The organism is Luteimonas sp. A478, assembly GCF_054052025.1.
The window spans coordinates 168430-224408 of the sequence record NZ_JBSVRF010000003.1 but is presented as its reverse complement, the minus strand read 5'-3'; the positions used below and the strand labels follow the sequence as shown (position 1 = coordinate 224408).

At 64.4% G+C, this 55979-nt stretch carries 52 protein-coding genes, 1 tRNA gene and 2 pseudogenes (2 of these 55 only partly in view); 20 read left to right on the top strand and 35 right to left on the bottom strand.

The window, feature by feature from the left end; all coding sequences use genetic code 11:
• A pseudogene (locus ACW7G3_RS07610) lies at positions 1-949 on the top strand (IS3 family transposase); it begins 141 nt to the left of the window's first position.
• A 1001-nt stretch (positions 950-1950) separates the two neighbouring features.
• On the opposite strand, the gene ACW7G3_RS07605 reads toward ACW7G3_RS07610, so the two are convergent.
• The 8 genes from ACW7G3_RS07605 to ACW7G3_RS07570 form a co-directional block, all read right to left on the bottom strand.
• Complete coding sequence (locus tag ACW7G3_RS07605; protein ID WP_456982079.1) at positions 1951-4152, bottom strand: glycosyltransferase family 2 protein; 2202 nt, start codon at positions 4150-4152, stop codon at positions 1951-1953.
• Between the two features lie 152 nt (positions 4153-4304).
• On the bottom strand, positions 4305-6584 hold the full coding sequence (locus ACW7G3_RS07600; protein ID WP_456982078.1) for a glycosyltransferase family 2 protein: 2280 nt from the start codon (positions 6582-6584) through the stop codon (positions 4305-4307).
• On the bottom strand, positions 6551-8749 hold the full coding sequence (locus ACW7G3_RS07595) for a class I SAM-dependent methyltransferase (protein ID WP_456982077.1): 2199 nt from the start codon (positions 8747-8749) through the stop codon (positions 6551-6553). The genes ACW7G3_RS07600 and ACW7G3_RS07595 overlap by 34 nt, the downstream gene beginning before the upstream one ends.
• Complete coding sequence (locus tag ACW7G3_RS07590; protein WP_456982076.1) at positions 8746-10095, bottom strand: ABC transporter ATP-binding protein; 1350 nt, start codon at positions 10093-10095, stop codon at positions 8746-8748. Before ACW7G3_RS07590 ends, ACW7G3_RS07595 begins: the two co-directional genes overlap by 4 nt.
• Entirely contained in the window at positions 10085-10915 is an 831-nt protein-coding gene (locus ACW7G3_RS07585) for an ABC transporter permease (RefSeq protein ID WP_456982075.1), read from the bottom strand. Before ACW7G3_RS07585 ends, ACW7G3_RS07590 begins: the two co-directional genes overlap by 11 nt.
• A 3-nt stretch (positions 10916-10918) precedes the next feature.
• Positions 10919-12091: a cystathionine gamma-synthase gene (locus tag ACW7G3_RS07580; RefSeq protein WP_456982074.1), complete on the bottom strand. Its 1173-nt coding sequence runs from the start codon at positions 12089-12091 to the stop codon at positions 10919-10921.
• A gap of 147 nt (positions 12092-12238) precedes the next feature.
• Positions 12239-13138 (bottom strand): UTP--glucose-1-phosphate uridylyltransferase GalU, encoded by a 900-nt coding sequence (gene galU, locus ACW7G3_RS07575; RefSeq protein WP_456982073.1) that lies wholly within the window; start codon positions 13136-13138, stop codon positions 12239-12241.
• A 10-nt stretch (positions 13139-13148) separates the two neighbouring features.
• Positions 13149-14513: a phosphomannomutase gene (locus ACW7G3_RS07570; protein ID WP_456982397.1), complete on the bottom strand. Its 1365-nt coding sequence runs from the start codon at positions 14511-14513 to the stop codon at positions 13149-13151.
• Positions 14514-14725: 212 nt separating this feature from the next.
• Here ACW7G3_RS07570 and ACW7G3_RS07565 point away from each other — a divergent pair, with 212 nt between their 5' ends.
• Positions 14726-15406, top strand: coding sequence for a DUF3108 domain-containing protein (locus ACW7G3_RS07565; RefSeq protein ID WP_456982072.1), 681 nt, complete (start codon positions 14726-14728; stop codon positions 15404-15406).
• Positions 15407-15483: 77 nt separating this feature from the next.
• On the opposite strand, the gene ACW7G3_RS07560 is transcribed toward ACW7G3_RS07565, so the two are convergent.
• The 5 genes from ACW7G3_RS07560 to ACW7G3_RS07540 form a co-directional block, all read right to left on the bottom strand.
• Complete coding sequence (locus ACW7G3_RS07560; RefSeq protein ID WP_456982071.1) at positions 15484-16869, bottom strand: pyridoxal-phosphate dependent enzyme; 1386 nt, start codon at positions 16867-16869, stop codon at positions 15484-15486.
• A gap of 156 nt (positions 16870-17025) precedes the next feature.
• A complete protein-coding gene (locus tag ACW7G3_RS07555; protein ID WP_456973891.1) occupies positions 17026-17238 on the bottom strand; it encodes a YdcH family protein in 213 nt (70 codons plus the stop codon).
• 241 nt (positions 17239-17479) lie between these two features.
• Complete coding sequence (locus tag ACW7G3_RS07550; RefSeq protein WP_456982070.1) at positions 17480-17728, bottom strand: hypothetical protein; 249 nt, start codon at positions 17726-17728, stop codon at positions 17480-17482.
• 54 nt (positions 17729-17782) lie between these two features.
• Positions 17783-18379, bottom strand: coding sequence for a hypothetical protein (locus ACW7G3_RS07545; RefSeq protein WP_456982068.1), 597 nt, complete (start codon positions 18377-18379; stop codon positions 17783-17785).
• Positions 18376-18756: a DUF4398 domain-containing protein gene (locus tag ACW7G3_RS07540; RefSeq protein WP_456982066.1), complete on the bottom strand. Its 381-nt coding sequence runs from the start codon at positions 18754-18756 to the stop codon at positions 18376-18378. Before ACW7G3_RS07540 ends, ACW7G3_RS07545 begins: the two co-directional genes overlap by 4 nt.
• Before the next feature lie 92 nt (positions 18757-18848).
• Between ACW7G3_RS07540 and ACW7G3_RS07535 the strand changes: the two genes are divergently transcribed.
• The gene (locus tag ACW7G3_RS07535) at positions 18849-19970 is read left to right on the top strand and encodes a PilT/PilU family type 4a pilus ATPase (protein ID WP_456982064.1); all 1122 of its coding nucleotides are present in this window, start codon (positions 18849-18851) and stop codon (positions 19968-19970) included.
• A 137-nt stretch (positions 19971-20107) separates the two neighbouring features.
• Here ACW7G3_RS07535 and maiA read toward each other — a convergent pair whose 3' ends face one another.
• The 6 genes from maiA to rplM all read right to left on the bottom strand — a co-directional run bounded on the left by maiA (position 20108) and on the right by rplM (position 23714).
• On the bottom strand, positions 20108-20764 hold the full coding sequence (maiA, locus tag ACW7G3_RS07530) for a maleylacetoacetate isomerase (RefSeq protein WP_456982062.1): 657 nt from the start codon (positions 20762-20764) through the stop codon (positions 20108-20110).
• A gap of 99 nt (positions 20765-20863) precedes the next feature.
• Positions 20864-21856: a fumarylacetoacetate hydrolase family protein gene (locus ACW7G3_RS07525; RefSeq protein WP_456982061.1), complete on the bottom strand. Its 993-nt coding sequence runs from the start codon at positions 21854-21856 to the stop codon at positions 20864-20866.
• A gap of 90 nt (positions 21857-21946) precedes the next feature.
• Positions 21947-22687: a 2OG-Fe dioxygenase family protein gene (locus ACW7G3_RS07520; RefSeq protein ID WP_456982059.1), complete on the bottom strand. Its 741-nt coding sequence runs from the start codon at positions 22685-22687 to the stop codon at positions 21947-21949.
• 59 nt (positions 22688-22746) lie between these two features.
• Positions 22747-22821: transfer RNA gene (locus ACW7G3_RS07515), tRNA-Gln, on the bottom strand.
• 69 nt (positions 22822-22890) lie between these two features.
• Positions 22891-23283: a 30S ribosomal protein S9 gene (rpsI, locus tag ACW7G3_RS07510; RefSeq protein ID WP_456973906.1), complete on the bottom strand. Its 393-nt coding sequence runs from the start codon at positions 23281-23283 to the stop codon at positions 22891-22893.
• 2 nt (positions 23284-23285) lie between these two features.
• Positions 23286-23714: a 50S ribosomal protein L13 gene (gene rplM / locus ACW7G3_RS07505; protein WP_456982057.1), complete on the bottom strand. Its 429-nt coding sequence runs from the start codon at positions 23712-23714 to the stop codon at positions 23286-23288.
• A gap of 205 nt (positions 23715-23919) precedes the next feature.
• On the opposite strand from rplM, the gene coq7 reads away from it, so the two are divergent.
• Positions 23920-24564 carry a 2-polyprenyl-3-methyl-6-methoxy-1,4-benzoquinone monooxygenase gene (gene coq7 / locus ACW7G3_RS07500; RefSeq protein WP_456982056.1) on the top strand — a complete coding sequence of 215 codons (645 nt, stop codon included), beginning with the start codon at positions 23920-23922 and terminating at the stop codon, positions 24562-24564.
• Between the two features lie 351 nt (positions 24565-24915).
• Here coq7 and speD read toward each other — a convergent pair whose 3' ends face one another.
• A complete protein-coding gene (gene speD / locus ACW7G3_RS07495; protein WP_456973912.1) occupies positions 24916-25707 on the bottom strand; it encodes an adenosylmethionine decarboxylase in 792 nt (263 codons plus the stop codon).
• A gap of 195 nt (positions 25708-25902) precedes the next feature.
• Between speD and crp the strand changes: the two genes are divergently transcribed.
• Positions 25903-26535, top strand: a complete 633-nt coding sequence (gene crp, locus ACW7G3_RS07490; protein WP_456973914.1) for a cAMP-activated global transcriptional regulator CRP — start codon at positions 25903-25905, stop codon at positions 26533-26535.
• A 170-nt stretch (positions 26536-26705) separates the two neighbouring features.
• Entirely contained in the window at positions 26706-27464 is a 759-nt protein-coding gene (locus tag ACW7G3_RS07485; RefSeq protein WP_456982054.1) for a sulfite exporter TauE/SafE family protein, read from the top strand.
• 3 nt (positions 27465-27467) lie between these two features.
• Here the strand turns inward: ACW7G3_RS07485 and ACW7G3_RS07480 are convergent, their stop codons facing one another.
• The 4 genes and pseudogenes from ACW7G3_RS07480 to ACW7G3_RS07465 form a co-directional block, all read right to left on the bottom strand.
• Positions 27468-28193, bottom strand: a complete 726-nt coding sequence (locus ACW7G3_RS07480; protein ID WP_456982395.1) for a haloacid dehalogenase-like hydrolase — start codon at positions 28191-28193, stop codon at positions 27468-27470.
• Positions 28194-28301: 108 nt separating this feature from the next.
• A pseudogene (trpC, locus tag ACW7G3_RS07475) lies at positions 28302-29087 on the bottom strand (indole-3-glycerol phosphate synthase TrpC); the annotation flags it as partial.
• Positions 29088-29233: 146 nt separating this feature from the next.
• Positions 29234-30274 (bottom strand): anthranilate phosphoribosyltransferase, encoded by a 1041-nt coding sequence (gene trpD / locus ACW7G3_RS07470; RefSeq protein WP_456982052.1) that lies wholly within the window; start codon positions 30272-30274, stop codon positions 29234-29236.
• Positions 30275-30558: 284 nt separating this feature from the next.
• Positions 30559-31137, bottom strand: a complete 579-nt coding sequence (locus ACW7G3_RS07465) for an anthranilate synthase component II (protein WP_456973920.1) — start codon at positions 31135-31137, stop codon at positions 30559-30561.
• 236 nt (positions 31138-31373) lie between these two features.
• Here ACW7G3_RS07465 and ACW7G3_RS07460 point away from each other — a divergent pair, with 236 nt between their 5' ends.
• Together ACW7G3_RS07460 and ACW7G3_RS07455 are read left to right on the top strand one after the other, a co-directional pair.
• Positions 31374-32717 carry an NTP/NDP exchange transporter gene (locus ACW7G3_RS07460; RefSeq protein WP_456982051.1) on the top strand — a complete coding sequence of 448 codons (1344 nt, stop codon included), beginning with the start codon at positions 31374-31376 and terminating at the stop codon, positions 32715-32717.
• Between the two features lie 79 nt (positions 32718-32796).
• A complete protein-coding gene (locus ACW7G3_RS07455) occupies positions 32797-33402 on the top strand; it encodes a hypothetical protein (RefSeq protein WP_456982050.1) in 606 nt (201 codons plus the stop codon).
• A gap of 161 nt (positions 33403-33563) precedes the next feature.
• Here ACW7G3_RS07455 and trpE read toward each other — a convergent pair whose 3' ends face one another.
• The 3 genes from trpE to ACW7G3_RS07440 all read right to left on the bottom strand — a co-directional run bounded on the left by trpE (position 33564) and on the right by ACW7G3_RS07440 (position 36674).
• On the bottom strand, positions 33564-35039 hold the full coding sequence (gene trpE, locus ACW7G3_RS07450) for an anthranilate synthase component I (RefSeq protein ID WP_456982048.1): 1476 nt from the start codon (positions 35037-35039) through the stop codon (positions 33564-33566).
• Between the two features lie 567 nt (positions 35040-35606).
• A complete protein-coding gene (gene rpe, locus ACW7G3_RS07445; RefSeq protein ID WP_456982046.1) occupies positions 35607-36299 on the bottom strand; it encodes a ribulose-phosphate 3-epimerase in 693 nt (230 codons plus the stop codon).
• Positions 36300-36344: 45 nt separating this feature from the next.
• Positions 36345-36674, bottom strand: a complete 330-nt coding sequence (locus tag ACW7G3_RS07440) for a J domain-containing protein (protein ID WP_456982044.1) — start codon at positions 36672-36674, stop codon at positions 36345-36347.
• Between the two features lie 101 nt (positions 36675-36775).
• Here ACW7G3_RS07440 and ACW7G3_RS07435 point away from each other — a divergent pair, with 101 nt between their 5' ends.
• From ACW7G3_RS07435 to ACW7G3_RS07425, 3 genes are read left to right on the top strand one after another with little or no spacing between them, the layout of a single operon-like run.
• Positions 36776-37708, top strand: coding sequence for a phosphoribosylaminoimidazolesuccinocarboxamide synthase (locus ACW7G3_RS07435; protein WP_456982043.1), 933 nt, complete (start codon positions 36776-36778; stop codon positions 37706-37708).
• Positions 37705-38199: an Mpo1 family 2-hydroxy fatty acid dioxygenase gene (locus tag ACW7G3_RS07430; protein WP_456982041.1), complete on the top strand. Its 495-nt coding sequence runs from the start codon at positions 37705-37707 to the stop codon at positions 38197-38199. Before ACW7G3_RS07435 ends, ACW7G3_RS07430 begins: the two co-directional genes overlap by 4 nt.
• 7 nt (positions 38200-38206) lie before the next feature.
• A complete protein-coding gene (locus ACW7G3_RS07425; RefSeq protein ID WP_456982040.1) occupies positions 38207-39160 on the top strand; it encodes a DMT family transporter in 954 nt (317 codons plus the stop codon).
• A 253-nt stretch (positions 39161-39413) separates the two neighbouring features.
• Here ACW7G3_RS07425 and ACW7G3_RS07420 read toward each other — a convergent pair whose 3' ends face one another.
• The gene (locus tag ACW7G3_RS07420) at positions 39414-40358 is read right to left on the bottom strand and encodes an NAD-dependent epimerase/dehydratase family protein (RefSeq protein ID WP_456982038.1); all 945 of its coding nucleotides are present in this window, start codon (positions 40356-40358) and stop codon (positions 39414-39416) included.
• A gap of 143 nt (positions 40359-40501) precedes the next feature.
• On the opposite strand from ACW7G3_RS07420, the gene ACW7G3_RS07415 reads away from it, so the two are divergent.
• Genes ACW7G3_RS07415 through mnhG form a run of 6 tightly spaced genes read left to right on the top strand, consistent with a single transcriptional unit; the run spans position 40502 to position 46310 of the window.
• The gene (locus ACW7G3_RS07415) at positions 40502-43282 is read left to right on the top strand and encodes a monovalent cation/H+ antiporter subunit A (protein ID WP_456982036.1); all 2781 of its coding nucleotides are present in this window, start codon (positions 40502-40504) and stop codon (positions 43280-43282) included.
• Positions 43282-43635, top strand: coding sequence for a Na+/H+ antiporter subunit C (locus tag ACW7G3_RS07410; RefSeq protein WP_456973940.1), 354 nt, complete (start codon positions 43282-43284; stop codon positions 43633-43635). The genes ACW7G3_RS07415 and ACW7G3_RS07410 overlap by 1 nt, the downstream gene beginning before the upstream one ends.
• Positions 43635-45161: a monovalent cation/H+ antiporter subunit D gene (locus ACW7G3_RS07405; RefSeq protein WP_456982393.1), complete on the top strand. Its 1527-nt coding sequence runs from the start codon at positions 43635-43637 to the stop codon at positions 45159-45161. The genes ACW7G3_RS07410 and ACW7G3_RS07405 overlap by 1 nt, the downstream gene beginning before the upstream one ends.
• A gap of 11 nt (positions 45162-45172) precedes the next feature.
• The gene (locus ACW7G3_RS07400) at positions 45173-45679 is read left to right on the top strand and encodes a Na+/H+ antiporter subunit E (protein ID WP_456974149.1); all 507 of its coding nucleotides are present in this window, start codon (positions 45173-45175) and stop codon (positions 45677-45679) included.
• On the top strand, positions 45676-45945 hold the full coding sequence (locus tag ACW7G3_RS07395) for a K+/H+ antiporter subunit F (protein WP_456973942.1): 270 nt from the start codon (positions 45676-45678) through the stop codon (positions 45943-45945). The genes ACW7G3_RS07400 and ACW7G3_RS07395 overlap by 4 nt, the downstream gene beginning before the upstream one ends.
• Positions 45942-46310 carry a monovalent cation/H(+) antiporter subunit G gene (mnhG, locus tag ACW7G3_RS07390; RefSeq protein WP_456973944.1) on the top strand — a complete coding sequence of 123 codons (369 nt, stop codon included), beginning with the start codon at positions 45942-45944 and terminating at the stop codon, positions 46308-46310. The genes ACW7G3_RS07395 and mnhG overlap by 4 nt, the downstream gene beginning before the upstream one ends.
• Before the next feature lie 10 nt (positions 46311-46320).
• Here mnhG and ACW7G3_RS07385 read toward each other — a convergent pair whose 3' ends face one another.
• Entirely contained in the window at positions 46321-46968 is a 648-nt protein-coding gene (locus ACW7G3_RS07385) for a hypothetical protein (RefSeq protein ID WP_456982034.1), read from the bottom strand.
• Positions 46969-47052: 84 nt separating this feature from the next.
• Entirely contained in the window at positions 47053-48366 is a 1314-nt protein-coding gene (gene hmgA, locus ACW7G3_RS07380; protein WP_456982033.1) for a homogentisate 1,2-dioxygenase, read from the bottom strand.
• An 83-nt stretch (positions 48367-48449) separates the two neighbouring features.
• Between hmgA and ACW7G3_RS07375 the strand changes: the two genes are divergently transcribed.
• Positions 48450-48815: a DUF5362 family protein gene (locus tag ACW7G3_RS07375; RefSeq protein WP_456982031.1), complete on the top strand. Its 366-nt coding sequence runs from the start codon at positions 48450-48452 to the stop codon at positions 48813-48815.
• A 66-nt stretch (positions 48816-48881) separates the two neighbouring features.
• Here ACW7G3_RS07375 and hppD read toward each other — a convergent pair whose 3' ends face one another.
• The gene (gene hppD, locus ACW7G3_RS07370; protein WP_456982391.1) at positions 48882-49943 is read right to left on the bottom strand and encodes a 4-hydroxyphenylpyruvate dioxygenase; all 1062 of its coding nucleotides are present in this window, start codon (positions 49941-49943) and stop codon (positions 48882-48884) included.
• 142 nt (positions 49944-50085) lie between these two features.
• Between hppD and ACW7G3_RS07365 the strand changes: the two genes are divergently transcribed.
• Positions 50086-50571: a MarR family winged helix-turn-helix transcriptional regulator gene (locus tag ACW7G3_RS07365; RefSeq protein ID WP_456982029.1), complete on the top strand. Its 486-nt coding sequence runs from the start codon at positions 50086-50088 to the stop codon at positions 50569-50571.
• A gap of 32 nt (positions 50572-50603) precedes the next feature.
• Here the strand turns inward: ACW7G3_RS07365 and ACW7G3_RS07360 are convergent, their stop codons facing one another.
• The 4 genes from ACW7G3_RS07360 to ACW7G3_RS07345 all read right to left on the bottom strand — a co-directional run bounded on the left by ACW7G3_RS07360 (position 50604) and on the right by ACW7G3_RS07345 (position 55470).
• Positions 50604-52154 carry a peptide MFS transporter gene (locus ACW7G3_RS07360; RefSeq protein ID WP_456982028.1) on the bottom strand — a complete coding sequence of 517 codons (1551 nt, stop codon included), beginning with the start codon at positions 52152-52154 and terminating at the stop codon, positions 50604-50606.
• A gap of 111 nt (positions 52155-52265) precedes the next feature.
• Positions 52266-53849 carry an AbgT family transporter gene (locus ACW7G3_RS07355; RefSeq protein WP_456982026.1) on the bottom strand — a complete coding sequence of 528 codons (1584 nt, stop codon included), beginning with the start codon at positions 53847-53849 and terminating at the stop codon, positions 52266-52268.
• An 82-nt stretch (positions 53850-53931) separates the two neighbouring features.
• Positions 53932-54594 (bottom strand): energy-coupling factor ABC transporter permease, encoded by a 663-nt coding sequence (locus ACW7G3_RS07350; RefSeq protein WP_456982024.1) that lies wholly within the window; start codon positions 54592-54594, stop codon positions 53932-53934.
• A 15-nt stretch (positions 54595-54609) separates the two neighbouring features.
• Positions 54610-55470 carry a tryptophan 2,3-dioxygenase gene (locus ACW7G3_RS07345; protein WP_456982022.1) on the bottom strand — a complete coding sequence of 287 codons (861 nt, stop codon included), beginning with the start codon at positions 55468-55470 and terminating at the stop codon, positions 54610-54612.
• 368 nt (positions 55471-55838) lie between these two features.
• Between ACW7G3_RS07345 and pdhA the strand changes: the two genes are divergently transcribed.
• A protein-coding gene (gene pdhA, locus ACW7G3_RS07340) for a pyruvate dehydrogenase (acetyl-transferring) E1 component subunit alpha (RefSeq protein WP_456982020.1) crosses the window boundary here: on the top strand, positions 55839-55979 show its 5' portion. The gene runs 933 nt beyond the window's last position; the window shows 141 of its 1074 coding nt (coding positions 1-141); its start codon is at positions 55839-55841; its stop codon lies beyond the right edge, outside the window.

Here is a 55979-nt window from a genome sequence, read left to right as displayed (position 1 = left end):
ATGGAGGTATCAATGGTGGGCCGGATGAAGGAGCTGGAGGAGGAGAACCGGCGGTTGAAGAAGATGTACGCCGACGCCCAGCTCAGCGCCGACCTGTCGAAGGAAGCGCTGCCAAGAAAATGGTGAGGCCATCTCCGCGCCGGGAGATGGCCCGAACAGCAGTCGACGGCGGGCGCACGAACATCCGGCACACCTGCCAGACCTTCGAGGTGAGCGAGACCTGCTATCGCTACTAGGCCAAAGCGAGCGATGAGAGCGCCCGGATCACCGATTGACTGGTGCGACTGACGACCGCCTATCGCGACTGGGGCTTTGGCCTGTGCTTCCTGTACCTGCGCAACGTCAAAGGCTTTGGCTGGAACCACAAGCGGGTCTACCGCATCTACCGGGAGTTGGAGTTGAACCTGCGGATCAAGCCGAAGAATCGGATCGTTCGTGAGCGGCCCGAACCGCTGGCAGTGCCCGACACCACCAACCGGGGCTGGGGTCGATGGAATTCATGCACGACCAGCTCAGCGACGGCCGCAGCTTCCGGCTGTTCAATGTGATCGACGACTTCAACCGCGAGGGACTGGGCATCGAAGCGGACTTGTCGTTGCCGGCTGCTCGTGTGATCCGCAGCCTGGAGCAGATCATCGAGTGGCGCGGCAGACCGCGGGTGATCCGTTGCGACAACGGCCCCGAATACATCAGTGGGGCCCTACTGACCTGGGCAGATAAGCAGGGCATCTGGATCGAGCACATCCAGCCAGGCAAGCCGCAACAGAACGCCTATGTCGAACGCTACAACCGGACCGTGCACTATGCCTGGCTCGCCAGAACCCTGTTCGACTCGATCGAACAGGTGCAGGACAAGGCCACCCGTTGGCTATGGACATTCAACCACGAGCGCCCGAACATGGGACTCGGAGGCATCACGCCAATGCAGAAACTGGCACTTGCCGCATAGCTTCACTTTTGGGATCAGTTAAAAGCGGGGGACTACCGTCCCACTGGATGGCTGCCTTACCGCCCTTGCATCGCGCAGATCATCGGCGCCGGCTCTCAGCTGGAGAAAGCGCCAGACCGAGACGATTCGGGCAAAAGGGCGACGGACTTCTGTACGCCACGCTACTCAACGGAATTTCGTACGCGGACTTTCACTCTCGTCGAACAATAATCCATGGAGTTCCCATTACTGGAGTATGCAAGCAGCACGCCGTACGTACCCGGCGCGACCTGCGCGAGTTGAAGCGCCGTGTCAAAACCTGCCATTGCCAAGCCAGGCGCCGCCAGAGCCTCTGCGACGTCAGGCCGTGCTTTTCCCGTCGCTGAACTAGCTGCATACACGGTAGGCGATGCCATATCGAGAAGATTGACAGTAAAAGCTCCAGGATTCCGCTTGTCCCGGGTGGCCGCCCACCCCACCAGACGCAGCTCTCCATTCCTATCCGCATTGACCGCCTCGCCCCTCGCGACTTGACCGCCTATCGAATCCACGGCACACGGCGCACTACTCTCCAATGTAGCGGCATCTTCCAAATCCGCCAGTTGGAACGAACGCGTTGCGTCGTCAGGCGAGCCTGCCGCCTCCACCGTAGCATGCGAGCCCGCCGCCTCCACTGTAGGATGGTCCTCCGAGCCGCAAGAGATCAGCAGACCGGTAAGCAGTACCAATGCACACCTCGAATCAAACGTCATCATCTCAATTTCCCTCAAAGGAAGCGCTATTTTTGGTGGAGCTTTAATCGGACTCCACACACCAAGGAACAAGAACAAGCATGCTGCTAGAAGTGATAATCAAGTCCGTCGCCAGGAACGTGAATCATTGTCGCCCTTAATATAAGCAGGTCTCCAGCGAGGGTATCGCTGGCGTGAGTTGCACCTTAGACTCGATTCCATCTACGAGAAATCGCCATCCCGGCACAAGTTCATTGAGATAACGCGACTCCGGGAAACGTAGAATACTGGCTAACCTACGGCTAATCCGGGCCCTTCAGACGAAGCCGTGGGCGCGTGGATGGAGGTATCCAACGCGCTTCTCATATAGCGGGGAGGAAACGACAGACTGAAAGGATCCCCGTCGAGGGAAAGATTCGGGTTGTAGGCAGGGTCACTGGAGAGCCATTTGGGCCACCGGCCAGCCATCCATTTGACCTCTCTCTCAAAGCGAGCCTTCTTCTCGGGCGTATCCTCATATCCTCGCGTCGCGGACTCATGGTGATAGAGCTCGACCCAAGGGAGCCAGACATTCCAGTAGCCGCGATCGCGAAGTTTCAGGCAGAAATCAACGTCATTGAATGCAACGCGAAGCTCTTCTGAGAAGCCTCCCACCTCGAGGAATACCTCTCTCCTCACGGCAAGACAGGCGGCTGTGACGGCGCTGTAGTTCTGGGCGAGCCCTCCCCGATTCATCTGCCCCGCCCAGCCACGAGGTTTACCACTATAGGCATGTCCAGCTATCCCATGGACGCCAATAACGACACCCGCGTGCTGGATCGTGTCGTTCGGGTAGTACAGCATTGCGCCAACAGCGCCCACATCGGGCCGCACCGCGTTCGCGACCATGTCATTTAGCCAGCCCGGGGAGATGACCTCGATGTCGTTGTTCAGTAGAACCACGACATCGCAGTCGATCAAATCTACAGCGAAGTTATTGATGGCGGAGTAGTTGAACTCTTCGTCATACCGCGCCACCCGAACCCTTGCGCGTGCGTCAAGCGATGAAAGGTACTTTAGCGTTTCAGGCTCAGAAGACTGATTGTCGATCACGAGAATGGAATAATTCTGGTAATTCGTCCGCTCAAGGATCGACTCTACGCACTTCCTGAGAAGGCCCACCCTGTCCCGGGTTGGGATGATGATCGTCACACTTGGCTCGACTTCAAACCCGTAATTCACCCGGTAGTTGCCGCTTCGCCCCTGTATCTCAACGGCCTGCGCTAGCACTTCCCTGCGTTGTAGGTGCTCGTTGACAGCCTTGAGTCCGGCGAAGTGGGCATATGACTTCTCCCCAGGAGCGAGGGCAGTGGAACCTGGTATCGCACGCCAGTGATAAAGGACACGGGGGATGTGCACGATCTGCTCAGCAGTCAACCCTTCTGAGCAGCGCAACGCCAAGTCCCAATCCTGACTCCCCTCCATCCCGATGCGGAACCCACCCACGCGCTGCATCAGGTCACGCCTGTATACACCGAAGTGACTTACGCAGTTGTGTCCCAGAAACAAGTCAGGATTCCAATCCGGCTTGAAATATGGGTCGTACCGGAGCCCATACTGATCAATTTTATCCTCGTCCGTAAAAATGAGGCCAGCATCGGGGTGGTCGTTGACGTGAGCGACCACCTCGTACAACGCATCTAAATGAAGTTCATCGTCGTGGTCGAGCAAGCCGACAAATTCCCCCGCGGCCAATGACAAAGCATCGTTCGACGCAGCGGAAATGTGTCCGTTCGCTTCCCGGTGGATCACCCCGATACGGGGATCGCAGGACCGGTACTCTTCAAGGATTTCTCTCACGTCTGGGGTCGTCGATGCATCATTACAGATACACAACTCCCAATTCGTGTATCTCTGACCGATTACACTCTCGATACAACGCCTTAGCCAACGTTCTTCTGTGTTGTAAACAGGTAAAACGATGGAAATCAAGGGCTCCCGCGAAAACTCCCTAGGCGGTGCCGGCACGTCATAAAGCTGGATCCAACTTTGGTAAGTGACGTCCAATCGCTTTTGGCCACTGCCGATAAGCTTGTACCGCCCGTAAAGCCAATCCGCCATATGTCTGACTCCGCCGGTGCACAGGCGCAGCACCAGTTCACGACAGACGACGACTTTCGATTTCACGGTCGGTTCGACCCTGATGACGGCCTTGAACATCTTTACTGCCGCTTCGAACTTGCTCAAGCGCCTGAACGCACCTTCCGGAGCAAGCTCAAAAGTGCCCAGCATTGATGTCGGGTCCAGACGAATCGTGCTCGCCTCGCCCACAAACCTGACTACACGAAGGTCGTGGATGGCTGGTTCGGCCGCGAAAGGCAGCGGAATGGAGGTTTGCTCGGACGGGCCTTGCCCGTAATCCGGATAGAGAACCGGGTCAAAGAGCGCGTGCTCGTCTGAGCTCTCCAGCGATAGGTCACACTCATACCAGCCTCCTTCAACCGGCGAAGACAAGAGACATTCGAAGCACGGGTCAAACCCTGTTGACTCCCACGTCCTTCCTAGAGGCCCACGCTCCTGAAGGAGCCGGACCTGAGCCTTCGGTCTAAGTTTGAACTCGATATCCGGCATTAGCTACTGGTTTCCAGGTGTTTCAAGTGGGAGTCTCAGTTGATGAGCGCAAAGGGCTCGCCCGCGCGTGTCAGATTCGGGTTGTAATTGGGATCATTGTCGAGCAACTCCCCCCAGCGCGTCCGCATCAGCTTCACTTCCTTTCGGAAGCGAGCCTGTTTCTCCGCCGTGTCCTCGCGGCCTCGGCTCGCAGACTCGTGGTGATATAGCCGCGCGAATGGAGTCCAGACATTTCTCAAGCCCACTTGGCGCAAACGCAAGCACAGGTTGATGTCATTGAACGCAACGGCAAGTTCCGCATCGAATCCGTCGACACGTTCGAAGGCGGCCTTTCGAATTACGAGGCATGCCGCTGTGACCGCAGACAAGCTCTGCAGGAGATTCGCGCGATTCATCTGGCCCGGATAGTTACCCGGCTTACCGCAGTAGGCATGTGCCGCGACTCCGTGTACACCGAGCACTACACCTGCATGCTGAATTGACCCGTCCGGGTAAAGCAGCTTCGCGCCAACAGCGCCCACCTCAGGATTTACCGCATGCGACACCATTTCCTCGAGCCAATCCGGATCGATCACTTCGATATCGTTATTGACGAACGCCAGTATTTCGCCCGTAGCATGCTCCACCGCAAAATTATTTATTTCTGAATAGTTGAATGGGCTAGCCCACTCAATAATTTTCACTCCGAACCCGCGTAGCCGTTCGAAGTATCTATGAGTCTCGGGTTCGACTGAGCCATTATCGATAACGAGAATCTCATAATTGTCGTATGTCGTCTTGTCCAGAATACTGGAGATGCATTGCCGCAGCAGACCCACCATGTCGCGTGTCGGAATGATAATGCTGACCAGGGGTTGCGGCTTGGGCAGCTCCCACCGAACCCTGATCCCACTACCCTCCAGCAACATGGCTTGCGCTTTCTCGCCGACGCAATCCAGGTGGTCCTGAACGGCCTTCAACGCTGCATTCGCTGCATATCCCTTCTCGCTCCCGGAAAGGGCCGTCGACCCGGCAATGGCGCGCCAGTGATATAGCACCTTGGGAATATGGATGATCTGGTCGGCGTTGGAACATGCCGCCACCCTCAGAGCGAGGTCATGATCCTGGCTGCCCTCAAAACCCGGACGCAAACCACCCAGCCGCTTGACTAGATCCGTCCGGTATACGCCCAAGTGACTGATGAAATTCTGCCCCAATAGAAGTTCCGGGTTCCAATCCGGTTTGAAGTACGGGTCGAACCGTCTGCCGTTCTGGTCGATCTTGTCTTCATCCGAATATACCAAGGATGCGTCGGGGTGCTCACGCAAGGCTTCAGCAACGTAATACAGGGCGAACGGATGCAACTCGTCGTCATGATCGAGAAGCGCGAAGTAGTCTCCTCGCGCGATCTCCAGCGCAGTGTTCGTTGCGCGCGATATATGCCCATTAACCTGCCTGAATTCCACGCGTATCCGCGTATCACTTGATTCCAGCTCACGCAGACACGCCAGCGTATCCTCCGACGTCGAGGCATCATCGGCAATACACAGTTCCCAAAACGGATAGCTCTGAGCCACAACACTTTCCACGACTTTTTTCAGCCAGCGTGGTTCCGTGTTGTAGGTTGGCATCAGGATGGATATCAACGTACTCTCATTCTCGTTCCATTCCCGCGCTGGAACACGGCAGTGCTCCAATGAATGAAGTGGATCGTTCTGCAGTATCCAGTCCTGGTAACACGGCCCCTCCACGGGTTTTGATCGAGCCATATGCAAACTGGCCTCAAGGTCATCCCAGATTGCACGGACGTCCCCCATGCGGACCAGATTCGCCAAACGCTCGACACTATCTACCGGAATTACAACACCCTTGGAAGCAGCTTCAGAAAAAAGATCTCGCGCGCGCAACCAGAGCGCCCGACGAGGGTCCAGTCGCTCAAGAAGCACTGGCCCGGCAGAGAAGGGGAGCAAATCCTCGTGGGGATCAAGTCGAAGCGCCACTACCTGCTCCGGAAAATACAAAATTGCACTTTTGGTGTCACTCTCGGAGCAGTCCGAAAGCAGCTGCGACGTCGCTTCCGCAACTCCGCTGCCATAATCCGGGTATAGCTTCGCCACTGCACCGGGCGCGTTCATGAGATCAAGACTAAAACGCCAGAAGCCGGCTGGCACTGGGCCGTCGGCAAGCCTCACAACCAACTGGGGGTCACCCGTTGTCGGCGTGCCTTGCAATACGCCAGACGAGTCCATCTCGCACTCGACGTTACTCAGAGCTTCGAGCAAAAGTTCCTGCGAACGCCGCATCAGCGTTGCCTCCCGAACAAACGCCGAATCCAATTCAAAGGATTTCTGCTGTCAAGCTTCATATGCATGGCCTCCAAGAATGCCGTCGTCCGTTCCTGTTCCACCGCCATGCAGTCCAGAATTGCCATCTGTGACTCGATTGCGCGCCCAGTCCGCTCCATCGTTTGGCTACAGGCTTCCATCCGAGTCACTAGCGATGATTCAGCCTCAGAGATGCGGGGGCCCAGTTGACCTGCTTTTTCCCCTACTTCGCTCATGGTCGTTTGGAGGCTGTCGACATAGGCCCGTAGGCCCTCAACCTGTTCATGAAAAGCGTCATTGGCAAGGTTCATTTCCAACTCCATCCTGGCTTGCCGCCCGCCCACGCTGGACGAGACGGTTGCAGGGATTTCGCCGATGGCTTCCTTGATCGCGGTGTTGGCAAGCCCAAGCTCCGCACATCGCCTGTCCAACCGACCGAGCAGCTCGCCAGCGTGAGACAGCGCACCCCCATGATCCGAGAGACCCCGCTCCAGCCCAGCGATCGAACTGACGAGCCCGAGGCTCGTGTCCGCGTGTTCACCCAGTAGATTGACGACGTGGTCCAAAGTCTTTGCTCTGGTACGTGCTTCGAGGGTGACCTCTTCTACCGTGCGCTCCAGTCCCGCGACCGAACTGACGAGCCCAAGGCTCGTACTCGCGTGTTCACCCAACAGATTGACGACGTGGTCCAAAGTCTCTGCTCTGGTACGTGCTTCGAGGGTGACCTCTTCTACCGTGCGCTCCAGTCCCGCGACCGAACTGACGAGCCCAAGACTCGTACTCGCGTGTTCACCCAACAGATTGACGACGTGGTCCAAAGTCTCTGCTCTGGTACGTGCTTCGAGGCTGACATTTTCTACCGTGCGCTCCAGTCCCGCGACCGAACTGACGAGCCCAAGGCTTGTACTCGCGTGTTCACCCAGTAGATTGACGACGTGGTCCAAAGTCCGGGCTTTGGCACGTGCTTCGAGGGTGGCCTCATCTACGATGCGCGCCAGGTACGCCGGCACCTCGTCGGAGAGGACAGCGTAATAAACAATGTCGACCTCTACACGTTCCGTGATGAACCCTGACGTCGCCAACTCCAGGTCGGAGAGGTCGAACTCGACGGAAGGATCGGATCCCAGACTTACAAATCGAACGAACGCAGGTGGTTCCTGGGTAAGCTCTTCGCCCACAATACTGCGGACACGACGCGGGAAGTCCGTGACATCCATGACTTCCCCCGCTGCGGCAACCAGCCGGATGCCGCAGATCCCGTAAACCCCCGGACAGTCGGCGGGATCAACGCGTAGAAATGACACATTGGCTTCGGCAGAAAGATTGAAGACCAACCTCAGGCGACCATCAGTGTCCCCAACACTCGCCACTGCGCAATTATGTTCGGAGAAGATGTCGTCGTGCGATCGATGAAATAGCTTCGCGGTTATGGGCAGCTCTGGTCGGTCCATAGCGCAGGATAACCGGGCCAGGCCGGTTCGCGTATCCACCACCGTGGATGCCATGCCTTCGAAGAAACCGCGCATCGCGTCCGGTGCCGCGTCGGCGGCGTCAAGAAAAGCCCTGAAAGCCTCCGGCACCACTTCGCCAACACAAACAATACCCAGCCCGTTGCTGTGCTCGAAGCCAAATGTCCGATATCGTTTACTGAGCTCTTCAAAATAGCGCCAGACACCGAAATCTCTGTCCTTAACCGAGATATCGTGCATCAGCACCACCGCTCGACTGCTCAGCTTGGGCAACCAAGTTTCAAAGTCGTGCTTGACCGCTTCGTAGGTATGCAGCCCATCAATATGCAGCAGATCGATCCCCTGACCGTCGAAATCTGCCAGCGCATCGTCAAAGGTCTTCCTGAGCAGTGTGGAAAATTCGGAGTAGCGTGGGGCGTGGTATGAATCCAGCGCAGTATAAATTTCGCCACCATACTGCGTCGCATGGTCGTCACCTTCCCAGGTGTCCACCGCAAAGCACTCAGTGCCGACATCCGCAGCCAGAACTGCCTGGCAAAATGCGAGATATGAGTTTCCCGAATGCGTACCCAACTCCACAAGTTGACGCGGACGGATCAAGGAGATCGCCAGGTAGGCAAAAGGGATGTGTCCGGCCCACGAATAAGGCGGGGTCAGCCTTGGCCACTGGAAAACTATAGGGTGTTCCAAAATATTGAACGGCTTCATTGTTTCGCCTCCAACTTCACCGACTCCATGGGAATCCCCATGATACCGGCGGGAATATTCGCTCCCCTAGCTGTAATCTTTATTGCTTCATGGATCCAATGCTGTACTACATGTGACTCCTGAGTTCCAGACGAAACGCCTACAGTTACAAAATAGTCACCTGCCTGCAATCGCGGCATCACGAACTCGAACGTCGCAACGTAACGCTGACCATGGCCGCCAGGAAGCACACAATCCAAGGTTGATAAATATGTATTGTCGCCAAAAAGAAGTTGACCCAGCCGATCTTTCAGATAGAACCCAACGATCGGCTTATCAATCGGCTCATTCACGATGACGTCCACCTGCAGGCGTGCCAGCTCTCCACCCACTACCCAAGCGAGCTCATTCCCTTCGCGGTCACACAACCCTACAGACTCCAAAGTTGCGTCCATTGCACCAAATCCGCCTTCGGGATCAAATGGAGCCAGTTCAAGGTCGTTCCGTATGTTCGAATGGTTGATCAGATCCTGCCGAGGATCTCGACGTACCCGCGCCTCGCTTGGCTTGGCCGCATCAGCAGACAGCACGCCACCTTGGCGCTGCGCGATCAATGTTTCGAGATACGCCGACATTACGGCTTTCGCATCACCCTCCGCCTTCATTCGTCCACTTTCGAGCCATATCGCCCTGTCACATAATCCCGTCACAGCACCGTCGTCATGACTGACGAATAGCAACGTGCCATGCTGTTTGAAATTCCGCAGGAACCGCATGCATTTTTGGGTGAAAAACGCGTCGCCGACAGACAAAGCCTCGTCGATAATCAGAATTTCCGCTTCGACGTGCGCCATTACCGCAAAGGCAAGACGCATCACCATGCCGCTAGAGTAGCTCCTCACCGGCTGATCTATAAATTCGCCTATTTCGGCAAATTCCTCGATCAATTGAATGCGGGCATCAATCTGGGCCTTCGTCAGCCCAAGGATCGCCGCATTCATATAGACATTTTCTCGGCCCGTGAACTCCGGGTTGAATCCACTTCCGAGTTCCAAAAGAGCGGCGACCTTCCCGTTTACTTCCACCGATCCTTGAGTAGCCGTCAAAGTTCCCGCCAAAAGCTGGAGGAGCGTGGATTTTCCAGAACCATTTCGCCCTACGATGCCCAGCGTTTCTCCACGACGCACCTCAAACGAAATATCTCGCAGCGCCCAGAACTCCCGGTAGAGTTTCCGGCTGTCCCCAAGAAGGCCCTGCAGCAAGCGATGAGAGGGCCGTTCAAAAATGTTGTAGCACTTACTCAAGCCCACTGCCGAGATTGCCAAGTCAGATTCAGCAGGGCTGTCCGCACGCGGTTTATACGACATCTGCAAAACCTCGTCTCATCTTCTGGAATACGCCAAAACCTACACAGGCGAAGAGAAGGGCAAAGAATGAATAGATCATCAACCCCTGAAAGTCGGGGAGGCGCCCCCAAAAAGCCACGTTCCGCGCCTGATCAATGATGAATGTCAGCGGGTTAAGCAGGAAAATACGTTGATATGACGTAGGTAGGCTTTCCACGGGAATGATGGCTGACGACAGGAACAACATCGCCGTAGCTACAACTCCAGTTACCTGACCGATATCGCGCAGGTAGACACTCAAGGCAGACAGGATCCACACCATCCCGAGGCACACCATGATCAACGGAGCCAGAATGATGGGAAGCAGTAAAAACTTAACATCCAGACTGCCTCGTATAAGGAATTCGAGCAGTGCATATACGGCAAAATTCATAACCGCGTGGAAGAGCGCTGATGAGACGACTACCCACGAAAGTATATCGAGAGGAAACACGATCTTCTTGACGAGATTCGTGTTGCCGATGATCAGGCTGGGAGCACGGGTCAGGCATTCGGCAAAGAAGCCATGGACGATAAGGCCGATAAAAAGCAGCATCGCAAAATCAGTCGTGCTATCGCTTGCCCCGGGCCATCGGGCCTTGAGCACGAAACCGAACGCGATGGTATAAACCCCAAGCATCAGGAACGGGCTGATCAATGACCAGAGGAGCCCGAAACTGGCACCGCGATACCGACCGGTTATGTCGCGCTTGATCATCTCCCACGTAAGTGTTGGATACATCAGCCAAGCACTCAGCGGCGTGGACAGAGCTATTCCGCCCTCCCTAGGTTTTTCACTCATGTGTTATTTCAAGCCCGTCGTAACATCGGATATGAGATCGCCCATTTCTTCCACCCCGACGCTCAGCCGCACCAAGTTGTCGGTCACTCCCAGCGCCGCACGCCTTTCAGCTGGCACCGACGCGTGCGTCATGATCGCCGGGTGGTTCACCAGGCTTTCCACTCCGCCCAGTGACTCGGCCAGCGCAAACAACTCCGTCCGTTCGCAGAACCGCATCGCCGCGTCGACGCCACCCTTGAGATAGATCGACACCATCCCGCCGAAGCCATCCATCTGCTGCTTGGCCAGCTCATGTTGCGGGTGCGATTTGAGTCCCGGATAAAGCACCTTCTCGATAGCCGGGTGGCCTTCCAGCCATTCGGCCAGTACCTGTGCGTTCTCGCAATGCGCCTTCATCCGTAGATGCAGGGTCTTCAGACCACGTAGCGCCAGGAAGCTGTCGAACGGGCCTTGCACCGCGCCGATGGAGTTCTGCAGGAACGCCATCTGCTCGGCCAGTTCGGCGTCGTCGCCAACCACTGCGATGCCACCGACCATGTCGGAGTGGCCGTTGAGGTACTTGGTCGCCGAATGCATGACGATGTGCGCGCCCAGCTCGATCGGGCGCTGCAGGATCGGCGAGCTGAATGTGTTGTCCACGACCACGATCAGTCCGCGCTTGCGGGCGATCGCGGCGATCTGGGCGACGTCGACCAGTTTCAGCAGCGGGTTGGTCGGGGTCTCGATCCAGACCATTTTGGTCTCGGGGCGGATCGCGGCCTCGAACGCGGCGGCATCACTGAGGTCGACCCAGCTGAAGTCCAGCCCGGCGCTGCGGCGGCGGACGCACTCGAACAGGCGGTAGCTACCGCCGTAGACGTCGTCCATCGCGATCACGTGGCTGCCGGAATCCAGCAGCTCCAGGATGGTCGAGGTCGCGGCCATGCCGGAGGCGAACGCAAACCCGCGGGTGCCCGACTCCAGCGCGGCAACACAGCGCTCGTAGGCGAACCGGGTCGGGTTGTGGCTGCGGGTGTACTCGAAGCCCTGGTGCACGCCCGGGCTGGACTGCACGTAGGTCGAGGTCTGGTAGATCGGCGTCATCACCGCGCCGGTGCTGGGGTCGGGAGACTGGCCGGCGTGGATGGCAAGGGTCGCCAAGCCCGGGCGGGATTCCTTTTTTTCGGAGTGTTGCATGTTTCTCCTGGCCGATGGCGGCCTGAAGTTGCTTGATCGAACCACTTATTCTAGCAACGATGGGCGGCTCACCCTGGAAGCTTGGCGAACCGGCGGCGCGGTTCAGTTCAGGACCGGCGCGCCCTCCTGCCAAGTCCCAGCCAACGTTCACCCATGTTCCACCACACCCAGTTCGTCCAGAGCTAGCTTCATGGCCCGGGCCGCGCCGACACTGAGCTGTTCATGATCCAGCGCGAAACGTATGGTGGCCTCGATCAGCCCCAGATGGCTGCCGCAGTCGAACCGGGTGCCATGGAAGCGGTAGGCATGCACCTGATCTTCTTCCAGAAGCTTTGCGATCGCATCGGTGAGCTGGATTTCACCGCCGCTACCCGCCCCGGTCTGCTCCAGCAGCTCGAAAATCCTCGGCCGCAGCACGTACCTGCCGACGACCGCCAGCGTGCTTGGCGCCTCCGCGGGCGATGGCTTTTCGACGATGCTCCGCAGCCGACCTGCCCTGCCATCGAACTCCGGCGCCTCAACGATTCCGTAGCTCGCGGTCTTCTCGCGGGGGACATCCTCGACTGCAACAACGCTGCCGCCGCGCTCTGCCGCCAACTCGGTCATCTGGCGCAGGGCACCGGCTTGCTTGCCGTTCCAGATCAGGTCATCGGGGAGCATCACGGCGAATGGCTGGTCGCCGACCACGGGCTTCGCGCAAAGCACTGCATGCCCCAGCCCGAGCGCTTCCGTCTGCGTGACAAATACGGCACGCACCCCGCTCGGAAGGACGTTCCTCACGACTTCCAACTGCGTGTGCTTGCCGGCACGCTCCAGCTTCTCTTCCAGTTCGTAGGCTTTGTCGAAGTAGTCCGCAACCGAATGCTTGTAGCGGTTGGTCACGAACACGAGCGTGTCGCAACCGGCATCAATCGCCTCGTCGACGGCGTACTGGATCAGCGGCCGATCGACCACCGGCAGCATTTCCTTGGGCACGGTCTTGGTGGCCGGCAGAAATCGTGTGCCGAGCCCCGCAACGGGAAATACCGCTGTCTTTACCCCGGTCATTCCTTGTCCTTCAAAGTTTTTGGGGCTGTTCCAACAACCCACTCAATTCAGCAACCCGGGCGTCGAGCATGGCTTGATCGCCGCGTGTTTCTACGTTCAACCGCACCAGCGGCTCCGTATTCGAGCTGCGCAGGTTGAAGCGCCACTCCCCGAAATCCGCCGATAGCCCGTCCGTCCAGTCAAGCACCGGATTGAGGCTGGCGAAGTGATCCTGAACCCGGCGGATGGCGGCGGGCGCATCGCCCACGGTGAAGTTGATCTCGCCACTGCAGGGGAATCGCGCGATGCGGTCCTCGATCAGTGCACCTAGTGATTCACCGGTCTCTGACAGCAGCGCGGCGATCAACAGCCATGGAACCATGCCCGAATCGCAGTAGGCGAAGTCCCGGAAGTAGTGGTGCGCGCTCATTTCTCCGCCATAGATGGCATCTTCGGAGCGCATTCGCTCCTTGATGAAGGCGTGCCCGGACTTGCAGACCACAGGCACGCCGCCCGCCTGCTCAACCAGTTCGATGGTGTTCCATACCAGACGCGGGTCGTGGATCACCTTGCCACCGGGATAGCGCGATAGCAGCATGCGGGCAAGCAAGCCAACCAGGTAATAGCCTTCGATGAAACGGCCTTTTTCGTCGAAGAAGAAGCAGCGGTCGAAATCACCGTCCCAGGCGATTCCGAAATCCGCGCCATGCTCCAGCACGGCTTTCGACGTCGCGGCGCGGTTTTCCGGCAGCAGGGGATTGGGGATGCCGTTGGGGAAGGTGCCGTCGGGTTCGTGCTGGATGCGTATGAACTCCAGCGGCAGGTGTGGCGCGAGCAGGTCGATCACGCTGCCAGCGCCACCGTTGCCGGCATTGGTCACTATTTTCAACGGCTTGAGGCTGACCCCCTTTACGTAGCCGAGCAGCCGCTCGACATAGGCGGCTTTGTCATGGTGCAGTCGCAGATGCCCCACTTCCGCCACGGGCCCAGGCACCGTCCCGGCAACCAGCAGATCGCGAATTGTTGACAGACCGCTGTCGCCGCTGATGGGGCGGGCGCTTTCGCGCACCAGTTTCAGTCCGTTGTAATCCATCGGGTTGTGGCTTGCGGTGACCATCACGCCGCCCGCGGCGCCGAGCTTGTCCGTCTGGAAATAGACTTCTTCCGTGCCGCATAGCCCGATGTCGATGACATCGCGGCCTACGGACAGCAACCCACGGGCAAGTGCCTCCTGCAGATCATGGCTGCTGAGCCGGACATCGCGTCCGACGACAACCGGCCCCGGCTGCAGCTGGCTGGACAGCGTCGCGCCAATACGCGCAACCACTGAGGCGCTGAGCTGTTCGGGAACACGCCCCCGGATGTCATAAGCCTTGAACGCCGGGAAAAAAGCCATGGCGGCTGACTTCTCTTCCTCCGCCGCCTCGACTTCCCGGTCGGTTGCAGATAGTGCCGGACGGTCCATGTCTTGCTCGTTCATTCAGGAATCTATCAGAAAAGTGAATCGCTGATTCTAGCATTCGGGAGCAATTTTCCGCTCCGGTATACCGTGTTCATCGAAGCTGACGTAAAGTCGCGCACGACCTTCAAACCGCCCAGAGAACACGTATGAAAAGCGCCTTCCTGACCGCCGTAGCCCTGCTTCTGGCGGGCATTGTGTCCCAACCCGCCCACGCCGCCCTCACCCCCTTCAAGGCCGACTACTCAGTCCGCTACCACGGCATTCCCGCCAGCGCGACGACCAACCTTCAGCGCCAGGGCAATAACTGGATCTACCTGATGTCCGTCGGCAACGCGGCAGCGTCGATGAACCAGGCGACGGTGTTCATGGAGCGCGGGGAGCTCTACATTCCGCTGGGTGGCAGCGACAGGGTCCAGTACCCGGGCGGGGCCCGCGCGGTGACCACGCGCTGGGCCTGGCAGGACCGGCAGGTGCGCTGGACCGGTGATGTGAAGCTCACCCGTGCCGGGCCGGTTGAGTTGCAGCGTGGTGATATGGACGCGCTGCTGGCCCAGCTCGCGCTGGTCCGCGATCACCAGGCGCGTGGGGCGACGAACTACCGGATTCTGGAGAACGGTCGTGCGCGGCCGGCGAACTTCCGTCGGTCTGGCACGGAGACCATTACCATCGCGGGGGAGGCGGTGCAGGCTACGCGTTACGTGCAGGCTCGAACGGGGAAGACGACGACGATCTGGGTGGCCAACGATATTCCGACGCCGGTCCGGCTGACCCAACAGGAGGGGTCGCGGGAGGTGGTGCGGATGACGCTGAGGTCGTGGACGCGGTGATTGACAGGATTCACGCGGCTTCGCGCGCATGGCGCGCTCCTACCAAGGGCCGGGATTACGGCCCCGTAGGTCGCCACCTATGGCACGCGGCGGCGGAGGTAGTTCAGCAGATCAATCCGCGTGATCAACCCCAGGAACTTGTCGCCGGCACCCTCGGTGACGATGGCGACCTGCCCCCGGTCAAACACCGGCAACAGGGCCTCCACCGGCGATTTCACGTCCAGCATGTCGAGCTTGCTGGTCATGGCGGTGGACACCGGGTCGTTGAAGCGCTGCTCCTCGCCGTACACGTGCAGCAGCACGTCGGATTCATCCAGGATGCCGACGATGCGGTCGCCGTCCATCACCGGCAGCTGGGAGATTTCGTACAGCTTCATGCGCTGGTAGGCCATGACCAGCTTGTCGGTGGGCGCGAGGACCACGGTGTCTTTCTGGCTGTAGGGGCGCAGGATCAGGTCGCGCAGGTCACCGTACTGTTCGCGCTCGAAAAAGCCGTTGTCGAGCATCCAGTAGTCGTTGTAGAGCTTGCTCAGGTATTTGTTGCCGGTATCGGGCACGAACACCAGGATCTTCTTCGGTTCCGTCTGCTCGCGGCACCAGCGCAGGGCGGCGGCCAGCAGGGTGCCGGTGGAGGAACCGCCGAGGATGCCCTCCTTCGCCAGCAGCTCGCGGGCGATGAGGAAGCTCTCGCGGTCGGGAATGGAATAGGCCTTGGCCACGCGCGAGAAGTCGGCGATCACCGGCGGGGCCGAGCTTTCACCGATGCCCTCCACCTGCCAGCCGCCGGCTGGTCCGTGGGTCGTGCCGTGCATGGCGAACTCGGCCAGGATCGAGCCTTCCGGATCGGCCAGGATCAGCTCCACCTCGGGCGCGTGTTCGGCGAAGCAACGCGACAGGCCGGTCACCGTGCCTGAACTGCCCGAACCGACCACCACGGCGTCCACGCCGCCCACTTCCGCCATCTGCCGCAGCAGCTCCGGCCCGGTGCCCTGCTCGTGGGCGTCGGGGTTGTCGCGATTGCCGAACTGGTTGACGAAGTAGCGGCCCGGCGTTTCCCGGGCGATGCGCGCGGCCATGTCCTGGTAGTGCTCGGGGTGGCCCTTGGGCACGTCGGAGCGGGTCAGGACCACCTCGGCGCCCATGGCCTTGAGGTTGAAGATCTTCTCCCGGCTCATCTTGTCCGGGATCACCAGCACCAGCTTGTAGCCCTTCTGCTGGGCCACCAGGGCCAGGCCGATGCCGGTATTGCCGGCGGTGCCTTCCACCAGGGTCGCGCCGGGCGTGATGTCACCGCGCTGCTCGGCCGCCTCGATCATGTACAGGCCGATCCGGTCCTTGATCGACCCGCCCGGGTTCTGGCTCTCCAGCTTGAGGTAGAGATCGCACTGGCCGGTGTCCAGGCGCTGGGCCTTGATGACCGGGGTGTTGGCGATGAGGTCGAGTACGGAATCGTGGATGGGCATGGGCGGCCTGGTGCGATGGCGTGGTGGAAGTAACGCCGGATTATCGCACTGCTCGCGCGGCACCGTGGCCGCCCCAGCCTCGCCCTGCGGACGACGGCGGCGACGAGGAAGCCGCCGCCGCCCGCAAAGACGCGCGTACGCGCGTTGGGGGTGGGCTTACAGGGTGTCGTACATGCGGGTCAGCCGATCCTTGGCTGCAAGCTTCTGGCGCTTCATCTGGGTCAGGGTGATGTCATCGATCGGCAGCACGCCCAACTCGGCGTCCATCACCTTCTTGTCCAGTTCCTTGTGGTGGTGATAGAGGCGGCGGAACTCGGGGTTGGCCTTGATGATTTCCTCAAACTGCAGCTCGGTATGCCCTTCGAACATGAAAGCCTCCTGTGGGTCCGGAAATGCAAAACGCCCCGGCCTGGGTAGGCACGGGGCGCTTGGGGGAGTGGAGCGGTGAAGCAGGACCAACGATGAATTCGGTGTATTCCACCCCTGCCGGCGCACCCCACCGGAACCGTTTTCCGGGGACACGCTGGCTGGAACTGGATGTGGAAATCATCGTCATGGCCCTCTCGCAGCCGGCGCAACAATTCTGAAACCTGCCGGGTGCAGTTCGACCCTACTCCTCCCCGCCGGGGTCGGCAAGCAGGCCCGGCACAGGCGCATGACGGCGCGGTTGCGGCGAAAAGTGAATGGGGATTCGGGTCTGCCAGTGCGCGGAAGCGGCAATGGGCAGGCGCTTACGCGTCTCGCCAAGCCGTTGAAACAGAAGGATATTCAGTCTGTAGGAGCGCGCCATGCGCGCGAAGCCGCGTGAGATCCAGCAGCGCGGCGAGGCTTCGGTGACGACGCGACGAACCGAAGCCATGGCCCAAGCCAGATGTCACGCGGCTTCGCTCGCGTGGCGCGCTCCTACATTGGCTCAGTCGTCTTCTTCGAGGCTGCGGATGAGCTCGGCTTCGCGGCGCTCGAGTTCGGCCTGGCGGGCACGGGCCGCACGCAGGCGGGCGGCCTGGTCGCTGGCCACTCCTTCCAGTACGTCCTCCACTTCCTGGCGGGCACCGTGCTCGGCTTCAGCGGTCAGACGCAGGCGCTCGGCTTCTTCCGCCTGGATCTGGGCCTGCACGCGCAGGCGCTCGGCCTCGGCGCGGGCGCGCGCGGCTTCCTGGCGGCTCGCCTCCACCATCAGGTCGCCCCGCTGGCGATCGAGCTGGTCGATCTCACGCCGGATCAGCTCGGTACGGGCGGCTACCTCGGCTGTTTCCACCCGCCATTCGGCCACCCGCAGGGCGGCATCGCGCTGGTTGGCGCGGACAGTGCCCAGGGCGTCCAGCGCCTGGCGGGCCTGGAGGCGCTCGTAGTTGGCAAAGTTGCTGCGCTCGGGATCGGCTTCGATCGCGCGCATACGCTGGGACAGGCGGTCCAGGTCGGGATTACCGCTGTCCTGGGCCACTGCGGAAACGCTGCCGGCGCCCAGGGCCATGCCCAGGACCAGCGCATGGATGATTGGCCTGCTCATTGGTCCACTCCCAGCTGCTCGCGCAGGCGCGAGATCTGCGCTCGCCGCTGTGCCAGTTCGGTGTTGGCCACAGCTTCGCGGCTGCGGGCGCGGGCCAGATCGGCGATGGCAGCCGCAGCGACGGCTGCGGTACGCGCATCGCGCGAGTTCCCGGCGCTCATGGCCGACTGGGCCTGGGAAAGCAGCGCCTGCGCCTGCTCGAGATCGGCGCTGGCGTACTGGTCGGCATCGGCGTCCACGGCGCGGGCCACCGCCTGCTGGGCGGCGGACAGTTCCGCGGTAGGCGGAGGCGTGCTGGCGCAGGCCGTGAGCACCAGCACGAAACCCAACACCAGGGCCTGCAGGGGCGATCTGAAGTGTGCAATGCTAGCGGGCATTCGTGGTCACGCCATAAGGGGAACAGGCGGCCATTGTCGGCAGCAGGGCTCTGGATCGCAACGACCGGGGGCCGTCACAAGGGGGTTCGTTCATGGACATCGGCTATTTCCTGAAGCTGATGACGGAAAAAAACGCGTCGGACATGTTCCTGACCACCGGCGCGCCCGTCCACATCAAGGTGGAGGGCAAGCTGTATCCGCTGGGCAGCACTGCGTTGCCGGCGGGCATGGTGAAGAAGATCGCGTACTCGCTGATGGACGAGGACCAGGTGCCGGAATTCGAGCAGAACCTGGAGCTCAACATGGCCTGGTCGCTGCAGGATGCCGGCCGCTTCCGCATCAACGTGTTCAAGCAACGCGGCGAGGTGGGCATGGTGATCCGCGCCATCCGCAGCACCATCCCCTCGATCGAGGAGCTGCAGCTGCCGCAGGTGCTGAAGGACATCATCATGGCCCCGCGCGGGCTGGTGCTGATCGTCGGCTCCACCGGGTCGGGCAAGTCGACCACGCTGGCGTCGATGATCGACCACCGCAACTCCACCACAACCGGCCACATCCTCACCGTCGAGGATCCGATCGAGTACCTGCACCGGCACAAGATGTCGATTGTGAACCAGCGCGAAGTGGGCCTGGACACGCACAGCTTCCACAACGCGCTCAAGAACGCGATGCGCGAGGCGCCCGACGTGATCCTGATCGGCGAGATCCTGGATTCCGAAACCATGGACGCGGCGATCGCCTTCGCCGAAACCGGCCATATCTGCCTGGCCACCCTGCACTCCAACAACGCCGACCAGACGATCGAGCGGATCCTCAACTTCTTCCCGGAAACCGCCCACAAAAACGTGCTGATGAACCTGGCGCTGAACCTGAAAGCCGTGGTCAGCCAGCGCCTGGTGAAGGGCAAGGACGAGCGGCGGATGCCGGCCACCGAGGTGCTGATCAACACCCCGATGATCCGCGACCTGCTGCGCCGCGGGCATGTGCACGAGCTCAAGCAGGCGATGGAGGAGTCGCTGGAAGAAGGCATGGAAAGCTTCGACCAGTGCCTGTTCCGGCTGTACAAGGAAGGCAGGATCGAGCAGGAGGAGGCGCTGAAGGCGGCCGACTCGCGCGACGGGCTTGCACTCAAGTTCCGGCTGTCGGAAGGCGGCTCGGGCGAGCACGACCCCTACGCCGACGTCTTCGTCACCGGCGAGGAAAACAACAGCTGATCAGATCCATGTAGGAGCGCGCCATGCGCGCGAAGCCGCGTGACGCATCGACACGCGGCGTGGCTTCGGCGCGAGTGCCGGTTCCGAAGCCTTGGCCCGGACCAGAATTTACGCGGTTTCGCGCGCGTGGCGCGCTCCTACGGGGCGTCGGGCTGGTTCTCGGGGCGGGCGGCGTCGAAGGCGGAGAGCGCCAGGCAGGCGGCCTCGATCCGGCGGATGGTGGGATAAGGGGCCAGGTCCACGCCGAAGCGGCGGGCGTTGTACACCTGCGGCACCAGGCAGCAGTCGGCCAGGCCCGGGGTGGCTCCCTCACAGAACTCGCCGGTGCCGGGATGGTCCACCACCAGCGCCTCGAAGGCGCGGAAGCCTTCTTCCATCCAGTGCCGCATCCACGTGTCGCGCTCGGACTGCGGCACGTTCCACTCATGTTCGAAGAAACGCATCACCCGCAGGTTGTTGAGCGGATGGATATCGCTGGCCACGAGCTGCGCCAGGGCGCGCACCCGCTGGCGTTCGCGGGCATCGAGGGGCAGCAGCGCGGGCTCGGGCCAAAGCTCGTCCAGGTACTCGAGGATGGCCAGTGACTGGCGGAGATGGCGCTCGCCATGCTTGAGCATGGGCACCAGCTTCTGCGGATTCGCCGCGGCGTATTCGTCGCCGTGCTGCTCGCCGCCGTTGCGCACCAGGTGCACCGGCACCGTGTCGTATTCCAGTCCCTTGAGGCTGAGACCGATCCGCACCCGGTATGCGGCGCTTGAGCGCCAGTAGGAATAGAGCGTGAGCCGGTCCGACATGTCCCCTCCCAGTACCGCGCCTCGCGCGGAGCTTCCTGCATCTTGAATGGTGACGGGAAAGGGCCCGGCCTCCGGCCGTGCCCTGCCACGCGTGGTGGATCAGGCGCCGGGCGTGTACCGCTCGATGCGCTGCTCGATGGCGCCGAAGATCGACTTGCCCGCAGCATCCAGCATCTCGATCCGCACCGTGTCGCCGAACGACATGAACGGCGTTTGCGGCTTGCCGTGCTCCAGCGCTTCCACCGTGCGCTTTTCCGCAAAGCAAGAGGCGCCCCTGCTGGTGTCTTCGTTGGCAATGGTGCCCGAGCCGACGATGGTGCCGGCCGACAGTGGACGGGTCCTGGCCGCGTGCGCCACCAGCTGGGAGAAATCGAACTGCATGTCCACACCCGCCTCTGGAGCGCCGAACCATTCGCCATTGACGTGGCTGACCAGCGGCAGGTGCAGTTTGTTGCCCCGCCATGCATCACCCAGCTCGTCCGGGGTGACAAACACCGGGCTGAGTGCCGAGCGCGGCTTGGACTGCAGGAAGCCGAAGCCCTTGGCCAGCTCGCCCGGGATCAGGTTGCGCAGGCTGACGTCATTCACCAGCCCGATCAGCTGGATATGGCCGGCGGCCTGTTCCGGCGTGGCGGCCATAGGCACGTCATCGGTGATGACCACGATCTCGGCTTCCAGGTCGATGCCGAATTCCTCGCTGGGCACCGGCACCGGATCACGCGGACCCAGAAAGCCTGCACTGGTGGCCTGGTACATCAGCGGATCGGTGTAGAAGCTCTCCGGCACTTCGGCCCCGCGGGCGCGGCGCACGCGCGCCACGTGCGGCAGGTAGGCGCTGCCATCGAGGAATTCGTAGGCGCGCGGCAGCGGCGATGCCAGTGCCTGCATGTCCAGATCAAATGCGCCCTCGGCGCTGTTCGCTTCCAGCGTCTGGAACAGGGCGTTGAGCCGCGGCGCAACGTTCGACCAGTCTTCCAGCGCCTGCTGCAGCGTGGAGGCAATGCCATCGGCGCGTACGCCGCGGGTGAGGTCACGCGAGACGACGATGAGGGTGCCGTCGCGGCCGCCTTCCTTCAGTGAACCGAGCTTCATCTGGACTCCATGGACAACGATGCAAACGCCCATTGTACGTAGGGCGCGTGCGTGTAGGAGCGCGCCATGCGCGCGAAGCCGCGTGACCCCTCAGTCGTCGCCGAGGAATGTGCCGGCGCGCCAGGTCAGCACCAGGGTGTCGCGATGGCCGTGGCCGGAGAGGGGCTGGATCGGCGTGCTCTCGTGGATGACCCGCGCATCATCAAGCAGCAGCAGCGACCACGGCTGGCACAGGGTGAACCGCTGCCCGGCCGGCCCGTCGGCCTGGAACACCCGGGTCTCCCCGCCCTTGATGGCATCGCGCTCAACCATGATCACCGCCACGTAGTCCACGCCGTCGCGGTGCGCGCCTTCCGGCGTCGGCCGGCCGATGCCGTCGGAAGTATCGATGCGGAACTGGTGCGCTTCCACGTACCAGGGCCGTGCAGGATGCAGGGCCGAGCACAGCCCGGTGATGCCCCGCAGCAGCCCGCCCCAGGCCGGCAGAGCCACGATCTCCGGCTCCACCGGCTCGAACCAGCGACGCATGCCTCCGTGCAGGGCGTTGTAATCACGCGGCTGCCAATGGGCGCGATGCGGAGCCTGCTCGATCCGGCCATCCTCGTGGATGACAAAACAGGAATGCCGGCGCCGGCGGTAGCGTCCGCCGTCGCGCAGGTAGGTATCGGGCGGCAGCCGGTCCCAGCTTTCGCCGAGCGCATCCAGCGCTTCAAGCGGACAATCCGCGAGCGTGGCCACGTCACCGGGCGCGAGTACCGCGAAGCCCTGTTCGCGCATGGCCGGCAGCAGGCCGGCAGGGGTGAGGACGGGCGCTTGGAAGGTGGATGTCATCGATCAATATTTCCGGCACAAAAAAAAGACCCGCCGCGAGGCAGGTCTTTTCGGTCAATTGGCAGCCCCGGATGGATTCGAACCACCGAATGTCTGAGTCAGAGTCAGATGCCTTACCACTTGGCTACGGGGCTATGTTCGAAATTGTAACCCGACCTGCGGCGGTTGCCCATACCGGGAACGAACCGCCGAGGTGGAAAAGCTTAGCGCTTGGAGAACTGCGTTGCGCGACGGGCGCCGTGCAGGCCGACCTTCTTGCGCTCCACTTCACGCGCGTCGCGGGTGATGAACCCGGCCTTGCGCAGGTCGGTTTTCAGCGACTCGTCGTAGTCCACCAGCGCGCGGGCGATGCCCAGGCGGATGGCGCCGGCCTGGCCGGTGGTGCCGCCGCCGACGGTGGTGACGGTGATGTCGAACTTGTCGGTGTTCTGGGTCAGTTCCAGCGGCTGGCGCACGATCATGCGTGCGGTTTCGCGGCCGAAGAACTCGTCCAGCGGACGACCGTTGACGTTGATGTTGCCGCTGCCCTTGCGCAGGAACACGCGGGCGACGGAGGATTTGCGACGGCCGGTGCCGTAATTCTGTTGGGTCGACATGGTCAGATATCCAGGACTTGCGGCTGCTGGGCGGCGTGCGGGTGGTCAGGGCCTGCGTAGACCTTGAGCTTGCGGTACATGGCACGTCCGAGCGGGTTGCGGGGCAGCATGCCCTTCACCGCGCGCTCGATCACGCGCTCCGGGTAGCGCTCCATCGCCTGGCCGAGGGTCTCGGTCTTCAGGTTGCCGATGTAGCCCGTGAAGCGGTAGTACTTCTTGCCCTCCAACTTGTTGCCGGTGACGGCCACCTTGTCGGCGTTGATCACGACGATGTAATCGCCGGTATCCACGTGCGGGGTGTAAACGGGCTTGTGCTTGCCGCGCAGGCGGCGGGCGATCTCACTGCTGAGACGGCCGAGCGTCTTGCCTTCGGCGTCTACCACGTACCAGTCGCGCTGGACGGTCTCTGCCTTGGCGTTGAAAGTTTTCATGAGGGGCACTCGATTCAGTGGTGAATAGTCGGGCTGATTGCGCTGGCCGCGGCCGGCGGAACTTTGCCACGCGTTGTGAACGTGGAACGCAAGAGGCGAAATGATACAGGGCGATCCAACCCACCGCAACATGCGGCCGCACCTTCCGGCTTGACCCCCGCCCCACGCATGTAGCCGTGCGGGCGCCGGCGGTATGATCGCCGCCATGACCAGCACCCGCCACCTCAATCCGCTTGATCAGTTCCTGTCCCGGACCCAGCACGCGCTTGAAACCGTGTTCGGCCGCCCCGCCGCCGAACGCCCCAACCCCGCCGGCGATGAGCCCGATGTGGTGCTTGATCCCGCAGAACGACGCCACGCTGCCGGCTTGATGCGCATCAACCACGTGGGCGAGATCTGCGCCCAGGCGCTGTACGTGGGCCAGGCCGCGGTGGCGCGGGATCCGGATACCCGCGCGCACCTGCTGGAAGCGGCGCAGGAAGAGACCGACCACTTGGCCTGGTGCGCGGACCGGCTGGAAGAGCTGGACGACCGGCCCAGCCTGTTCAATCCGCTCTGGTACGCGGGCAGCTACGCGATCGGCGTGGCCGCCGGGCTGCGCGGAGACGGCTGGAACCTCGGCTTCGTGGTGGAGACCGAACGCCAGGTGGAAGCCCATCTGGAAGAACACCTGGACACCCTGCCCGCTGCGGATCAGCGCAGCCGGCGGATCCTGGAGCAGATGAAGATCGATGAGGCGCGCCATGCTGATGAAGCCGAAGCAGCTGGTGCCCGGGTGCTCCCGCAGCCGATCCCGGCGGTCATGGCCCTGGCGTCGAAGGTCATGAAGACCGTCGCCTACCGCGTGTAGGTCGGCCTTACGCGACCAACGCGGGGGATGGCGGAATTTACGGCGATATCCCCAGCGTGCGGGGCGTCGGGGGCGCAGCCCCGACCTACGGACGGACGCCTCTGACCGGCCATCAATTCAGCAGGCGATTTGGCTGTAGGAGCGCGCCATGCGCGCGAAGCCGCGTGAATCCTGGCGTTGCATTGTTGCGTCGGCCACAGCGCGGTAACCGACGCCCTGCCGGGAGCCGCATGTCACGCGGCTTCGCGCGCATGGCGCGCTCCTACCGGGGCCGGGGCCTGAACCCGAACCCGAACCGAGACCCGGTCCGGAACGGGCGCAGGAAGACCGATGCGGCTGTGACAGATGCGGTCAGTCGACCAGGTTACGCCCGTGATACAGCTCTTCGATCTCGCGCTTCAGGCGCGTTTCGATCTTCATGCGCTCCTTGAAGCTGAAGTTGCGGGCTTTTTCCTCGAACAGGTACTGGTCAAGATCGAAGTCCTTCAGGTGCATCTTCGTGTGGAAGATATTTTCCTGATAGACGTTCACGTCCAGCATTTCGTACCTGGCCTTGATGTTCTTGTGCAGGTAGTCCTGGATCGAGTTGATCTTGTGGTCGATGTAGTGCTTCTTGCCCTTGATGTCACGGGTGAAGCCGCGCACCCGGTAGTCCATCACCACGATGTCGGACTCAAGGCTTTCGATCAGATAGTTCAGCGCCTTCAGCGGTGAAATCACGCCGCAGGTGGCCACGTCGATATCGGCCCGAAAGGTGGCGATGCCGTTGTCCGGATGGGTCTCCGGATAGGTGTGCACGGTGATGTGCGACTTGTCCAGATGCGCGACCACCGCATCGGAGATCACGCCCTTGGCGTCGCTCTTGTTGATCACCGGCTCCTCGGAAATGAGGATCGTCACCGACGCGCCCTGGGGATCGTAGTCCTGGCGCGCGATGTTGAGGATGTTGGCGCCGATGATCTCGGCCACATCGGTCAGGATCTGGGTAAGCCGATCAGCGTTGTAGACCTCATCAATGTATTCGATGTAACGGCTGCGCTCGCCTTCGGACGCGGCAAAACAGACGTCATAAATGTTGAAGGACAGAGCTTTGGTGAGGTTGTTGAAGCCCTGCAGCTTCAGGCGAGGTAGAGGTTTGACCACGGCATGCGGCTCCCGCATCAGGCAGGCGAAAGCGGGAATTATGCGGCATTTGGTGTGGTCTGGGCGACAACAGTTTGCCCGTGACACTGCAAGCGCCTACTCTCCCATCTCCCCCGATCCTGTTCAGGCTCCAGACTTCAGAGGCTGCCAGTGCCCCTTACTCATCATCCGTACAAACATCCCAATCATCCCCTGATGCCTTCGCCGGCAACCATCGAACGGTTCCTGGCGCACAGTCATCGTCGGCGCTACCCCCCACGCACCGATATTTTCCGGCCCGGCGACCCCGCCGGCACCATGTATTACGTGATCAACGGCTCAGTCAGCATCATTGCCGAGGAAGACGATGGTCGCGAGCTGGTCCTGGGCTACTTCGGCAACGGCGAGTTCGTTGGCGAGATGGGGCTGTTCATGCAGTCCGAAACCCGCGCCGTGATTCTGCGCTCGCGGACCCAGTGCGAGCTGGCCGAAATCAGCTACGAGCGCCTGCTCACGCTGTTCCAGGGCTCGCTGGCCAACGACTCCCCGCAGATCCTCTACGCGATCGGCGCGCAGCTGTCGCGCCGCCTGATCGACACCAGCCGCAAGGCCGGGCGTCTGGCGTTCCTGGACGTGACCGACCGCATCACCCGCACCCTGCACGACCTGTGCCGGGAACCGGAGGCCATGAGCCATCCGCAGGGCACCCAGCTCAGGATCTCGCGCCAGGAACTGTCACGGATCGTCGGCTGCTCGCGGGAGATGGCCGGGCGCGTACTGAAGAAGCTCGAAGAGGACGGCAAGCTGCACGCCCGCGGCAAGACCATCGTGCTCTACGGCACACGCTGACTCCCGCAGGAGCGCGTCGTACGCGCGAAACCGCGTGACATCGGGCCGCGGGATGTGGCTCCGGACACCACTCCGGTTCCGGAGCCTCCCCGCAGATCATCGTCACGCGGCTTCGCGCGCATGGCGCGCTCCTACGCGTATTCTCCGCCCATCCTTCCCGGGTCGGCGCCATGGAACTGACCGAGGTCTTCTGGTGGCTGGTGCTGGTCGGACTGTTGGCCCAGCTGGTCGACGGCGCGCTGGGCATGGCGTTCGGCTTGGTGGCTTCGTCAATCCTGCTCAGCATGGGTCTGCCGCCCGCCACGGTCAGTGCCAGCGTGCACACGGCGGAGATCTTCACCACCGGCGCATCGGGCGCCTCCCACCTGGCCGCGGGCAATGTGGACCGAAGGCTGTTCCTGCGCCTGGCCGTGCCGGGCGCACTCGGTGGAATCCTGGGCGCAGTGGCGCTCACCCAGCTGCCGGCCGACATCGTGCGGCCGCTCGTCCATGTCTACCTGCTGGCCCTGGCGGTGGTGATCCTGCGCCGGGCCTGGAAGCATCGGGCCGCGCAGGCAGGCGAAGTGAAGCGGGTACCGCTGCTGGGCTTCGTCTCGGGCCTGCTGGATGCCTCGGGCGGTGGCGGATGGGGGCCGATGGCCACCTCCACCCTGCTGGCTCGCGGCGGCAAGGCCAGGACCACGATCGGATCGGTGAATGCAGCCGAGTTCGTGGTCACCGTGGCGATCTCGGCCACATTCTTCCTGTCCATGGGGCTGCAGCACCTGGAGGTGGTGCTGGGCCTGCTGGTGGGTGGCATCGTCGCCGCGCCGCTGGCCGCCGTGCTGGTCAAGCGGGTGCGTGAGCGCTGGGTGCTGGTGGCGGTCGGCGTGCTGGTGGGGGCGATCAGCCTGTGGCAGATCACCCGCGCCCTGGTGCAGCTTCTGTAAGAATTACTTCGCCAGGGGATCGCCGCCGCGGTCTTTGCAGCCCCAGTTGAGGATCGGGGTGTCGGCGCCGAGCACGCGGCGGAACATGGCCACACGCCCGGGCTTGGGGTTGACCACTACCGGGCGTTTGGCTGCACGCAACAGCGGCAGGTCGGCGCTGCTGTCGGAATAGGCCACGTCGATTTCTCCGTAGCCGGCCTCGCGCAGCATGCGCATCTTTTCTTCGTAGTGGCAGTGGCGGGTGGCCACCACCGCGCCAAGCCTGGGCCCGATGGCGGTGCCGATCACCGGCACCTTCTCATGCGCCACGAAGGCCAGGATCGCCCGGGCAAGCTCGGGCGGGGCGCCGGTGGCCACGACCACCCGGTCGCCCGCATCCAGGTGCTGCTGCAGCACGCCGAGCGCATGGGGCAGCAGCCGCGGCTTGATCCCATCGCTATTGGCCAATACGTACTGGTCCGTCAGCGCATCCACGGTGTCGCTGTGGTGCAGGCCCACGGTACCGATCCACACGAAGCCGGAAATGCCCCGCCGCCGGGTCGGCAGGAAGGCGACCATCGGCCCCAGCACCGGCGTGGCCAGCAGGGCCAACAGGCTGCGCCACCAGCTGCGACGGATCAGCCAGGCGAACAGGTGGCTGCCCGAGTCGCCGTCGTACAGGGTGTGGTCGAAGTCGAACACAACGGTGCGAGGCTGATCCGGACCCGCGTCAACCGTGGGCTCGCGCAGCAGCCCGGCCACCGATTGGGGTTCCGATGCCGGATCCGCGACCGTTTGCCCCGCGGTGGCAGCGGCAGGCGCCGTCACCGCGTCGGCCACCGGCGCGGCCGGGGCCGGGAAAAACAGCGCTTTCAACGCCTCGCCCGGATCAGGCTGGCGCATGAAGGCTTCGCCTACCAGGAAGGCGTGCACGTCCGCGGCACGCATCCGCTCCACGTCGGCGCGGGTATGGATGCCGCTCTCGGTGACCAGCCTGCGATCGCCGGGCACCACGTCGCGCAGCGAGAGCGTGTTGTCCAGCGAGACCTCGAAACTGCGCAGGCTGCGATTGTTGATGCCCAGCAGCGGCGCCGGCACCTGGATGGCGCGCTCCAGTTCTTCCCGGTCGTGCACCTCCAGCAGCACGTCCATGTCCAGGTCCATCGCCAGCCCGGCCAGCTCGGCCAGCGGCCCGTCTTCCAGCGCGGCCACGATCAGCAGCACGCAGTCGGCGCCCAACACCCTGGCCTCGTAGACCTGGTAGGGGTCGATGATGAAATCCTTGCGCAGCACCGGCAGCGCGCAGCTCGCCCGCGCGACCACCAGGTTTTCATCGGCGCCCTGGAAGAAATCACGGTCGGTCAGCACCGACAGGCAGGTCGCACCGCCACGCTCGTAGCTGCGGGCGATGTCGGCGGGCTGGAAGTCGGCACGGATTACGCCCTTGGAGGGGCTGGCCTTCTTGACCTCGGCAATCACCGCGGGATCGCCGGCCTTGATCCTGCGCTCGATCGCAGCGGCAAAGCCGCGCGTGGGCGGCGCGGAGGCGGCATGCGCGGCCAGGTCGGCCAGGGTGCGCACGGCACGGCGCTCGGCAACTTCCTCGCGCTTGCGCGCCAGGATCTTTTCCAGAATGTCGGTCAACCTTGCCTCCGCGGCATATCCAGCTTCAATCCGTACGTTCCAATCCGGGCGCCTCAGCGGCGCCCGATCCCCGTTCGGGGGATGCCATCCTACCCGGCATCAACAGTCCGTCAGGACGGTCAGGGCGACGATGCGGGGCGCACCACTCAGGCGCCCGCCTCCGCCAGCCGACGCGTGGTGGCCACGAAGGCGTCCAGCTTGGCCCGGGCCGCGCCGCTGGCCATTGCCTCGCGCACCCTGGCGATACCGTCGGCGATATCGTCCGCCACCCCGGCGACATACAGCGCCGCGCCGGCATTGAAGGCGACGATCTCGCGCGGCAAGCCCGGCTTGCCGTCGATTGCGTCCAGCACCATCACCCGGGACTCGGCCGGATCGGCTACCCGCAGGTTGCGGCTGGCGGCCATGGCGATGCCGAAATCTTCCGGGTGCACGTCGTACTCGCGCACCTTTCCATCGCGCAGCTCACCGACCATGCTTCCGGCGCCGAGCGAGAGTTCATCCATGCCGTCGCGGCCCCAGATCACCAGCGCGCGCTCGGCGCCCATGCGCTGCAGCACGCGCACCTGGATGCCCACCAGATCGGGATGGAACACGCCCATCAGGATGTTCGGCGCGCCCGCGGGATTGGTCAGCGGCCCGAGGATGTTGAACAGCGTGCGCACGCCCATTTCACCGCGCACCGGCGCCACCTGCTTCATCGCCGGATGGTAGATCGGGGCGTACATGAAGCCGATGCCGGTCTCGGCGATGCTCTGCGCTACGTGTTCCGGCTGCAGCTCGATCGCCGCGCCCAGCGCCTCGATCGCGTCGGCGCTGCCGGACTTGGACGACACGCTGCGGTTGCCGTGCTTGGCCACCCGGGCACCTGCCGCGGCGGCCACGAACATGCTGGCGGTGGAGATGTTGAAGGTGTGCGCGCCATCGCCGCCGGTGCCGACGATGTCGACCAGGTGGGTCCGGTCGGCCACCTCAACCTGCCGCGAGAACTCGCGCATGGCCACCGCCGCGCCGGCGATTTCCCCCACGGTTTCCTTCTTGACCCGCAGGCCCGACAGGATCGCGGCGGTCATCACCGGCGACACCTCGCCGCCCATGATCTGGCGCATCAGATCCACCATTTCGTCGTGGAAGATTTCGCGGTGTTCAATCGTGCGCTGCAGCGCTTCCTGGGGGGAAATAGGCATGTGTTTCCGGGAAAATGGGCGACCGCCTAGGATACCCCGCGTCCCAACCGGCTTGCGTAGGAGCGCGCCACGCGCGCGAAATCGCGTGAATCCCACGCGGGCCGGCCGGCGGGGCACTCCCGGGCGGGACACGCACGTAAATACGTCCATGTAGGCTTATCGGCGCCGTCCATGGCGCCGATAGTCCCGCCCGGGAATGCCCCGCCGGCCCCCAGGATTGACCGCGATCTTCCGTTATCAGGTTCACGCGGTTTCGCGCGCGTGGCGCGCTCCTACAGAGGGGGTCAGCGCTGGAGGAAGTTCTGCAGCAGCGCGTGGCCGTGTTCGGTGAGGATTGATTCGGGGTGGAACTGCACGCCTTCCACCGGATGCTCGCGGTGACGCAGGCCCATGATCTCCTCGAAGCCGCCGCCCTCCAGCTCCGTCCATGCGGTGACCTCCAGACAGTCGGGCAGGCTCTCGCGCTCGACCACCAGCGAGTGGTAACGAGTGGCCACGTAACCGTCTGGCAAGCCCGCGAACACGCCCTGCCCCCGGTGGCGGATGGGCGAAGTCTTGCCATGCATGATCCGCTGCGCACGCACCACCTTGCCGCCGTAGGCCTGGCCAATCGCCTGGTGGCCCAGGCACACGCCCAGGATCGGGGTGCTCGGCCCAAGGCGCTCGATCACTTCCAGTGACACCCCGGCCTCGTTCGGCGTGCACGGCCCCGGCGAGATCACGATCCGCTCCGGCCGCAACCGCACGATCTCATCCACCGTCAGCGCATCGTTGCGCTCCACCCGCACCTCCGCCCCCAGCGTCTGCAGGTACTGCACGAGGTTGAAGGTGAAGCTGTCGTAGTTGTCGATCATCAGCAGCATGACGGCGGCATCGGGACGGGCAAAAAGGTGCGCCAGCTTAGCAGCGCCCCATCTGCAGGAGCGCGTCTTACGCGCGAAGCCGCGTGACATCCGGCGACGCGGCGAGGCGCCGGTGACGACGTCTTGGCCGAAGCTCCGGCGCACGGACATGATTTACGCGGCTTCGCACGCATGGCGTGCTCCTACGGCGAGCGACGGCGGCATACTGGGCGCACTCGCTGCACAGGGTTTGCCGCATGCCCCAACCCGCCGATCGGGCGCCCCGCGACCGCTCCGCCACCCTGCAGGCGATGTTCAACCTGCGCCGCGGCGAGCTGGCACCGGTGCTGCTGGCGGGCCTGTTCTTCTTCTGCATCCTCACCGCGTTGATGCTGCTGCGACCGGCGCGCGATGCGCTGGGGATGGAGCGCGGGATCGACAGCGTGCGCTGGCTGTTCATCGGCACCGCGCTGGTGACGCTGGCGGTGAACCCGGTGTTCGGTTGGCTGGTGAGCCGGCTGCGGCGGCTGCAGGCAATCGGGGCGACGTACGGGTTCTTCGCGCTCAGCCTGGTCGGCTTCTGGGGGCTGCTGATGTTTGCGCCCGGCGCGGTGGGCGAGCGCAGCGGACAGGTGTTCTACGTGTGGTTCAGCGTGTTCAACCTGTTCGTGACCATGGTGTTCTGGGCGCTGATGGCAGACCGCTTCTCTCCCGACCAGGGCCGACGCTTCTTTGCCCTGATCTCGGTGGGCGGCACGGCGGGGGCGATCTTCGGGCCGTGGCTGGCCGGGCGCTTGGCCGAGCCGCTGGGCACGCCGGCGCTGCTGCTGGTGGCGGCGGGGTTCCTGCTGCTGGCGCTGGCGGTGGCCTGGTTGCTGGTGCGGATGGCGCCGGATCGGGACGGAGCGGCAGACACCGCGGCATCGGCGGTTGCGGCCGGTGCCGATCGCGAGCGTATCGGCGGCAGCGCATGGGCCGGGTTCAAGGCGGTGTTCCAGTCGCGCTACCCCAGCGCCATCGCCGGCTACATCCTGCTGATGACGGTAGTGGCGACCTTCATCTACTTCACCCGCCTGCAGATGGTGGCGGCGGTGACCGACGACCTGGATGCGCGCACGGCGATCTTCGGCAACATCGACATGTGGACCCAGATCGCGGTGCTGGTGCTGCAGCTGACCATGACCGGCAAGATCATCCAGCGCTTCGGGCTGGGGGTGGCGCTGGCGATCCTGCCGATAGCTACCGCGATCGGTTTCATCGGCCTGGCGATCTACGGTTCTTTCGTGGTGCTGGTGCTGCTTGAAGCCACCAACCGCGCGGTGCAACGCGGCATCACCCGTCCCGCACGCGAGGCGCTGTTCACCGTGGTCAGTCGCGAGGACAAGTACAAGGCCAAGGCCTTCATCGACACCTTCGTGTACCGGGCCGGCGACGTGGTCGGCGCGCAGACCGAAGGCGCGCTGGCGCGGCTGGGGATGGCTATGGGAGGGCTGGTGAGCGTGGTGGTGCCACTGGCGCTGGTGTGGGCCGCGCTGGCGCTGTGGCTGGGCCGGGCGCAGGAGCGCGTGGCGGAATCATCCGGGCCCGTGGACCGGTCGTAGCCGGGGCACGAACCGCCCCGTGCAGGACGGCTTGATCCAGGTCAGCGCGGGAAAGGCGGGGCGGCGGCAGACTGGGGGCATGACATTTCCCGCATTTTTTGAAGACGCGCCGGTCATCCGCGTACGCGACGGCTTGGCGAACCTGCTCGGCACCGCCACGGACGGATTGATCGAGTACCGCTACGCCGATGCCGTGCGCCTGGCCGGCCACTCCTGCCCCACCGTCGCCGGCGCTTGGCTTTCGGCCCGCGCCGGACTGGGTGCGCTCTATGGTGACGAGCTGCCGGAGCGTGGCGGCGTCACGGTCAGCATGCCGGAGGCGGAAGACGCCGGCGTTGCCGGGGTGATCGGCCAGGTCCTGACCCTGGTGACCGGCGCGGCCGGTGCCGGCGGCTTCAAAGGCCTGGGCGGCCTGCACGCGCGCAACAACCTGCTGCGCTACGGCGACACATCGGCAGCGTCGCTGTGGATGCAGCGGCAGGATACCGACGCGTCGGTCGAGGTCAGGTTCGATCCTTCGCCGGTCCCCGCCGACCCCGAAATGCGCTTGATGATCCCGCTCGCCCTGGCCGGCGGCTCGGAGGCGATCGCCCGCTTCGGCGCGGCGTGGCAGGACCGGGTGCGGCGGCTGCTGCTCGAACATGCCGATGACCCCGCGGTCATCACCGTGCGCACGCTCGCCTGATCAACCCACGCTTTGCTGATGCAGGAGCGCGCCATGCGCGCGAGACCGCGTAAATTGCGGCGGAGCGTCGGCCGGGACGTCGTCACCGAAGTGACACGGCACCGACAGGGGTCATGCGGCTTCGCGCGTAAGACGCGCTTCTACAGTGCAAGGCGGCGCGGTTAGAGACCCTTGGCGGCCTGGGCCACGGCGCGGAACAGGGCGCGGCCCTTGCTCATGGTTTCATCCCACTCCTTCGCCGGATCGGAGTCGTGGACGATGCCGGCGCCGGCCTGCACGTGCAGGCGGCCGTCCTGGATCACCGCGGTACGGATGGCGATGGCCGTGTCGGCATCGCCGTGCCAGCCGATGTAACCGACCGCGCCGGAGTAGACGTTGCGCCGGATCGGCTCCAACTCACGCACGATCTCCAGCGCGCGCACCTTGGGCGCACCGCTGACGGTGCCTGCGGGAAATGTCGCCCGCAGCACATCGGCATAGCTCAGGCCTTCCTTCAGCCGGCCGGTGACTTCGCTGACGATGTGCATGACGTGGCTGTAGCGCTCGATGGCAAAGCTCTCGCCCAGCTCCACCGTGCCCGGCTCGGACACCCGGCCGACATCGTTGCGGCCGAGATCAATCAGCATCAGGTGCTCGGCGCGCTCCTTGGGATCGGCCAGCAGCTCGGCTTCCAGCGCGGCATCTTCCTCCGGCGTGGCACCACGCGGACGGGTGCCGGCAATCGGGCGCACGGTCACCGTGCCGCCCTGCTGGCGCACCAGGATCTCCGGCGAGGAACCGACCACCTGGGTGCCGCCGGTATCGAGGAAATACATGTATGGCGACGGATTCAGCGCGCGCAGCGCCCGGTACACATCCACAGGCCGGGCGTTGAACGGGACCGACAGGCGCTGGCTCAGCACCACCTGGAAGATGTCGCCGGAGCGGATGTATTCCTGCGACTTCTCCACCGCCGCGATGAAACTTTCGCGGGTGAAGCCGGAAACGAAATCCTCCTCGTCCAACGCCGCCGGCTGCAGCGTCTCCGGATAGCCGGCCCCTGCGTGGCGCAATCGATGCACCAGCGCATCCAGCCGCCGGTTGGCCCGCCCCCATGCCTGCGGCTGGCGCGGATCGGCATGCACGATCAGGTACAGCCGGCCCTTGAGGTTGTCGAATACCGCGACCTCCTCCGACTCCATCAGCAGGATGTCCGGCGTCCCCAGCTCATCGGGCAGATCCCCACGGGCCAGGCGCGGCTCGATGTAGTCGATGCACTCGAACCCGAACCACCCCACCAGACCGCCCGAGAAACCGGGAAGGCCCTCCACTTCCGGCACCGAATGCCCAGTGCGCAGCCGCTCCACTTCAGCGAAGGGATCTTCCACGTGGCGCGTTTCCAGCACCTCGCCGTGCACGCTCACCGCCAGCTCATGCCCCCGGAACGTGTACACCCGCGCAGCGGGCAGGCCGATGATCGAATAGCGGCCAAAACGTTCCCCGCCCTCGACCGACTCGAACAGATAGGTATGCGGGCCGTCGGCCAGCTTCAGGTACACCGACAGCGGCGTGTCCAGATCGGACAGCACCTCGCGCACCACGGGAATACGGGTATGGCCCTCGGCGGCGAAGGCCTGGAACTGCTCACGGGTAATCATCAGCGCAATGTAGCGGCTGGGGCCCAAGTGCGCGAGCCAACCGGTGGCACAGGTGCCACCCGCCCGTCATCGACCTGTCATCAATGCCGCGGAACATGGGAGGCCATATCAGGGACGACGGGCGGAGGCAGGATCAGCCTCCAAATATTCAACGGGAAAGGCCGCGGCGGACGTCGCGGCCTTTTTTGTGGATTCCTTAATGTCGCTTCGCTGGTATTCACGCGGCTTCGCGCGCATGGCGCGCTCCTACAACGTAGACCGGGGCTACGCCAGAGACGCTCCGCGAAACCGACCATCCGCCATCGCCCCCCACCCCCGAAATTCTGCCGACGCCCCCCGACCTGCGCACCGCAAGCCCAGCCCCGCCGTGGCCGGGAGGCCTTCGCAGCGAAGTAAAGGAGGAGGCATCCGCCGCAGGCGGAGGCCGGGGGACATGAGCAGCGAAGGCCTGCCGGCCACGGCGGGGCCCTTCAGGTCACGGCGAACTGAATCGAAGCACGCAGGTTCCAGCCGAACCCAGGACGCGGCGCAGAAAAACCCCCGTCCCGACGCCCCGCCCCCAGTCTCTCAGGCCCGCAAGCCAGCAGCGCCAGCAGCGCCAGCAATGCCGGCGCGCATCTCGTCAATCACCGCCCGGTAGTCCGGCTTCCCGAAAATGGCCGAGCCGGCCACAAACGTATCCGCACCCGCCGCCGCGATCTCGCCGATGTTGTCCGGCTTCACCCCACCATCCACCTGCAGCCGGATGGCCCGCCCGCTGGCATCAATGCGCTCGCGCACCTGCCGCAGCTTGTCCAGCGTCGAAGGAATGAACGCCTGCCCCCCAAACCCCGGGTTCACCGACATCAGCAGCACCAGATCCAGCTCCTCCAGCACGTAGTCCAGCACTTCCACCGGCGTCGCCGGGTTCAGCACCAGCCCCGCCTGGCAGCCTTCCGCCTTGATCAGCTGGATCGTCCGATGCACATGCCGGCTCGCCTCCGGGTGGAAGCTGATCAAACTCGCCCCCGCCTTCGCAAAATCCGGAACGATGCGATCGACCGGCTCCACCATCAGGTGCACATCGATCGGCGCGGTCACCCCGTGCTTGCGCAGCGCCTCGCACACCAGCGGACCGATGGTGAGGTTGGGCACGTAGTGGTTGTCCATCACGTCGAAATGCACCCAGTCGGCACCGGCGGCCAGGACGTTGTCGACTTCCTCGCCCAGGCGGGCGAAATCGGCGGACAGGATGGACGGGGCGATGACGGCAGGCTGCATGGCGACGGCTCGGTTGTGCGTGGAGGAAAGTTGGCCGACCGCGGCTCAGCGGCGGCGGCGCAGGGTCTTGATCTGGTCGTAGGCGGCGTTGATTTCCCGCGCCCGCTTGCCGGCCTTGTCGCGCAGATCAGGCGCGGCGCCCGACAGCCGGTCGGGGTGGTACTGGGACATCAGCCGCCGGTAGGCCTGGTCGATCTCGGCATCGGTGGCGTTCACGTCAACGCCAAGCACGCGATACGGGGCGCTTTTCTTCGGAATCAGCCAGTCCGCATCGAACGCATGGCCGATCAGCAGGCCGATCACCCCCCCAATGGGATGCCTGAGCAACAGCCAGCCGGCAATGAAGCCGAACAGTTTTCCGTACCAGCGTTTCATCGGGCCATTGTAGGTGCTTCGCGGCCGCGGCGACGCGCCCGCTGACTCCCGGGGTCGAATGGCACTACACTGCCCGACCCTCACAGCCACCGGCTTACACCGTGTCGACGACGCTCATTTCCGCCGACCTGCCCGGTTTGACCCTGCACCACCGCGGCAAGGTGCGCGATGTATTCGACCTGGGCAGACTGCCAGGCGCCACCGGGGACGCCCCGGATCCGGGCGAAGGCCTGCTGATCGTGGCCACCGACCGCCTGTCGGCATTCGACGTGGTCCTGCCCGACCCGATCCCCGGCAAGGGCGAGATGCTCTGCCAGATCAGCAACTTCTGGTTCGACCGCACCGAGCACCTGATGCGCAACCACCTGACCGGGGTGGAGGTGGCCTCGATGCTGCCCGATGGCGTGGACCCCGCGCCGTACGCGAAGCGCTCGGTGGTGGCGCGCAAGCTGCGCCCGCTGCCGGTGGAAGCGATCGCCCGCGGCTATCTGATCGGCAGCGGCTGGAAGGATTACCAGCGCACCGGCCATGTCAGCGGCATCCGCCTGCCCGACGGCCTGCGCCAGGCCGAGCAGCTGGCCGAGCCGGTGTTCACGCCTTCCAGCAAGGCCGCGCCGGGCGAGCACGACGAGAACATCGACTTCGACACCATGGTCCACCGGATCGGCGGCGAGCTGGCCGAACAGATCCGCGACGCAACCCTGCGCCTGTACCGCTTCGCCGCCGCCCACGCGGCCGAGCGCGGGATCCTGCTGGCCGACACCAAGTTCGAGTTCGGCACCGACGAGGACGGGCGGCTGTACGTGATGGACGAAATGCTGACCCCGGATTCGTCGCGCTACTGGCCCGCGGACGAATACCAGGTGGGCAGCAGCCCGCCGAGCTATGACAAGCAGATCGTGCGCGACTGGCTGGAGACGCAGGACTGGGACAAGACCGCCCCGGGCCCGCGCCTGCCGCCGGAGGTGATCGAACGCACCCGCGCCCGCTATGCGGAAGCGCTGCAGCGGCTGGCGGGTATCAGCATCCAATGAACGCCGGCGCCGAAGGAACAAGCACCCGACCGATTGACCGCTGGTTTGCCAGTTATTCGGGCGACCACCACAATCCGGTCAACCAGGCCATCCACGTGGTGGCGGTGCCTTTGATCCTGTGGAGCGTGATTGCGCTGCTGTGGTGCATCCCCTCCGGCGGGCTGTTCGAACAGGGCATCTGGGCTGTCATGGCGATGTTCGCGGCGTGGCTGTTCTATTACCGCGCTTCGCGCCGGATCGGGCTGGGCATGCTGCTGGTGTTCCTGGCCATGGCAACGCTGACCTGGTGGCTGCACGACAGGCTGGGCTCACGCGGTCTGCTGGGGCTGGCCATTGGCGTGTTCACAGTGGCCTGGATCGCCCAGTTCGTCGGTCACAGCAAGCTGTACGAAGCCAAGAAGCCGAGCTTTTTCACCGACCTGCGCTACCTGCTGATCGGCCCGGCCTGGGTGTTGGCCAAACTCTATCGCCGCTTCGGTTGGCACTGGTAATCACTGCATGAGTTCAAATTTGCGTGGACTGGGTGGACGCGACCTGGTCCTGGTCGGTCTGGTGTGTGTGTTCTGGGCGCTGAACTTCCTGGTGTCGGCGCATGCGCTGCGCGAGTTGCCGCCTTTCATGTTCACCGCGGTGCGGATGGTGATGCTGGGGGCGATGCTGGTGTGGTTCATCAAGGCGCCGCCGCGTGACCAGTGGGGCCGGCTGGCTGCAGTGGCGGTGCTCAACGGCACGCTGCACTTCGGCACCAGTTTCCTGTCGCTGCGCCTGGCCGACAACCTGTCCTCCCCGGCGATCGTGGCCCAGAGCTACGTGCCCATGGCGGTGCTGCTGGCCTGGTGGCTGCTGGGGGAGCGCTTCGCGTGGCGGACCACGCTGGCCATCGCGCTCAGTTTTGGCGGCGTGCTGGTGCTGGGGTTCGACCCGATGGTGCTGCAGAGCCCGGCCTCGCTGGTGGCGATGCTGGTGTCGTCGGCGTTCCTGGCGCTGGGCACGGTGCTGATGCGCGGGCTGCGCGGGGTGGACATGATCAGCCAGCAGGGCTGGACGGCGATCATTGCGCTGGGACCGCTGCTGGCGATCAGCGCGCTGTTCGAGCCGGGCAGTTTCTCGGGGCTGCGCGAGGTGACATGGATCGGCTGGGGCGGGGCGCTGTATGCGGCGATTTTCGCTTCGCTGCTGGGGCATGGGTTGTTCTATCTGCTGGTACAGCGGCATCCGGTGGCCCAGGTCACGCCGTACCTGCTGATGACGCCGGTGTTTGCGGTGATCCTGGGCATTGTGTTCTGGGGTGACCGGCCGGGGCCGGCGATGTGGATCGGCGGGGCGATGGTGTTGAGCGGTGTGCTGGTGATCGCGCTGCGCACGCTGACGAAGGCGCGCACGCCTTTGAATGATGCTGCGCCGGGCAGCGTTGCTGCGGCGGCGGGTGACGAGGCGTCCCGCCTGCCGTAGGAGCGCGCCATGCGCGCGAAGCCGCGTGACTATTGGCCATGCGGGGGTAGCGTTGCATTCGATACACGACGCCGCGACCTGAGGGGCCCCGCCGCGGCCGGCAGGCCTTCGCTGCTCATGTCCCCCGGCCTCCGCCTGCGGCGGATGCCTCCTCCTTTACTTCGCTGCGAAGGCCTGCCGGCCACGACGGGGCTTGGCTTGCGGTAAGTACCGGTGGGCCTTCGCTGGCTGCCGAGGCGGCGTTCCGACGCTCTCAACTGCCGGGTGGAATGAACATCTCGGCGGTTGGGCGGAACGGGCGTGGGGCGTAGCCGAAGTCCTGCGTGGCGGGCGCCGAGTCAAACACCAGGTCTTCGCGCATGCGCGCGATCGCACCGGCGGGCATGCCCTGCAGATAGCCCGCCGCCCGGGCGGCCTTGTGGGCGAGGCGGAACAGGCGACCGGGCAGTTCGATCAGGCGCGGGGCGGGCGACAGGGCCGCCAGGGTGCGGGCGACCATTTCCCGGTACGCGAGGGTCTCTCCTCCCGGCAGGTCATAGCCACGGCCGTGGGTGGCGGTGGCGGTCGCGACGGAGAAGGCCGCGGCGGCAAGATCTTCAACGTGCACCGGCTGTCTCAGCCCGGTAGCGCCACGCGGCAGCGGGAAGAAGCGGGTGCGCGATGCGAGTGCGGCTATCCGGGTGAGGCTGTGGTCGCGCCCTGCCCCATAGATCAGGGTCGGGCGCAGGACGGTGGCGGCGGCGGCACGGTCGGTGGCAGCGTGGAACAGGCGTTGCTCCGCGTCCTGCAGGCGTGCGGCCAGATCGCGCTCGCCGGGGTCCTGGGCCGCGCGCTTGGCGTGCATGCTGGTGGAGCCGAACGCGACGATCCGCCGGCAGTCGATATCGCTGTCCGCGTACCACTGCGAAAACAGGTCCAGCGGGCCGCAGCTGAAGATCACTCCAAAGCTGCCCGGCAGTGCCGGCGGGTGCTCCAATCCGCCTTCGAACCAGCGCACCCGGCCGTCACCGGGTTGCGCCCGACGCGACACGGCCGACACGCTCCAGCCGACAGCAGCCAGGCGGGCGATGAGGGCCTGCCCCAGCTGTCCGCTGCCACCGAAAACCAGTGCGCTGCGCGTGCCCACCGTCACCGGAATGTCCGCGGCGGGAGCAGGAAACTGGGGCGGCGTGCGGCGTTCTGCGACTGCATCGGGCAAGCATAGGCGATGGCGTCCGGGCGGGCATCGGGCGCAAGCGGTGCGCTAACCTGTCGGGTCCGGTCGCCGGGGCGGCCTGCTAGAATTCCATTCCGCCGCGCGCAGCTCCCCCGCTTCGCGGCCCCATTCAGATAAGGAGACTGATGCTAGAGGTCCTGTTGGCCCTGCCCTTCGTGCTGGCGCTTTCGGTGGCGGCGTTCCACGCCGTGCCCCGCTCTGCGATCGCATGGATGGCCGCCTCCGCTCCCCTGCTCGGTCTGGCGATCCTGGTCTGGCTCACCCCCGCGGTGATGTCAGGCGATGTGCCACGGGTCGTTTACGAATGGATCCCCCAGGTCGGACTGATGTTCGACCTGCGCCTGGACGGCTTGGCCTGGATGTTCGCCGGCATGGTGCTGGGCATCGGCGTGCTGATCGTGATGTATGCGCGCTACTACCTGAGCGAACAGGACTCGGCGCCGCGCTTCTTTGCCTACCTGCTGCTGTTCATGGGCTCCATGCTCGGCATGGTCATCGCCGGCAACCTGCTTCTGCTGGTGGTGTTCTGGGAGCTGACCTCGATCAGTTCGTTCCTGCTGATCGGCTTCTGGTCGCACCAGCAGGACGCACGCCAGGGCGCGCGCATGGCCCTGACCATCACCGCCATGGGCGGACTGGCGTTGCTGGGTGGCGTGCTGCTGATCGGCCGGGTCACCGGCAGCTACGATCTGGACGTGGTGCTGGCCTCTGGTGACCTGATTCGCGCGAGCGGCCTGTACCCCGCCATCCTCGGCCTGGTGCTGCTGGGCATCTTCACCAAAAGCGCGCAGTTCCCGTTCCATTTCTGGCTGCCACATGCGATGGCGGCGCCCACCCCGGTCTCGGCCTATCTGCACTCGGCGACGATGGTCAAGGCGGGCGTGTTCCTGCTGGCGCGATTGCATCCCGCACTGGCCGGCACCGACCTGTTCTTCTATACGGTCAGCTCCATCGGCGCGATCACCCTGTTGATGGGTGCGTGGTTCGCGATCTTCCAGCATGACCTGAAGGGCCTGCTGGCGTATTCCACCATCTCGCACCTGGGACTGATCACCCTGCTGTTCGGCCTGTCCACGCCGATGGCGGTGGTGGCGGCGCTGTTCCACATCCTCAACCACGCCACCTTCAAGGCGTCGCTGTTCATGGCCGCGGGCATCATCGACCATGAGACCGGCACCCGCGACATGCGCCGGCTCGGCAACCTGCGAAGATTCATGCCAATCACCAGCGCGCTGGCGATCATCGCCTCGCTGGCCATGGCCGGGATCCCGCTGCTCAACGGCTTCCTGTCCAAGGAAATGTTCTTCGCCGAGGCGCTGGACGTGCAGGGCCACGGCGCGCTGCAGCTGGTGATCACGATCGTGGCGGCACTGTACGGCGTGTTCGGCGTGGCCTACAGCCTGCGCTTCGTCCACGACACGTTCTTTGGCCAAGGCCCGCGCGACATCGACGTGGTGCCGCACGAGCCGCCGCGCTGGATGCGGATCCCGGTGGCCATCCTGGTCCTGGCCTGCCTGGCGGTGGGCATCCTGCCCGCAGTGGTGGTGGGGCCAACCTTGCAAACAGCGGTCGCCGGCACCCTGGGTTCGGCGGCGCCGGAATACACCTTGTCGCTGTGGCACGGCTTCAACCTGCCGCTGCTGATGAGCTTCCTGGGCGTGGTTGGCGGCGTGGTCCTGTATTTCAGCCTGCGCCGGCTGTTCGACATCCATGCGGCGATGCTGGGCGCGCGCGGCCGCCATCTGTTCCAGCTCAACGTTGAAGCCCTGTTCAACGGCGCCCGTGTTGCCAGCGAATGGATTGTCGCGGGCGGCCTGCGGCGCAGCCTGCTGTGGCTGCTGCTGGTGGCCATGGCCATCGGCGCGGTGCCGTTCCTGGCCAGCCTGCCCATGACCCTGCCGCAGGCGGGGCAATTGCAGCCGCTGCCGGTGATGGGCTGGGTGATCTGGGCGGTGCTGGTGGTCGCCACCCTGGCCACGGTCAGCATGCACAGCAAACGCCTGACCGCGCTGATCGTGATCGGCGCGGTGGGGCTGATGGTGAGCCTGATCTTCGTGTACCTGTCGGCACCGGACCTGGCCCTGACCCAGATCCTGGTGGAGATGGTCACCGTCGCCATGTTGATGATGGCGCTGAACTACCTGCCCAAGCAGTCGCCGCAGCAGCGCTCCATGGTGCGCCGCTGGCGCGACATCGGCATCTCGGTCGCCGCCGGTGGCGGCATCGCGGCGCTCGCCTACGCGATGATGGTGCGGCCCTCGCAGACCATCGCCGGCGAGCTGCTGGCCCGCTCGCTGCCCGAGGCCTATGGCAGCAACGTGGTCAACGTGATCCTGGTGGACTTCCGAGGCCTGGATACCTTTGGCGAGATCACCGTGTTCGGCATGGCCGGCCTGGTGGTGCATGCGCTGCTGCGCTGGGCCCGCCTGCGCCCTGACGAGGTCATGCCGGGCCCGCCGGTGACCCTGCCGATCCCGGCCGACCTGACCCAGCTGATCTTCCCGCTGACCCTGACGGTATCGATCTACCTGTTCCTGCGCGGCCACAACGCGCCTGGCGGCGGCTTCATCGCCGGCTTGGCCATCGCGGTGCCGATACTGATCAAGTACGTGCTGCAGGGTGCGCGCACGGTGGAGGCCACGTTCGGCTTCGATTACGTACGCGGCATCGGGCTGGGCCTGCTGCTGGCCGCCGCCGGGGGCATGGGCTCGTTCTTCTTCGGCTATCCGTTCCTGACCAGCGGGCACATCGACCTGCAGCTGCCGCTGATCGGCTACCTGCCGCTCGCCAGCGCGCTGCTGTTCGACACTGGCGTGTACGTGACGGTGTTCGCCAGCGCCCTGCTGATGCTCTCGACCATGGGTACGGTCAAGCAGCGCCAGCGAGCCAATGAGGAGGCCTACTGATGGAGTTCGCGCTGGCTACCGCGATCGGAACCCTGACCGCCGGCGGCGTGTACCTGCTGCTGCGGGCGCGCACGTTCGACGTGATCCTGGGCCTGACCCTGCTCTCGTATGCGACCAACCTGCTGATCTTTTCCTCCGGCCGGCTGGTGGTAGGCAAGCCGGCGGTGCTGATGGACGGAGTGGAGGCAACGCTCGCCAACCATGCCGATCCGCTGCCGCAGGCGCTGGTGCTGACCGCGATCGTGATCGCGTTCGCGACCACGGCCATCACCGTGGTGGTGGCGATGCGCAACCACGCCGACCTGCGCAGTGACCACGTGGACGCCCAGGATCCGTCGGAAGAGCAGAAATGATGCAACACCTGGCCATTCTTCCGATCCTGGTTCCGCTTGTAGCAGGGGCCTGCCTGTTGCTGCTCGAGCGGCGCCAGAGCACCCGCACCCTGCGCACCGGCGCGTGGATCGCGATGACCGCGCTGCTGGCGGTTTCGGTGATGCTGGTGCAGGCGGCGGCCGGTGGCGAGATCACCGTGTACCTGGTGGGCGACTGGCCGGCGCGGCTGGGCATCACCCTGGTGGTGGACCGGCTGAGCGCGCTGATGGTGCTCACCACCACCCTGCTGGCGATCCCCTGCCTGCTGCACGCCACCGCCGGCTGGGACAAGCGTGCGCTGCACTTCCACGCCCTGTTCCAGCTCCAGCTGGCCGGCCTCAACGGCTCGTTCCTGACCGGCGACCTGTTCAACCTGTTCGTGTTCTTCGAAGTGATGCTGGTGGCCTCGTTCGGGCTGCTGTTGAGCGGCGCGCTCGGCTCGCGCATCTCCGCGGGCATGCACTACGTGGTGTTCAACATCGCCGCCTCCACGCTGTTCCTGATTGCACTGGGCCTGCTGTACGGCATGCTCGGCACGCTCAACATGGCCGAGATGGCGATTCGCATTGCTGAAACGGCGCCCGAAGACGTGGCCATGGTGAAGGCCGCGGCCGGCCTGCTGCTGGTGGTGTTCTGCGGCAAGGCGGCGTTGATACCGCTCTATATCTGGCTGCCGGAAGCCTACTCGCGCGCGCCTGCGGCGGTGGCGGCGCTGTTCACCATCATGACCAAGGTCGGCCTGTACGCCGTGCTGCGGGTGTACACGCTGATGTTCGGCGCCGAAGCCGGGCCGTTGGCCGACTACGCCTGGGATGCCCTGCTGGTGGCGGGCGGCCTGACCGTGGTGCTGGCAGCAGTCGGCGTGGTTGGCGCCACCCGCATGCGGGTCGCCGTGGCCTACCTGGTGATGCTCTCGGCAGGCACCCTGTTCATCGCCTTCTCCGTGGCCAACCAGCAGGGAATCAGCGGTGGTCTGTACTACCTGTCGCACAGCGTGTTCGTGACTGCGGCGCTGTTCCTGATCGCCGACCTGGTGCAGCGCCAGCGCGGCAACCTCGGCGACCACGTGCTGCCGATCGCACCGCCCACCCGTTCGGGCTCGGCCATGGTGTACCTGATTGCCGCGGTATCGGTGGCCGGACTGCCGCCGCTGTCCGGGTTCATCGGCAAGTTCGTGGTGCTGGGCGCAGTGCCCTCTGCCAGCACCGGGTGGATCTGGGCCGCGGTACTGGGCGGGAGCCTGCTGACGATCATTGGCCTGACCCGCACCGGCACCCGTCTGTTCTGGCGCGTGGAGGCTCCCGGTGAGGGCAAGCCGCCGCCTTCGCCGCGACCGATCGAGGTCGGTGCCACCTTCCTGCTGCTGGCCTACGGCGTGGCGATGACCGTGGCCGCCGGGCCGATCCTGCGCTATACCGATGCCACGGCCGAGCAGCTGCTGACGCCGGGCAATTACATCCAGCAGGTCCGCTCCACCCAGCCGCAGCTGCGGGAGCCCTCACCATGAAACGACAGACCATGAGACGGCTGTTGACCCTGCGTCGCCGCGTGCTGCCCTCGCTGCCGCAGAGCTTCACGGTGTTCGCATTCTGGCTGCTGATGGCCGAAGAGCTGAGCTTCGCCCATATATTGATGGCGCTGGTGCTGGCGGTGGTGATGCCGCTGATTGCCACCCGCCTGGAGCGCGAGTTCGCGCGCATGGCCCGGCTGGACGTGCTGCTGCAGCTGGGTGCGGTGCTGATGTGGGACCTGCTGGTGGCCAATTTCACCGTCGCCCGCCAGGTACTCGGAAATGAGAAGAAGCTGACCCCGCACTTCATCTGGATCCCGCTGGAGCTGACCAACATCCACGGGATCTCGGCCCTGGCCAGCGTGATCACCCTGACACCCGGCACCGTGGCGGCGGCGCTGACCGAAGACCGCAAGTACATGCTGGTGCACGTGCTGAGCACGGACGACCCGCAGGGCATGATCGATGAAATCAAGCAGCGCTATGAAGTCCGGCTGCGGAAGGTGTTCCCATGATCCAGATCGCAATCGTCATCGCCCTGTCCGTGGTCGGGCTGGCCATGCTGATGTCGCTGTGGCGACTGCTGCGTGGCCCCACGGCGCCGGACCGCATCCTGGCCCTGGACACGCTGTATGTAAACGGCGTGGCGCAGCTGATCCTGTTCGGGATGTATCTGGATACCGAGCTCTATTTTGAAGTCGCGCTGATCATCGCCATGCTCGGGTTCTTCAGTACCGTGGTGCTGAGCAAGTACGTGATCCGAAGGGATATCGTGGAATGATCCAGATCCTCGACATCGTCCTGATCCTGCTGCTGGCTACCGGCAGCTTCTTCGCCTTCCTCGGCGCGTTCTCGCTGGTCAAGCTCAGCACCTTCCTGCGCCGGCTGCACGGCCCCACCAAGGCCAGCACCATGGGCGTGGGCTGCATCTTGGTGGCCTCGATCCTGTTCCACAGTTTCTACGGCACCGGCCTGCACCCGCGTGAGCTGCTGATCGTGGTGTTCCTGTTCCTGACCGCGCCGGTCAGCGCCCACCTGATGTCGCGCGCCACGCTGTCGCTGATGGGCGAGCTGCCGCCCACCCCGCCGCGCCCGCCGGATCCGGACGGAGCAGTGCGGGAAGACGTGGACAACCGCAACGCCTGACCCGCACGGCTCAGCCGCAGCCCTCGACCCAGTCGATCTGCGGAGGCAGCCCGATCCGCCATCGGGTGCTGCGTCCGTCGGCACCGGTTTCAAACAGCAGGACGGCTTCGCCGCCGGCCGGGTCGGCAACGCGCAGATAGTGCCCGCCGTCGATGTACTTGTGCGGACGCTCTTCGACGCCCTCGCCGTAAAGACCGTGGATCGCGTCTGCCGACAGCCCTGCCCGACCCCCACCCGGCGCTTCGATGTCGGGCGCGGTAACGTCGATCCGCACGAAGCGGTCGCCGTCGACCATGAAGGCGATGCGGTCACGATCCTCCTGCAGGCGCGCATGCGGCGCCAGGTAATAGCAGCCGCCGGGCTCGGCCGGCACGGCATCGCCCAGATCGCGCCCCCAGGCCATGCGCACGGCTTCCTGATCGGCGCCGAACGGCGCCATGCCGAAGCCCTGGAAGCCGATGGCGCCATCGGCCGGGTACTTGGGAACCTCGGCTTCGTCGACCTCGGGCGTCTGCGCCGGTCGGCCAGCCCCGGCGGGATCAGCGCTGGCCTGCGGTTCCGACTCCGGCGCCGGCGCCGGTTGCGGCTGCGCGCCGGGACCGCAGGCGGACAGCATCAGGCAGGCGCACAGGGAAAGCAGCAGGGGCAGGCGACTCATACGGATGGTCCGGTCGGGAGGTCCAGCGCAGGGTCACCCGGCCGTCGTCGAGGCAACGCGAAAACCAGCCCCGGGCGAAGCCGGTCAGCGGGGCGGGGTGAAATGGCGGCGCAGTCCCGCCCAACAGGCCTGGTAGTCACGCTGGCGATGGTCCGCCGCCAGCGCCTGGCTGGTGGGACGCAGAACGGCGCGGGTCTCGAACATGAAAGCCATCGTATCCTCGATGACATCCGGCCTGGACAGGTCCGCGCTGGACGCCTTCTCGAAGGTGGCCGCGTCCGGTCCGTGCCCGGTCATGCAGTTGTGCAGCGAGCATCCGCCCGGCGCGAAGCCCTCGGCCTTGGCGTCGTAGGCGCCGTGGATCAGGCCCATGAACTCGCTGGCAATGTTGCGGTGGAACCACGGCGGCCGGAACGTGTCCTGGGCCACCAGCCAGCGCGGCGGGAAGATCGCCAGGTCCATGTTGCTGGTGCCCGGGGTGTCGCTGGGCGAATGCAGCACCAGGAAGATCGACGGATCCGGGTGGTCGAAGCTGATCGAGCCGATGGCGTTGAAGCGGCGCAGGTCGTATTTGTACGGCGCGCAGTTCCCGTGCCAGGCCACCACGTCCAGGGGCGAGTGACCGATGTCGGCCCGCCACAGGTAGCCCTGAAACTTGGCGATCAGTTCGAAATCGCCCTCGTCCTCCTCGTACGCCGCCACCGGGGTGAGGAAGTCGCGCGGATTGGCCAGGCCGTTGGACCCGATCGGCCCCAGGTCCGGCAGCTTCAGCATGGCGCCATAGTTCTCGCACACATAGCCGCGCGCCGCGCCGTCGGGGAGCTCCACCCGGAAGCGCACGCCGCGCGGGATCACCGCGATTTCCTGCGGCTCCACTTCAAGCACGCCCAGCTCGGTGGCGATCTTCAACCGGCCCTGCTGGGGCACCATCAGCAGCTCGCCGTCCGCACTGTAGAAGAACCGCCCGCGCATGGAGGCGTTGGCGGCATACATGTGCACGCCCACGCCGGTGCCGGCGCGTGAGCCGCCATTGCCCGCCATGGTGAACAGCCCGTCCACGAAGTCCACGACAGCGTCGTCCGCCGGCATCGGCACCGGGTTCCAGCGCAGCTGGTCCGGGGTGACCGGGCCATCGCCGAAGTCCTCGTGCAGGCGCGGCTGGTGGAACGGCTTGAACTCACCGTGCATCGCCGCCGGGCGGATCCGGTACAGCCAGCTGCGCCGGTTGGCGTGGCGCGGTGCGGTGAACGAGGTGCCGGTCAGCTGTTCGGCGTAGAGCCCGTGCGCAACCCGCTGCGGCGAATTGCGACCGACCGGAAGCGCATCGGCTACCGCCTCGGTGGCGAATTCGTTTCCAAAGCCGGACATGTATCCCTTGGGATTTGCGGCGACAGTCATGGTCTGTTCCTTTGGCAGCGATTGGCGATTAATCTGAATGCGCCACCGATCGGTGGTTTCAACTCACTCAGGGGAAGCTTTCAATGCAATCGAACGACAATCTGCGAGCCGTCATGGCGCCGCTGGTGAACGGCAAGCTGTGGATGAAGCTGCTTGGCGTCATGATGATCATCACCGGCGCGCTGCAGGTGCTGACCATCGTCGGCATCCTGTGGGCCTGGGTGCCCATCTGGCTGGGCGTACTGCTGTTCCAGGCCGCAGGCGCCGCCGAGGAAGCTTCGGCCAGCGGGGATGTGGCCACTGCAACCCGGGCAACCGACAAGCTGCGCCTGTTTTTCATGATCCAGGGCATCCTGCTGCTGATCTCGCTCATCGTGTTCGCACTGATGCTGCTGCTCGGCGGGGCCGCCATGTTCGCCGGCCTGGCCGGTCTTGCCGGCAGCTACTGACGCCGGAATGCCGGGGCCGTGCCGCTGAAGCGGTCGGCCCCGGCTTACAAGTGTCAGAGCAGGTCGTCAGAGCACGCCGCGCGCCATCTGGTCGCGCTCGATCGACTCGAACAGGGCCTGGAAGTTGCCCTCGCCAAAGCCCTCGTTGCCCTTGCGCTGGATGATCTCGAAGAAGATCGGGCCGAACGCGTTCTTGCCGAAGATCTGCAGCAGCTTGCGCTGCTTGGTTTCCGGATCGGCATCGATCAGGATCGCATTCTTGCGCAGCCGCTCAACATCTTCGCCGTGGTCGGGCACGCGCTGGTCGATCACGTCGAAGTAGGCGTCAGGCGTATCGAGGAAGTCGATACCTGCTTCACGCATCTTCTCCACCGACTCGTAGATGTCATCGGTGAACAGCGCGATGTGCTGGATACCCTCGCCCTTGTACTCGCGCAGGTACTCGTTGATCTGGCTCTTGTCGTCGTTGGACTCGTTGAGCGGGATGCGCACCACGCCGTCCGGCGCGGTCATGGCCTTGGACAGCAGGCCGGTCTTGGCGCCCTTGATGTCGAAGTAGCGGATCTCGCGGAAGTTGAACAGCTTCTCGTAGTACTCCGACCACTTGCCCATGTTGCCCAGGAACAGGTTGTGGGTGAGGTGGTCGATGAAGGTCAGCCCGAAGCCCTTCGGGTTCTGGTCCACGCCCGGCAGCGGCTCGTAGTCGGCGTAGACGTCGCTGCTGCTGTCGTCGATCAGGTACAGCATGCAGTCGCCGATGCCCTTGATCACCGGGAAGTCGACCACGCGGGTGTCGGCCTTGTGCTCCATCTTCTCGCCGCCGTTGGCCAGCACGTGCTCGAGCACTTCGGCCGGGGTCTTCTTGAAGCGGATGGCGAAACCGGAGGCCGACGGACCATGGTTGGCCGCGAAGTCGGAGGCGAAGGAATCCGCCTGTTCGTTGAGCAGGAAGTTGATGGTGCCCTGGCGGAACAGGGTGATTTCACGCTCGCGGTGCTTGGCGATCGCGGTGAACCCGAGCTTCCCGAGGTAATCGCGCATGCGCGCACCCTCGCCCGCCGGCGCGGCGAACTCGACAAATTCGAAGCCATTGATGCCCATCGGGTTTTCGAAGGTGGTGACCTCCATGCCGAGGTTGGGGCCCTGCTGGGTCTGGGTAGTCATGGGGGAACTCCGTGTTTGAGGCCGGGCGCGCCGTGGCGACGCTGGCAAATGGGACGAACCTATGGTTATAGTTTCACTTGTAACCATTTGCAAGGCGCAGCGCAGCATGGCAAAGCCCCCTTCCGATGCGCGCAGGCGCAGCAAGGCCGACGCCAGCCGCGTCATCCTGAAGCTGGAACATTTCCTTCCCTACCGGCTCAGCGTGATCTCCAACCACATCAGCCAGACCATCGCCGACGTGTATGCGGAGCGCTTTGGCATCAGCATCACCGAGTGGCGGGTGCTGGCGGTGCTGGGGCGCTATCCGGAGCTGTCGGCCAGCGCCGTGGCCGAGCGCACCGCGATGGACAAGGTGGCGGTGAGTCGTGCGGTCACGCGCCTGACCCAGGCGGGCCTGATCCAGCGCGACATCCACGACAGCGACCGCCGCCGCTCGGTCCTGCGCCTGAGCGGCCCCGGCCTGGATGTCTACGACCAGGTGGTGCCCATGGCTTTGGACTATGAGCGCGAACTGCTGGCCAGCCTGGATGAAGAAGAGCGGGCGACGCTTGATCGACTGCTGACCCGCCTGGACCTGGCCTCACGGCCCTGACTCCGGTCCAGGCGGTGCCCGCTCCCGGGGAATCAGACCCTGCCGTCCTTCCCCATCACATCTTCGTGCATCAGCTTGCGCACCAGCGGCGAAATCACGATCACGCCGACGCCTACCCCGATGGCCACCCAGCCGATCTGGGAGTACACCTCGACCACCTGGGTGGTGCTGCCTTCTTCGGACCCGCCACCGGCCGTAGCCCGGGCGATCAGGCCGGCGATGAAGTTGCCCGCAGCGCTGGCCAGGAACCAGGTACCCATCATCAAACCCGCCATACGCGCCGGCGCCAGCTTGGTCATCGCCGACAGGCCCACCGGTGACAGGCACAGCTCACCCATGGTGTGCAGCAGGTAGATCAGGAAAATGAAGATCACCGGGGTCATGCCGCTGCCGCTGGCCATGACTCCTGCCACCAGCACCAGGAAGCCGATGCCCAGCTGGATCAGGCCCAGCCCGAACTTGGCCGGGGTGGACGGCTCGAGGTTGCGCTTGGCCAGCGTAAGCCAGAGCCACGCGAACAGCGGCGCAAGCAGGATGATGTAGATCGAGTTCAGCGACTGGAACATGCCCGGCGGCACCTCCCATCCGAAGATCGTCCGGTCCACGTAGCGGTCGGTGAACACGTTCAGCGAGGAACCCGCCTGCTCGAACAGTGACCAGAACAGCGGCTGCAGGCCGATCAGGAACAGCGCGGCGAAGATGCGCTGGCGCTCGATCCGCTCGAGCTTCATCACCGCCGTGAGCACGATGAACAACACCACCGCACCACCGAAAACGGCCAACAGCAGGCCGACGGCTGACTGGTACTGCACCAGGAACCACACCACCACCACGCCGAGCAGGCCACCCAGGTACACCCGCCATTCCAGCGGAATCCCCGCCACGCGCTCGCGCAGCCGTTCGGGATCGGGAGCCTCACCCGCGCCCATCAGCGTAGGCCGGCCCCACACGAACACAGCCAGGCCCAGCAGCATGCCCACACCGGCGGCGCCGAAGCCCCAGTTCCAGCCCCAGGCATGACCGAGATAACCCACCAGCAGCGAGCCGAGCGCGGCACCGAGGTTGATGCCCATGTAGAAAATGGTGAATGCGGGATCGCGGCGGATGTCACCCTGACCGTAGAGCTGGCCCACCATCACCGAGATGCTGGACTTGAGGAAGCCCACGCCCATGATGATGAAGGCAAGCGCCAGCCAGAAGATGTTGATGAACATGCCGCTCTGCATGTCCGCGGCGGTCAGTTCCGGATACTGCGCCGGCCCGGGCCCTTCAAAAGCCATCAATCCATGGCCGATCACCAGCAGGATCGCGCCGAACTGCACCGCCCTGCGCTGGCCCAGGTACCTGTCCGCCAGGTAGCCGCCCACCACCGGGGTGATGTACACCAGCGCCGTGTAGGCGCCATAGATGAGGTAGGACCTCTCCTCCGAGAACATCCAGTGCTGGATGAGGTAGAAAATCAGGATCGCGCGCATCCCGTAGTACGAGAAGCGTTCCCACATTTCGGCGAAGAACAGCACGAACAGGCCGCGCGGATGGCCGAAGAAGGTCTTGCCTTCGGCAGGGATGGGGTTGTTGGACACGGATCTGATACTCCCGGACATGCGGGCCCTCGCGGGCATCACTGGAAATTTACACTACCGACGGCTGCGGTTGCGGTTGGGGTTGCGGAAAATCGCACCCGACGGCGGCCGTCAGGTGCCTGGATACACATAGCTGGAGCCCACGCCCAGCGGGATCCCCAGCGCCCAGAAGGCGATCAGGAACAGGGTCCAGACCACCAGCAGGCTGAACGCGAACGGCAGCATCAATGACAGCAATGTGCCCACCCCGGCGGACTTCACGTACTTCTGGCAGAACACCACGATCAGCGGGAAGTACGGCAGCAGCGGGGTGACGATGTTGGTGCTCGAGTCACCGACGCGGTAGGCGGCCTGGGTCAGGTCGGGCGAGATGCCCAGCTGCATCATCATCGGCACCAGGATCGCGCCGATCAGCGCCCACTTGGCCGAAGCGGAACCGATCAGCAGGTTCACCGCTCCGGACAGCAGCACGATCCCCACCAGCATCAACGACATGTGCAGCCCCATGGACTGCAGGCCATTGGCGCCCTTGATCGCCAGCAGCACGCCCAGGTTGGACTGGGTGAACGCATAGATGAACTGCGCGGCGAAGAACGCCATGACGATGTAGTAACCCATCCCGCTCATCGACTTGCTCATGCCTTCGATGATGTCGCGATGGCTCTTGACGGTACCGGCGACGTAGCCGTACACCACGCCGGGGATCAGGAAGAAGATGAAGATCAGGGCGACGATCGACTGCATCAGCGGCGCGGTAAATGCCAGCAGCGGCTGGGTACCCGGGGCGAGCGTTGCCGGATCGGCGGCCCAGGGCGTGCCCGCCGGCAGCAGGGTCAGCACGAACAGCAGGATGGCAACGGCCATCGCCGCCACCGACGCCACCAGGCCGCGCCGCTCGTTGGGCTGAAGCGCCTCCATGGTCGGCATGTCGCCGATATCGCCATCCACCCTGGTCGCTTTCAACCGGGGCTCGATCACCCGGTCGGTCAGGAACCAGCCCACCAGGATCACCAGGAAGGTCGATGCGGTGGTGAAGAAATAGTTGTTGAGCGGGTTGATCTCCGCGCCCGGATCCAAGATCCGCGCCGCCTCCTGGGTCAGGCCGGCCAGCATCGGATCAAGGCTGGAGGGAACGAAGAAGGTCGCTGAAAACCCGCCCGAAACACCTGCGAATGCCGCTGCGATGCCGGCCAGCGGATGGCGCCCGGCGGCGTAGAAGATCACCGCGCCCAGCGGGATCACCAGCACGTAACCGGCGTCCACCGCGATGTGGCTGAGGATGCCCACGCCAATCAGCGCGGGGGTCAGCAGCATTTTCGGGGTCACGCTCAGGATCGCCCGCAGCAGCGCATTGATGAACCCGGTGTGCTCGGCCACGCCCAGCCCCAGCATCGCCACCAGCACCACGCCCAGCGGGGCGAAGTTGACGAAGGTCTGCACCATGGTGGCCATGAACGCGGTCAGGCTCGCACCCGACAGCAGGTTGTTGACCGCCACCGGATCACCGGTGCGCGGATCGATCTCGCTGAAGGACCAGCCCGACATCACCGCCGAGACCACCCAGGTCAGCAGCATCAGGATCAGGAACAGCATCGCCGGATCCGGCAGCCTGTTGCCGACGCGCTCGACGACGTCGAGCATGCGCGTCACGACGCCGCGAGGCGCGGGCGTGACATCGGGGTCCGGGTGGCTCATTCATGACTCCTGGCTGAAGGTGAATCCGCCGCATGCTAGCAGCCCGGGCGCGTCCGGGTACCCCCCAATAGCCACATTGCGGCTACATCGGCCGCTCCGGCCACAGGTACACCTTGTCGTCAAACGACACGCACCACTGCGGCCGGTACACCACGATCACCGCCATCAGCGTGCCGGTCAGGAAAGCCTCGGCCAGCGCCAGCAGGGGAGTGGCCACCAGATAGGCTGCTGCCGAGCGGCTGCCCAGCCAGGCGACCAGCGCAAACTTGGCCAGCACCGAGGCCGCCATGGCCACGGCGGCGGCGAAGAAGGCATTGCCCATCACGTACACGACGATGTTGTGCGGCAGCCAGCGCCGCACCGCACGCGAGAACACCGCGGTCACCGCCACCGGCAGCGCACCGGTCACCAGGAAATCCATCGCCCAGCCGTGCCAGGCCGCGCCCATCAGCACCCCGGACAGGCTCGCCACAGCCATCACCCAGCACGCCGGGCCCGCGCCCACCAGCAGGGTGGCGATAGTGGCCCCGGTCAGGTGCAGCATCACCCCCTGCAGCGGCGCGGTGTTGAACCAGCGCACCGCCATCAGTACCAGGGCCAGCACCAGCAATACCCGGACCGCTTCCGGCCCGGCCCCGTGCAGGCGCCGCCACAGCGGCCGCCCCTGCCAGGCCAGCACCAGCGCCGCCAGTGCCCAGGCGACTGATTGCACCCAGAACGGCAGGCTCGGCTGCGTGACTTCCATGGCCGCCAGCCGGACTCAGCCGCCCTGCCCGATCCGCGTGCGGGCATCGAACAGTTCGGGGAAGAAACTGAGGTCCAGCGCCTGCTTCAGGAAGCCGACGCCGCTCGAGCCCCCGGTGCCGCGCTTGAACCCGATGATCCGCAGCACCGTGCGCATGTGCCGGTAGCGCCACAGCTGGAACTGGCTCTCCAGGTCCACCAGGTCTTCACACAGCGAGTATTCGCGCCAGCAGCCGTCGGTATCGGCATAAATGGCCGCGAAGATGTCCACCAGCGCGTCATCGTGAACGTGCGGCTGCGTCCAGTCCCGCTCCAGATGGCGCTGCGGCACCGGATGTCCCTGACGGGCAAGGTAGCGCAGGAATTCGTCGTACAGGCCCGGCGCTTCCAGCGCTGCGCGCAAGCTGGCCTGGCCCGCAGGATCGTAGGAAAACACCTTCAGCATGTCCGCGTCCTTGTTGCCCAGCAGGAACTCCACCGTGCGGTACTGCAGGGACTGGAAACCGGAGGACGGGCCGAGGAGGTTGCGGAACTCCGCGTATTCGGCCGGGGTGAGCGTCTCCAGCACCGACCACTGCTCGGTCAGCTGGTGCAGCACCTTCTTGCAGCGCGCCAACACCTTCCGGCACGGCCCCCGCTGGTCGTTGCGCAGGTATTCCAGCGCGGCGCGCAGCTCGTGGATGATCAGCTTCAGCCACAGCTCCGACACGTGGTGCTGCACGATGAACAGCATCTCGTCGTGGTGCTGCGGCTCCGACACCGGCTGCTGGGCAGCCAGCAGCAGATCCAGGCGCAGATAGCCGCCGTAGGTCAGGCTGCCATCCAGATCGGTATGGATGCCCTCTTCAAGCGGGCGCTGATTGCGGTCTTCAGTCATGCCCGCAGATTACCCGAGTGCCCCGCCGCCACGCGAACACCAGTTCACGCCCCCCGGTGCCTACCGTTGCCCCCCCCTCTCCGGAGCCGAGCCCCGCCGTGGCCGGGAGGCCTTCGCAGCGAAGTAAAGGAGGAGGCCTCCGCCGCAGGCGGAGGCCGGGGGACATGAGCAGCGAAGGCCTCCCGGCCGCGGCGGGGCCCCTCAAGTCACAGCACACCAGATCACCGCGCAGCAAAAAAGTGCCCACCCCCAGCGCCCCAAAACCCCAAACCAACCAGATTCCGAACCTGAAGTCATGCCGCACCGCGCAATATCGCCATAACCCGGACCAGCTATCATTGCCGTCTTGTCCCGAACTCGTTGATTCCATGACTGTCGCCGCTAAATTCGAGATCGAATACCTGCAATACCTCGGCCAGGACGGCAAACTCGTTGCCGAACTGCCCGAAGCATTCCGGGATCCCCAGGCCCTCGTGCCCATGTTCAAACAGATGCTGTTCGTACGCACG

Excerpts from the sequence above, each read along its gene's own strand:
- ACW7G3_RS07595 (WP_456982077.1), bottom strand. The coding sequence starts at position 8,749 with ATGAAGCCGTTCAATATTTTGGAACACCCTATAGTTTTCCAGTGGCCA.
- ACW7G3_RS07590 (WP_456982076.1), bottom strand. The coding sequence starts at position 10,095 with ATGTCGTATAAACCGCGTGCGGACAGCCCTGCTGAATCTGACTTGGCA.
- ACW7G3_RS07585 (WP_456982075.1), bottom strand. The coding sequence starts at position 10,915 with ATGAGTGAAAAACCTAGGGAGGGCGGAATAGCTCTGTCCACGCCGCTG.
- ACW7G3_RS07580 (WP_456982074.1), bottom strand. The coding sequence starts at position 12,091 with ATGCAACACTCCGAAAAAAAGGAATCCCGCCCGGGCTTGGCGACCCTT.
- galU (WP_456982073.1), bottom strand. The coding sequence starts at position 13,138 with ATGACCGGGGTAAAGACAGCGGTATTTCCCGTTGCGGGGCTCGGCACA.
- ACW7G3_RS07570 (WP_456982397.1), bottom strand. The coding sequence starts at position 14,513 with ATGGCTTTTTTCCCGGCGTTCAAGGCTTATGACATCCGGGGGCGTGTT.
- ACW7G3_RS07565 (WP_456982072.1), top strand. The coding sequence starts at position 14,726 with ATGAAAAGCGCCTTCCTGACCGCCGTAGCCCTGCTTCTGGCGGGCATT.
- ACW7G3_RS07560 (WP_456982071.1), bottom strand. The coding sequence starts at position 16,869 with ATGCCCATCCACGATTCCGTACTCGACCTCATCGCCAACACCCCGGTC.
- ACW7G3_RS07555 (WP_456973891.1), bottom strand. The coding sequence starts at position 17,238 with ATGTTCGAAGGGCATACCGAGCTGCAGTTTGAGGAAATCATCAAGGCC.
- ACW7G3_RS07550 (WP_456982070.1), bottom strand. The coding sequence starts at position 17,728 with ATGGCTTCGGTTCGTCGCGTCGTCACCGAAGCCTCGCCGCGCTGCTGG.
- ACW7G3_RS07545 (WP_456982068.1), bottom strand. The coding sequence starts at position 18,379 with ATGAGCAGGCCAATCATCCATGCGCTGGTCCTGGGCATGGCCCTGGGC.
- ACW7G3_RS07540 (WP_456982066.1), bottom strand. The coding sequence starts at position 18,756 with ATGCCCGCTAGCATTGCACACTTCAGATCGCCCCTGCAGGCCCTGGTG.
- ACW7G3_RS07535 (WP_456982064.1), top strand. The coding sequence starts at position 18,849 with ATGGACATCGGCTATTTCCTGAAGCTGATGACGGAAAAAAACGCGTCG.
- maiA (WP_456982062.1), bottom strand. The coding sequence starts at position 20,764 with ATGTCGGACCGGCTCACGCTCTATTCCTACTGGCGCTCAAGCGCCGCA.
- ACW7G3_RS07525 (WP_456982061.1), bottom strand. The coding sequence starts at position 21,856 with ATGAAGCTCGGTTCACTGAAGGAAGGCGGCCGCGACGGCACCCTCATC.
- ACW7G3_RS07520 (WP_456982059.1), bottom strand. The coding sequence starts at position 22,687 with ATGACATCCACCTTCCAAGCGCCCGTCCTCACCCCTGCCGGCCTGCTG.
- rpsI (WP_456973906.1), bottom strand. The coding sequence starts at position 23,283 with ATGTCGACCCAACAGAATTACGGCACCGGCCGTCGCAAATCCTCCGTC.
- rplM (WP_456982057.1), bottom strand. The coding sequence starts at position 23,714 with ATGAAAACTTTCAACGCCAAGGCAGAGACCGTCCAGCGCGACTGGTAC.
- coq7 (WP_456982056.1), top strand. The coding sequence starts at position 23,920 with ATGACCAGCACCCGCCACCTCAATCCGCTTGATCAGTTCCTGTCCCGG.
- crp (WP_456973914.1), top strand. The coding sequence starts at position 25,903 with ATGCCTTCGCCGGCAACCATCGAACGGTTCCTGGCGCACAGTCATCGT.
- ACW7G3_RS07485 (WP_456982054.1), top strand. The coding sequence starts at position 26,706 with ATGGAACTGACCGAGGTCTTCTGGTGGCTGGTGCTGGTCGGACTGTTG.
- trpD (WP_456982052.1), bottom strand. The coding sequence starts at position 30,274 with ATGCCTATTTCCCCCCAGGAAGCGCTGCAGCGCACGATTGAACACCGC.
- ACW7G3_RS07465 (WP_456973920.1), bottom strand. The coding sequence starts at position 31,137 with ATGCTGCTGATGATCGACAACTACGACAGCTTCACCTTCAACCTCGTG.
- ACW7G3_RS07460 (WP_456982051.1), top strand. The coding sequence starts at position 31,374 with ATGCCCCAACCCGCCGATCGGGCGCCCCGCGACCGCTCCGCCACCCTG.
- ACW7G3_RS07455 (WP_456982050.1), top strand. The coding sequence starts at position 32,797 with ATGACATTTCCCGCATTTTTTGAAGACGCGCCGGTCATCCGCGTACGC.
- trpE (WP_456982048.1), bottom strand. The coding sequence starts at position 35,039 with ATGATTACCCGTGAGCAGTTCCAGGCCTTCGCCGCCGAGGGCCATACC.
- rpe (WP_456982046.1), bottom strand. The coding sequence starts at position 36,299 with ATGCAGCCTGCCGTCATCGCCCCGTCCATCCTGTCCGCCGATTTCGCC.
- ACW7G3_RS07440 (WP_456982044.1), bottom strand. The coding sequence starts at position 36,674 with ATGAAACGCTGGTACGGAAAACTGTTCGGCTTCATTGCCGGCTGGCTG.
- ACW7G3_RS07430 (WP_456982041.1), top strand. The coding sequence starts at position 37,705 with ATGAACGCCGGCGCCGAAGGAACAAGCACCCGACCGATTGACCGCTGG.
- ACW7G3_RS07425 (WP_456982040.1), top strand. The coding sequence starts at position 38,207 with ATGAGTTCAAATTTGCGTGGACTGGGTGGACGCGACCTGGTCCTGGTC.
- ACW7G3_RS07415 (WP_456982036.1), top strand. The coding sequence starts at position 40,502 with ATGCTAGAGGTCCTGTTGGCCCTGCCCTTCGTGCTGGCGCTTTCGGTG.
- ACW7G3_RS07410 (WP_456973940.1), top strand. The coding sequence starts at position 43,282 with ATGGAGTTCGCGCTGGCTACCGCGATCGGAACCCTGACCGCCGGCGGC.
- ACW7G3_RS07405 (WP_456982393.1), top strand. The coding sequence starts at position 43,635 with ATGCAACACCTGGCCATTCTTCCGATCCTGGTTCCGCTTGTAGCAGGG.
- ACW7G3_RS07400 (WP_456974149.1), top strand. The coding sequence starts at position 45,173 with ATGAGACGGCTGTTGACCCTGCGTCGCCGCGTGCTGCCCTCGCTGCCG.
- ACW7G3_RS07395 (WP_456973942.1), top strand. The coding sequence starts at position 45,676 with ATGATCCAGATCGCAATCGTCATCGCCCTGTCCGTGGTCGGGCTGGCC.
- mnhG (WP_456973944.1), top strand. The coding sequence starts at position 45,942 with ATGATCCAGATCCTCGACATCGTCCTGATCCTGCTGCTGGCTACCGGC.
- ACW7G3_RS07385 (WP_456982034.1), bottom strand. The coding sequence starts at position 46,968 with ATGAGTCGCCTGCCCCTGCTGCTTTCCCTGTGCGCCTGCCTGATGCTG.
- hmgA (WP_456982033.1), bottom strand. The coding sequence starts at position 48,366 with ATGACTGTCGCCGCAAATCCCAAGGGATACATGTCCGGCTTTGGAAAC.
- ACW7G3_RS07375 (WP_456982031.1), top strand. The coding sequence starts at position 48,450 with ATGCAATCGAACGACAATCTGCGAGCCGTCATGGCGCCGCTGGTGAAC.
- hppD (WP_456982391.1), bottom strand. The coding sequence starts at position 49,943 with ATGGAGGTCACCACCTTCGAAAACCCGATGGGCATCAATGGCTTCGAA.
- ACW7G3_RS07365 (WP_456982029.1), top strand. The coding sequence starts at position 50,086 with ATGGCAAAGCCCCCTTCCGATGCGCGCAGGCGCAGCAAGGCCGACGCC.
- ACW7G3_RS07355 (WP_456982026.1), bottom strand. The coding sequence starts at position 53,849 with ATGAGCCACCCGGACCCCGATGTCACGCCCGCGCCTCGCGGCGTCGTG.
- ACW7G3_RS07350 (WP_456982024.1), bottom strand. The coding sequence starts at position 54,594 with ATGGAAGTCACGCAGCCGAGCCTGCCGTTCTGGGTGCAATCAGTCGCC.
- ACW7G3_RS07345 (WP_456982022.1), bottom strand. The coding sequence starts at position 55,470 with ATGACTGAAGACCGCAATCAGCGCCCGCTTGAAGAGGGCATCCATACC.